We start from the raw sequence: 57671 nt of genomic DNA, 5'->3' as shown, positions 1-57671 counted from the left end.
ATTATTCTCACTGATAGTTTTCATTACTTTAGCAACTATTCGATATAGGGTAAATTTATACTTTTTTATGGGTATCTTATTAATAGGGATAATCATAGCAATTAGTACATCAGCTTGGTTTAATTACAAAATAGGTGGACATACAGGAGATACATATGGTGCAGTTGTTGAGTGGACAGAAGCCTTATTCCTGTGTGCTTTGGCAATATTCTGAAACTTTAGTATGGGTTAACCTAGGTAAATATTTTCACCAACAAAATCAAATAAATAATGGGCCATCTGCAATTTACTGCAGAGGGGTACTTTCTGCTGATTGCCTTTTTTATCGATTAAAATACCTTGGTTATTATCATTTCCAAAACCACTTTCAGTTCTGTCTATAGGATTAGCAACAATCAAATCTAGGTTTTTTCTACGTAATTTCTCTAGTGCTGGAGTGATAATATCCCCTGTCTGGGCAGCAAAACCAATTAATTTTTGATTGGGTTTTTTATGGTATGCCAAGTCTGCAAGTATATCTGGAACTCTTACTAGCGGTAAACTCGTAGGTAGTAATTGTTTAGGTAATTTTTCTGTGCTATGATCCCTTGGTTTAACATCAGCTACAGCTGCAGACATAATAATTACATCTGCATTGGGTAAATGCCGCAACATTTCTTGATGCATTTGTTCTGCACTAACTACAAGAACAGTTTGTATTCCTAAAGGTTGTTCCCAGATAACTTCACCATGGACTAGTATGACCTTAGCTCCCCGGTGTATTGCCGCTCTTGCAATAGCTATACCCATTTTTCCCGTGGAGGGATTACCAATAAATCTTACTGGATCCATAAATTCACGAGTTTTCCCAGCACTGATCAGAATAGTTTTACCTATTAAATCCTGTTTCCCTTTGGTATGTAATAAAGATTGAATATGACTGATAATGTCTACTGGTTCTGCCATTCTCCCTGCTCCTACGTGATCACATGCTAGTAACCCAGATGCAATTTCTGTGCTGTGAAAACGCTCATAGGATAGTAAATTTTGCCAATTATTCTTTACTATTTGTTGTCCCCACATATTTGTATTCATCGCTGGTACTAATAGTACAGGACAGGTGGATGCTAACACTGTATTTGTCAATAAATTGTCAGCTATTCCATGAGTTAATTTACCCAAAGTGTTAGCTGTAAGGGGTGCAATTAAACATAAATCAGCCCATTCTCCCAATTTAATATGTAGAGGAGGAGAATTATTTGGTTGCCAGAAATTTTTATCTGTATAAACAGGATGACGAGATAGGGTGGCAAAAGTCAGGGGCATAATAAACTTCTGCGCAGCATTAGTCATAATTACCCGCAATTCCACCCCCATCTTAAATAGGGTAGATACAACCTCACAAATTTTGTAGGCAGCAATCCCTCCACCAACAGCTACTATCACCCTATGGGGTCGAATGTTAACGCTTTCCGATATTGTGCCAGAATATGGCTGCATTATTAATTCAGAATTCAGTAGATTAGAATTTTAATCAGTAAAAATCAACCCAAAACCCTTAGGCTTCATCGTATGCTTCTAAATCTAGTAAATATACATAAGATTCAACCAGCTCTGGACGTTGAAATGCGATTGCACGGAGCAAATGCCAGTCATTCAAACTTTCAAAAGCATTACTATAATTATCCTGTTCCAGACGTGTAGCTAATTTTTCTACATCCTGCTCAGTCATAGTTGCAATTTCTTTTCGGGAAATACTTAAAGTAGTCATTATTTTTGCCCATCCCAATAGCTGCATTTAAATCCGGCAAGGGGTTGATTGCGTTTTCCGCATCTACCCAGTACATTCTACTCATTTTAGGATGTTACTTTTGCTGTACTTCCACAGCAATTGTACCAGAATGTTTATATATTCTGTGACATTGTTTCTTGAACCGCAGAAATTACGAAGTTCTGGAATAACTTCAGCATTGATGGTCTGATTTCATGCCCCATATCAAATTCATGGTATTCAACTGCAACTCCCAAAGATTGTAGCGTTACTTTTGCTTGAATTGCTGCTGCAAGTGGTACAACTTCATCTTGTTTTCCATGCATAATTAAAGCTTTTAGTAAAGTATTAGAAACTTCCTGTTTCAATAAACCTGGATGTAAGTATCCACTCATAGATACTAAACCAGCTAATGGTAACTTTAATCCTAAATCTAAAGTCATTGCGCCACCTTGGGAAAAACCACTCAAAATGGTTTGTGATAGAGGAACCCCGGTACTACTTGCAAGAGAAAGTAAAAAATCCTGGAGTAATTGACGACTTTCTGTTAGTCCATCATACATATTTTCCGGCTGCAAATTATACCATTGTTTACCCGTTGGAGAAGAAGCATAAGAAAAAGGTGCATTCGGAAAGATAAATTGACAATTCGGCAATTGGAAAAAGCGGAATAGAGAAGCCACATCATCTGCATTTGAACCCCAGCCATGTAAGCAAACGATTAAAATCGATGGTTTTTTATTAGATGTAGAGGGGAGAATATCGATATATTTCAAAGACAATGATTTTACCCTAAAATACTACTTTGTGTTATTTGTATCTGCAACAGCGGCAGCAAAAATAGCTGATAACTAGATTTCAGAGAATGCTTGAAAAGTTATCAAAAGCAATAAATAAATTGTACTAACTATCAATACTCTATAAACTAACTAAAAGTATACTCTATAAATCAGAACTTTTTAAGTAATACAAAATTACCGATTTATTTAGAACTTAAAACTAACTTGAATAATCCAAATATTAAAAATACCATCTTAACTTAGCTAAAGCCTTACTTTAATACTTTGATTACTTATAGATTTCTCCAAATTAAGCTCTTATAATAATGCTTGCATCTAAGTCTAGTTCAAAGCAGAATTATAGATTTTGATTCAAGTGACATATTCATGTCTAACTATAGAGAAATATATATGAGTGATCAAATTACAAAATCTTTAGATACACTTCTCCATATATTTACTTTTAGTAAAACCTAGAAGATAAAAATTTATAACTGAATATATTATCCAATTGATGTTTGTATATACTTTGCTAATAAATGAATACCATGCATATGTTGAGGTTTCTATTATAAGGTTGACTTATTTAACTGCAAGTTATATTAATCACAGTGCTCATACTATCTAAAGTTAGAGGTCTATACGAATAATTTAGCTAATTTTTCACAAATATTATTGAATCACCTTAAGGTTACTATAAGCTCTATTATTCAGGTTTTTTAGATTAGAAAAATAAACAGATACTGCTCACTCATAGAAATTATAGTAATCTACAAATCAAATATATTTATTAATAATGTGCAACATTACTATATTAACTAAGTATCATCAAATAATCCCAATTAGATGGTAAATTTTCAATAATTTTATTGATTCAGCAACTACTAAAGCTTGACAAATAATAAAAAAAGGCACATCCTATATACCCTAACACTTACTCTAGTTTTTTGATATGTTCAATTTAACATTACTTTTGATTAACTCTCCTTCATCTGTAAAATATTAGTAATGTAAAAATAAGAGCATTGTTGCTATCACTAATTGATAGTTTTAGTATCCTTCAACTATTTTGTAGGTATTCAGAAAGTGAAGAGAGAGAGTTAATTAGCATTTAGAAGATATCAAGCTAATAATATATATCACAACAATAATTTTATGCTGGAGGCTCTGTATTTTAGTTACAATTGCTGCTAGATTAGTGAGCAAATATTTTCATGATGCAATAATTGAATCATATTGAGTTCATAGACATAGAAAACATTAATTTCATCTTATTAAGATATATTTGCCATATCTTATAAGATGAAATTAAATAACTATATTAGAAATTAGGCCACAATAATTGTATTCCAAAACTATGGACTTGTTCCCCATAGAGTATGGCCCAAGAATATGTTTAACTTTGAGATAAACGTTTTGCTTCTTCAAATCCTAATATTAGATGTGTTTCCTTTAGAAGGTAAGGAATCATATTACCATGAGGGCTATTTGCAAGACATAAACGCAGGTCAAATTCATCAACCTTATCTGCCTGATTACCAGGAAACCAATGACTACCATTGCCCAGGAGATTGTAGCGCATCCTAGCATATTCAACCATATCATAGGCAACAGCTAAGTTTCTCAACCATAAGATTACTGGTATATTAATATACCCTGGCGTTTGATTATATGCGGGTAACCCAATATGCCAGGTTTTTAACCAATATTCTCCTAAAGTTCTAACTGCTTCTGTTTCCAATCGTTCCAAAATGGCAGGCAAAATCCTCTGGGCATTATCCAATAAATCAAGAGTTTCTAAGTGTTTGTCAAAATCACTTGGTTTTGCTGCCCCCAAACTCAGGGTATGTATCTGGGAATGACTCAAACAGAATAAGTCATTAAAAACCATGGGACTTAAAGGTTCGCATAAATCTACCAACTTTTGTGGTGGTTTATATAATTTCCCCCCCTTATCGGAAGGACTAATGATAAAGACACCCATATCATGGCGATTAGCAGCTTCAATCGCTGCCCAATTACATTGATTAATATAATACCAATGCAGATTGATGTAATCAAATTGATTAGTATTTATTGTTTCTAGAATTATATTTGTAGAGCCGTGAGTAGAAAACCCAATAAACCTAACTTTACCTTGCACCTGTAACTTTTTTGCGACATCAAGGCATCCATCAGGTTGAAGGCAGTATGCTAACATTTCGGTATTATTAATACCATGTATTCCTAGTAAATCTAGGTAATCTATTTGCAGGTAATTTAAGGATTTTGTAAATTCTTTTTCAAAATCCTTGGAATTTGCTGTCGGAGGTACCTTAGTTTGTACAATGATTTGTTCACGGCATAACTTGGGTATAATTTTTCCTAGTTGCATCTCGGAACTACCATAATGTCTGGCTGTCTCAATATGGTTAATTCCTAATTCAATGGAACGGTGAATAGTGGCTTCCAAATTTGCTTGATTTTCTTCAGGAACTTCCCATTGGGCTAAATCCTGCCACTTATATTGATACCTCATTCCTCCGCAAGAGAAAACAGGCATTTGTAACTCTGTACGTCCAAATCTTCTGTATAGCATCATTAAAAAAATTGCCTATTTATAAAATATATAATTGATCCTAATTTAAATTTTTGATGATTATCATATTCCACATAAACTAGGAGAATTAATATATAGTAGAATTATCACTTATGAATAATATAAGTAAGATATAATCTGATCCCTTATCATATATAAAAGTTAATCTTACCAGCCTTATAATTACTTAATCTAAGCCAGGCTATCATAAAGATAATTAGATATTTGCCAAGTACTAAGCTTGTCTATAACTCTTAAAAAATATAGTGCTTAGCTTAGAATCTATAATGCTGTTAGAAATTTGAATTAGATAGATATATAATCCATTATAATCCTTTCTATCCTAGTTAATCATTAATTGGTAAATGTAGATAATTATAGTATTAAGTTAAAATATGATTTATGGTGAGGATAAAAATGTAAAAAAGTTTAGAAAGATTTAAATATCACATTTGATACTTTACTCTTGATATCTGTCGGCAATATAATTCTTAGTAATATCAGATGATTTAGGTAGCTTTCTAAGTAATTAGAATTTTTAAAACAAGTTGATAAGCCTCAGCAACAAACCTAATTAAATACGATATGAATATTTTAATATCTTTTATAGCTAAATATTCATATGACAAGCTATAAATTTATTCCGTTTATTCATTCAAGTAGTTGTCAAACCCAAATATAACAGGTTCTCATATATTACCCAGAATTTTTGGGTAGCGGGGAATACATTCTGACTTTGTGATTTAATACCAGTAATTACTACGGGAGAATAAGTTTTTATAGAAACAAGAAATAGAGTTTTTTATTTGTCTTACCATTAACTATATTACATCATGCTTAAGGGAATAAATAGGGTTTTCCAAATCCGGATTATCTTATAACAATCTCTTATTATTAGAGTTGTTATAAGATGAACGGTTAGCTTATGTTTAAGCTAACAGGAATTAGGATAATTTACCTGATGAAATTATCCTATGCTGATGCCAGATAATTCGCACAGTCTAGTAAACAGTTAAGCGCAACTAAAATACATTGCAATTATTATACATAGTTGCCAATATCAGGATTTTTAGAGCTTTCAACTATGTAACTGACTTCTCAGTACAATCTACCCAAATAAACTTAAGTAGATTGTACTGGAGCAAGTCTTGATAATGCTTGGAAAACTTATGTTCAGGTAGTTATCATTAAGAGATTGATAACTACTATGGGGCAATAATTCCCATTTCTACAATTAAAATGCCCTTTTTGGAAAATTATGGCAGGCTCTAGGAGCTATGATTTCTCTCCTAAGTATGGGTTTGGAAATCTCCTTAACTCTTGGTCACAACCTCTTTATCCATTGCTAGAAACTTCTCCAACTCCGTCAATGCATCTGCATCAATTTTAGTTTGCATAGGACAGAATTTGGGCCCACACATAGAACAGAACTCAGCTGTTTTGTAAATATCTACTGGTAATGTTTCATCATGGTATTCCCTAGCTCTGTCTGGATCAAGTGCCAATTCAAACTGACGATTCCAGTCAAACTTATACCGAGCTTTGGAAATTTCATTATCTCTATCTCTTACACCAGAACGATGGCGGGCAATATCTGCTGCATGGGCTGCAATTTTGTAGGCGATTAAACCGTTACGTACATCTTCTGCATTAGGCAGACCTAAGTGTTCCTTGGGTGTGACGTAACATAACATTGCTGTACCATACCAACCTGCCATGGCAGCCCCTATGGCTGAGGTAATATGGTCATAACCAGGAGCAATATCTGTTACTAGTGGTCCTAGTACATAGAAGGGAGCTTCTGAACACTCTTCCATTTGCTTTTTAACATTAAACTCAATTTGGTCCATGGGAATATGTCCTGGGCCCTCTACCATCACCTGGACATCGTGTTCCCAAGCCCTTCTGGTTAACTTTCCCAGGGTTTTGAGCTCGTGCAATTGTGCTTCATCTGATGCATCATGAATACAGCCGGGACGCAAGGAATCCCCCAGACTAAAGGAAACATCATATTTTTTGAATATCTCTATGATATCTCGAAAATGCGTGTACAAAGGGTTTTGTTTATGGTGGTGTAGCATCCATTTAGCAATAATTCCACCACCACGCGAAACTATACCTGTAATCCTGGTTTTGACTAAGGGCAAATACTCAATCAAAAGACCAGCATGAATTGTCATGTAATCAACACCCTGTTGGGTATGTTTTTCAATAACATGGAGGAAGTCTTCAGGTGTAAGATTTTCTACATTACCATGAACATTTTCTACAGCTTGGTAAATTGGTACAGTACCAATGGGAACAGATGAGGCTTTAATTATAGCGGTACGAATTTCGTCCAAATTACCACCACCAGTGGATAAATCCATGACAGTATCTGCACCATATTTAACTGCCAAGTTTAGTTTAGCTACTTCTTCGTCAATATTGGAAGAGTTGGGAGAAGCACCAATATTTGCATTTACCTTACATTTGGAGGCTATTCCAATAGCCATTGGTTCCAAATTGGGATGATTTATATTAGCAGGGATAATCAGCCGTCCCTTAGCAATTTCATCTTTAATCAACTCAACAGGTAAGTTCTCCTGTTGAGCAACATAATGCATTTCCTCGGTGAAAATGCCTTGGCGGGCATAGTACATTTGAGTAACATTACCTTGGCCACGTCGCTTGGCAATCCATTGTGTCCGCATTTTGATTACCTCGATAAACAGCTTCCCTACGCTGGTATTACCCAGTCTCAGGTGTTAAGGGTTTGTTCTCAGCCTGATTTTACTCAGACACCCCTAGCATAAAAACAATTGTACCACTTTGATTTTGGTTGTCGATTTTGTAATTGATATATTAAGAGATTTTGTAATTGATATATAAAACAAGATCATATTAGGATTTATTTTAAAATAGACCAGAAAAAATAAATAGCAACAATTCTACAACTATAAGCAACATATGAAACAAATCGAACTATTAAAGTAATATGCAGTTTTACTCATTACAAGTTATAACTAGGATTCAAAAACTGCCAATAAATCTTTGAATGTTAATCATAGTCCCAAAAATACTTTTAGCTTCTTCTACCAAGCTTAAATTGACTTTAATCTTTATCAAGGCACTAAATCAAGGCACTAATAATTATCTAGTTTAACCTGACAATTCCATCTTGTGTAAACTCTAAAATATTCTTGAGTTTGGCATGCCACATATTGGGATACAAGTAAAGGTAAATATTTGATACAAGTATCATAAGTTATCAAGAATCCGAGCTTAATAACAGTTATACTCAAGTTAGTCTCAATGGCTAAAGTTAATTCTCATCTCAGAGTAAGGCTGTTTATAATTGCCCTGCTGCTATTATTATAAATAGTCTTAGAATTATTATCGCTATGGGCTATTTCATATCAAAATTATGATATGTACTTCATATAAAATACCTATAAAAGTAGTTGAAAATATAAGTATAACTACGCTCTTAATAATTAAAGAAAGGTTATTTCAACGTGAGTATTTATACAACAAGTAAAACAAAATCTCAGGCTATCATAATACAATTTTTATTGATTAATCTGTAATAATTGTGATCTTAATAGATAAGTTTAATATCCATTAAGATCACTTCAGAGGTAAATTACTTCCAACCTTGTCAGTTCAAGTAATTATTTTCATGACCTCTGTAATAAAAATTACTGACAATTAAAAGTACCCAAGCAAGAGTTACTATTAAAAGTGTAGATTGACAAGGTTGTATTCCTCCATTTTAACTATTTTAAGAATTAATTGCTTAGATTTTCTTTCTTCACTTGTACGCTACTATTCTCCTTATAGTAAAGTTGGAGTTGAATATAGTAACAATCATTGGGAATGATATCACAGATATCTTGAAGCCCTTATAAGTAGAAATATGTCAAGTGCTTATGGCTGCTTATAAATATCTTAATACCTATAGTGAATTTTCTGGTAGGGTCCTCCAAGCAATGGACAATACTATTTGGGTAAACTAATTTGATAATGTTGAAAATCGTTAAGCGTATTACAAAGGTACCTGACCAGAATATGATTATAAACTGGTTATACTGTAGATTCTTGGGTGGTTTTCACTGAAATGGGAGGGTTATCCTTATATATCAAGGAAAAAATCCTACAATAGAGGATAGTTCTATAAATGAAGGACTTGATAATAGTAGAATTAGAGCAAACATGAAAAATTGCACCCATTGATAATGCTATCCACATTGAGGATCAACAAAACTTATTGTATTAATGATTAATACAATAAGTTTTGTTGATAGGAGGGTCTACAGTGGTTAATCTTAGTGTAGCAGTACCTCTTGCAAAATAAGTTGTTTTAGGACCTGCTACCATTAATGTTTTATGTGATAATTGACATAGTTAATAGTCAGTTTTATTTAATGTTAAACGGTTGATATCTAAAGGATAATCCCCTAATTTGGAAAGATATATATTTATATATTTATATATTTAAGAATTTTAAGATAAAGCATAGCCTAATTATACTCTCAGACGTCTATTCTTAGATTAGAAGGAATTAGTTTTAGTTGTTTGGAAAAATATGGTAGTAGTCAAAATAAGGATGACTTGACCATATCATTGATTTGCTACATTTTTTTGTCTAGATAAACTTTGGGTAATACTTTATGATCAAGAGATAAAAGCCATGTAAAGCTTGTCTATGGGTAAATATAAGATTATTAGAAGTTTATTTACATTCGTTGCTAAATCTTAGAATTCACTAATTAATATATAAGTTTAAGAATATCTATACAATATTCACAGAAATTTTAGTTAGGTATAAAAATTAATTACTAACTGAAGTATTATATTTTTGGATAATCATGAGAGATAAAGGGCACTTTAACAGTCTTACCTTGTACATTTCCTATTTCGACTTTTATATTTGCACCACCTACTTTAGTACGAATATAACCAAGCCCAAAATGACCATCTACAGTGGTAGTATAACTAGTTAGTTTACCTACTTTTTCCTGTCCAATAGTAATTAAACTACCTGGTGTAGTTGGAGCTGTGAGATGGATTCCCCAAAGTTTCTGTTTTACTCCCTTATAGGTATTGAGACGGGTAATAGTTTCCTGTCCAATGTAACAACCTTTATTAAAGGAAATAGCATTCCATAAACCAACTTCCAAAGGGTTATATTCCTCAGTTATTTCTTGATCTGGCATAGGTCGCCCTTGGAGAATACGCAACATACTCCAGGTATTTTCGCTCATTTTTACCGCTCCATATTCCAAGAGAATTTCTTGCATACTATTCTTGTGAGCAACTGGAAAAATCATGGTATATCCAGGAATTGCTAAACCACTACCAACACAAAAACACAAATCTTCCAAACCCTGTGAAGAAAATACTTGGTGGGTACCATAGGGTTTACCAATCAATGTCTCTGCTCCCAATTTTGTCACTAATTCATCACTACCAGGACCAATTAAATTAAAGATAGCATTAGATTCAGTAATATCATTTAGTTGAATCTTATCCGCAAAAAAGATGTATTTATCCAGCCACTCCATCAGGAATTTATGCCGTTTGGGAGATACTAGTATAATTATTGCATCATCATGCACGTAAGCAGTTACTAAATCGATTGTACGCCCTGTTGGAGTGACAAAAATAGTATCACAGCCTTGTCCTGGTTGCAGAGACAGAAAATTATTAGTACTTTGATTGTGTAAAAAACGTAAGCAGTCCCTATCTGTAATTTTAATCAATCCCCAATGGCTGCGATCATAGAGTGCAAACTTTGACTCTACAGCTCTCATGGCTGCTATTTGTTGATTTCCAATACTTGATTCCATATTGTGTAATTAGGTTATGGTCGTGGTTATTACCTTGAGAAAAGCCTATCAGATTGGTATTCCCTCTTCAATAAATATTGAAGAGGGAATACCTAAAGATCCAAGAACCAATCATGACTTTGTAAATTTTTTTCTGCCACCTTGGATAATTATTTTCAACAACCTATGAATTCCTTACTATTAGGAATTGAACTGAGTAACAATACAAACTGAAATCATTCTATCTTAACTGCTTAGAATTAACTCAATAATTTTTCTTATTTTTTATTTTTAATAGTTCAAATTACAAGTTAAAAGAAATCAATTTTTATTATTTTTACCTGTCTAAAATTATATTTTGAGCTACCAATATGTATTATATTCTTAATTAAGACACTAATGTAGTCTTCCTTATTATAATCACACGAATTTTACATTTGTAATAATTAGAGCACAAAATAAATTTATAGAATAATTACTAAGAGCAAAACCTTCATACTAAATTACATAGTAATAATATATTGAGGATAAGGGGTAAAATTACATTTATATTAGTTGATTATTATTACAAAACTGCTTGTAACAACAATTTTTTAGCATATATACATTTTTATGATTTTTAGTTTTTTATCATCTCTAGTTTCTCAATAAAAATTCAAAATTTAACTCTAAGTTTCTTAGCTTTTAACTTGATATATTGAAATAACTAAAGGGGAAATTTTGAGAAGTAATTACTCTTATCATTTACATAAATTGCTTGTAATTTATACAGTCGTGAGTTTAATTTGTTTCTAGTATTTATAATATACATAATAATATAGACAATCTCAAAACTACCCTACGACTTCATTTATTGGAAAACGATCTATTAATTGAATTGCTCGGTAGGCATTGCGGCGCAACGATTCTGATAAGTAAGGAACATGAGGGATTTGTGATAACAAATCTAATGTACGGCGTAAAATTCGCACTACATCACCCTCATCCAGGCTGGTATTCTCACATATTTCCGTCCAGTCTATACCTAAAGCCCACTTTTCTAGTAGTGAAATCATGTTAATATATCTATTCTCCAAGCCTACTGTTAAGGCTACTTTATGTTTATATTGTGTCTTCAACACCGCACGACGAATCTTCTGCAACTTTGACCAAATTGCAGAAGATTCCTGAGATAATTCAAACTTTACAAAACTATCGGGGCGTGGACTTTCTGTAACTAAAGCTGCAATGATAGCAGCTAAATTATGAGGATTTAAGTTATCTATTTCTCCACTAGCCAATACTAAACCCAACCATAACTCATTCTCTCCTCTAATGGCAGCAACAATTTGCCCTAATTTGGTTGGAATTAGCTCCTGCAAACACCCAAACTGCTGTAATATAGAGATCAGATTCAAGAATTCCCCCCAGTGCTGCTGAGATCGGACAGCTACTTGCTCTTGTAGGGTTTTAATTTCTGATTGCAATTCTTCTGCTCTTGCTTTGCGACGGAAAAAAGTAGCTACGCTACCTGTTTTAAACAGGTGATGAATTTGTAATTGATCTTGAGTGTCATTAACACGCTGGAGTTGTTCGATAATTTCTGGTGGATTGTAGAAGGAACTATCAACGGCGGGGATTTTTCTAGCAATAATGGCTGTCTGCTGATTTCCCCGACGGCACTGGCCAGGTTTTAATGGCATTTCAGCTGGTGGTAGCAAGTCTTCTGGTATTTCAATTCTGGGTATTTCTGCATGTAAACCTACTACATCGGTAGTCGTTGTTACATACCAACGATTATCTCTTCCTAAACATACCAAATAAGGGGATTGCCCGGACCCGTGGGTTCTTGATATTAAAATGGCTGTTACTGGTACTGAAACAGTTATATGCTTTCCCTTCAAACTCAGTAATGTACCAGAAACCGCAAAACCTAACATCATTGATATTTCATCATTTCTGACGTTATGTGTTTCTTTGTACAAGGTTTTAAGTAATTTCTGTTCAGCCTTTAACTTTTGCCGTAACTTCTCATATCTGGCAACTTCTAACTCATCCACTGCTGCCACCTGTTCTTGTAGATTTTTTAATTGTTCTTGTAGGTTGGTAATATGCTTATATTGGGGTTGCAGATGTAAATTGGCTAAATACTGTCCGAAACTGCGTTCTACTAGTTCCTTAGCCTCTTTTATGGTATGTGTTTGTAGCAGATTCAACACCATACCATAACTGGGAGTGAACTGACTTACCAAGGGATCCGGCTTGGAGGTAGCCAGATATGCAGCTTCTTTTGATCCTTCAAATGGAGTTTGCAGGGTTACAACGTATCCTTTCTCATCCATGCCTCGACGACCTGCTCTACCTGCCATCTGCAAGAAATCAGAGGCATTAAGCAACTGATGTCCAGCATCTGTGCGTTTGGAAAGGGTAGAAATTACTGTTGTACGGGCCGGCATATTAATTCCTGCTGCCAAGGTTTCGGTAGCAAATACGACCTTGATTAATCCCTGTTGGAATAATTCTTCAACTAAGCCCTTCCAAGCAGGTAGAATTCCTGCATGGTGTGCAGCAATTCCCCGGTAAAGGGGCATAATTTGTCCTGAGCGTCCAGCGTCAGGATTGCGTTTGAGAAATTCATCAATTTGGTACCTTAATTGACTAGTTTCTTCCTCATTAACTAATGATAAATTTGAAACTTCTTTAACTGCTTTATCACATCCTCGACGGCTAAAAATAAAGTAAATTGCCGGCAACATATCCCTGTTTTTTAGCTGATTCAGGATATAAGTTGAACTGGGAGCTTCTGGCCTACCACTTCTAATCTTTTTCTCACCATTTTGTTTTTTCTTTCGTTTTTGAATTAAGCGTGGATTTATTTTACTTAAACTATTATTCAATAAAAGGAAAACTCCCTTAGTATTACCGAAGTAAAACTCCAAGGGCACAGGACGAAAACTCGAATGGATCAGGTCTGTATAGCCATGGACTTGAATTAACCAGTTTGTTAATTCCCGACTGTTGGTAACAGTTGCAGACAAAGCTACCAATTGAATTGTCCGGGGGCAATAAATAATGGACTCTTCCCAAACAGTACCCCGGTGACGATCATTCATATAGTGGCACTCATCTAGTACCACAGCCTCTACATCTACCAAAGAAGTGCCCACACGCCCTATGGGTGTACCATAAAGCATATTGCGGAATATTTCCGTAGTCATGACTAAAATGGGAGCATCCCGGTTGATACTAACATCTCCAGTAAGTAATCCTACAGATTTAAGGCCAAATTTTTCTCGAAAATCTCTCAATTTTTGGTTGGAGAGAGCTTTCAAAGGAGTAGTGTAGAAAACTCGCTTGCCTCTAATTAAAGCACGATAGATGGCATATTCACCAACCAAAGTTTTACCTGAACCCGTTGGTGCACATACAACAACTGACCGCCCAGAATTGAGAGAAGCGATCGCCTTTAGTTGAAATTCATCCAATTCAAAGGGAAATATTGAACTGGGGTCAAGTTCTGGAGACAGGGCAGAATAATTCACTCAATCACAATTGCAACCAGACTATTTACTATAATATTTCAACCGGACTATTTACTATAAAATTTCAATTATTTCAATTTTCCTCAAGGACTCATAATATAAAATTATTCAATCCCCCAAACTCCTTAATATTAAATAAGCAAAAGCCCCTCCCCAAATATAATAGATTCTTGAGTATTGAGAAAACCCTGACGTAGTTCAACTTATTTGACATAAAATAATGAACTAGATTTACTAATGGTATTGATATTACCTGTAAATTACAAATCGCTGTAAATTGATTAAAGAACGATTATAATCAAGAATTGCTCTAACCCTATTTCCCTCAGACCTAGTTAAATCGCTTTCTGCGGCAATTACATCAGTTTGGGTACCAACACCTGCTTGGAATCGTAATCGGGCCAAACGCAGAGCTTCTTTAGCTTGATCCAAAGCTGTATTGGCAGTTTTTAAATTTTCAAGATTTGACTTTAGATTGGAATGGGCTTGTTCTACTTCAAAACGGATTTGATTTCGTTGTTGAGCAAATTGCGTTTCTGCAATCGCCATATTGGTTTCTGCTTGTGATGCTTGGGCCTTAGACTTTCCGCCATCAAATAATGTCATAGTAGCTTGCAAGCCAACTGAATAACCATCAGTTATACCAATGCCATCGTCAAATTGATCCAATAAGTCATAATTGGCGATAAGACTAATTTTTGGCCTTAGGACTGACAGTGCTTGTTTCTTTTTTTGCTTGTTAATATTACGCTGAATCAAATTTTGACGTAGTTCAGGGCGATTGGTAAAAGCCTTAATGATGCTCTCTTCCAAGGACATATTCCACAAACCTGCCAATTTAACCTCATCAGCAGCAACAATGATAACTGTTTGTGCTATACCCAAGCGGTTTCCCATGCTATTACGGGCAATTTTTTGTTTAGACATAGCACTAATTAAATTCTGTTTAGTATTGGCCAAATTTACCTGAGAACGCAACACTTCAAAACGAGTACCCACACCAGCTTGCTCTAGGGCTTTAGCATCTTTCAAACTTGCTTGCGCATTTTTAACTGCTGATTGGGCAATCCTCACGTTTTCATCCATTTGCTGTAGGTTGTAATATTCTGAGGCGACATTTAAACGAATTTCTTCTGATATTCTTTCTATGTCCAACTTTATGGATTTAACCTGATAATCAGCAATTTTGATTGCTGATGATCTTCCGCCTGAAGTATAGAAGTTATAGGTTAATTGCGCCTGTCCCTGAAAGTTTGTATTGATAGGATCCCGTGATGGAATAGCTGATTGAGGAGGTAAATTTTTCTCAGCCCTTGATTGCAACTTATCATTTAATTGGTTACCAGAAGACTGCTGGCGGTTTATCTGTGTTTGTATACCTAAACTAGGATACAAGGCAGATTTTGCTTCCAGTAAAGCCCCTTTGAAACGTTTCAAACGTAATAATGCCAATTGCAAATCCCGATTATTACGTCTAGCTAGCTCCAAGGCTTCCTCCAAAGTAATTGGTTGTACACCTCTCACTTTTACTTCCTCTAGCTTTGTAGGAAATTGTAGAAGGTTGGGGTTAGGGTTAAGGTAATTATGAATTTGGGGGCTTGTAATTGCCGCAGGTTGTTCAATTGTATTTACTTCTACAAGTTTTATTTTAGCTAATTTATGATCGCTAGAGTCTAATTTATAAGCTTTTGATTCTTGAGAAGGTAACTTTTGACCAAAAAGAGTACTCCTCTCTGCTTGGGTAAAAACACGATTTTGTATTTTTCTCTGTCCCAGCAATAAGTGTCTCTGTTGTGTATTAATATTTACCGGTGGCATATAAACAAGTAAATGCCCCGGGGCAAATGATTTAGATATCAATTTAGATACCTTATTCTCATATTGACTTGAGGTCTTTCTGACAATCAGCTCATTTTTCTTAGAATCATGAGACTGAAGGTCTTTAATGATAGGTGCTGTACCAGTTCTGACTGTAGCTATTACACTCGCAATAACCGGATTAAGATCAGAGTGCTTATTAATATGGAATGTTTCTTTAGCATTATTTCTAATTGATTTACTAACACTGGTAGAAGTTGAAAAATTGGGTGTGGCATTAAATAATAGCTTATTGATTCGTACACCCTCAGCCCAGGCAGACTGAGTCGTTAACAATGCCACTGTCATACCAGGTAAAAAGCTATGGAATAATTGTTGTCCTTTCACCACATTTCCTCACACAAAAACTAGGCGTTAGAAACCATCTTTACTGCAAAACATATATAGCATGATGCTAACTAATTAGAAGTTTCAGAACTCTACTTGTCTTCAAATCCTTTGACAATACGAGATAATTCTACCTTCTCATTGATGCTAGCGCGGGTTGGGGCACCACTGACTATTCCCTCATAGTTCCTGAAAGAATCTTTAATTTCCGGACCATCAGCAGTAATATTGTACTCGCGAATACCCTTGTCATGCCAAGACCCGCGCATTTTAAATACATTAATTGCTCGAGACATTTCCCCACGAATCTCTACATACTGCAACATGATAATTGTGTCTGTAATTGTAGAAATATGAGAGTCGGTAATGGAATGAGATCCCATAAACTGGTTTGTAGTATTAGTAAAAAATCCTGTTATCTCTTCCTGTTTAGCATAACCAGTAACACCAATAACAAACTGCCTAAATGCATTACTACTTACACCTCTTGCCAAAGCAGAAAGGGAATCAATTGCTATTCGAGCTGGTTTAAAATCAGTAATCTCCGACTTGATAATTTGCAGATGGTCTTCTACTCCTGTAGATTCAGGATAGGTGCAAATTATCTTCAACAGTCCCTTATGTTCCAGATTCTCAAAATCGATCCCCCAGGAGTAAGCATTTCGTGATAATTGAGCTCGCGATTCTTCATAGGCAAATAATATTGCTCTTTCCCCACTTATACAACCATCTTGAATAAATTTACTTACTAATAAGGTTTTACCAGTTCCTGTTGCTCCTGTCGCTAAAATAATAGAGTCCTTGAAAAAACCACCACCACACATTTCATCAAGGGTTTTGACTCCAGAAGATGCCCTGACATTAGAAGAACGTTGGGTTAGTCTCATTGCACCTAGAGGAAAAATATTCATACCATCGTTAGTAATAGTGAAGGGGTATTCTCCTTTCATATGGGTAGTACCCCGTAACTTCAGAATTTCTATGGTTCGGCGACGACGTTCCCTTTCTAGAACATTACGGACAATGACTACATTGTCAGATACAAATTCCTCTACACCAAAAGCTGCAACTCCCCCATATTCCTCAACCCGCTCTGTAGTGATAATGCTAGTGACCCCCAACTGTTTTAACCGCGCTACTAAACGGAATATTTCCCGACGTACCACACCTACAGCTTCATACTGTTGAAAAATAGCAGTTATTGAATCAATAGAAACTCTACTAGCTTTATATTTATGAATTGCATATTGTAGACGTTCTATAAGGGCAGATAGGTCAAAACTGCCTATGATATCTTGGCCCTCTGGATCTGGAGAGGCATCAAGGATGAATAGTTTACCTTGCTCGATAAATTTTTGTAAATTCCAACCAAAAATATGGGCATTTTTGAGAATATCTACAGGGGATTCCTCAAATGTTACAAATACTCCCGGCTCATTAAAATAGGTGATTCCATTATAAAGAAACTGGAGCGAAAATAAAGTTTTCCCTGTACCTGATGTACCACTAACTAGTGTTGATCTACCAACTGGTAATCCCCCATGACTAATATCATCAAACCCCTCAATCATAGAGCGCATTTTACCTACGCCTTGCAGTAATGGGTTACAGCTTTGTTCTGATTGTTCTTGATCGCTCATTTTCGAGTTGTAATCAATGAAAATTATGCCTATTTATGAATATTTTTATGTATTATTTTAGCCTTTTGAATATATTCAGATCAGATAATCCAATTTTACTCACCTTTAAAATCTTCTTCTGATAATTCTTCATATAGCAGATCTAATCCGATTAGTACTCTTTCCCTATCTGACAAATCCCCAATAATTTTGCAGACTGGGGGTGGTAAAATTTTTGACAATGTAGGTGTTGCTAAAATTTTATCTTCTTCTGCTAGTTGTGGACTTTTAAACACATCAATCACTTTTAATGTATACACTCCCTGAAACTCATCATCTAAAATATTTTTCAGTGTTTTCAATGCCCTAATTGAATTTGGGGTATTGCCTGCTACATAAAGTTTCAGGACATAGGTTTTTCTGACTGGTTTCATATGCAGTATAGATAATCTCCAATAAGATAGAAAAAAGCAATGATACTTATTTATTTAGATTCCATTTATTATGATTTTCTAGGAAAAGTAACAGAGTTATGTATAGGTATCTTAATTAATTTTTATCAGTACTTGTAATATACAGTAATGCCAGTCAATGACAATATAATATACGAAAATAGTTATGAGGGAATACAAGTGTTTTCATCTATTCATAGAAGAACGATATATTTCACATAGATGAGCCAAAATATCTACAAGGGTTAATCGATAATCTATTAGAGTTTCATTATCTCTTCCTTCTAGCTTTAGTTGTGTGGAAAATTCGTCCATGATTTCCATATGTATTTCTATAATTTGAGGTACGGGGATGTTAGCATAAAACAAGATACTAATAAATTTTTCAATCTTTAGTAATATCTCTGTATCATTTGTAAAGTAGTTTATAAGTATGTGCCGATAGTCAGCCTTTAGTTGTTGAATTAATTTTTGTTTTTCTATTAGGCTCATTAAATTTAATTCAATAATAGTGAATCGCGTTATCAGTCTATATGCTTATGGTAAATTTACTTTTTATTGCCCTGTCCTTTATCAGTTTCAGTTAAGGCATATCGTAGATTAACTTCACAACAGTTATTTTCAAGTGGATATCTACAACAGTGTTAGGGAAATTCTAAAAAACAGTTTGTTACTTTCCATTCTTAAATTTTTGAGTATTATTTGTATGTATTTCCAAATTATGGCATTGCAGAGTTAATACCCTGATTATGATTTCTTCCTTAACATAGGGTACTTTTAAAGATTCTGACTGTAAAATCTACTATTATTTTTGTAGAATGAATATTTGATGAAAATTATCATACTGTCACAGATGTAGATTTCTTCGGCTAACTTTATGTTATGAGTGTGGAATAGTTAAAGGCATCAGATAGATTGATTTGCTGCAACTGTGGAATTACAGCCAGATCTTATCCTGGATATTAGATCAAATAACCTTATTCTTAGATACACTCATGATTAAGCTTGGGAAATAGATGGATTTTTGTATCCTACTTTTGCTTTTTGAGTAAGATACTTTAATAAAAATTAAGTATTGTAGCATTCTCAATTATTATAATTCTTAAGTTTTTTAAAATGGGCTTTTAGAATCATAATAATTATCTTGGCCATTGCCACTTTTAATAATAATGGTAATCAACGTAGATATATTAAAGCGTGAATATTTTTTGGCAGTTAAATTAGAAAATTAAGAATAGGAATTTACAGGTAAGCCAAACAGTTAGGCTATTTCTCCTAACGTAAATTCCTAATTCCCCAAGACCCCATAACCTGTTATTGGAATTTTTTTGATTTGTCATTCCCACTACTCATATTTGTAGGGATAAAACCCTCAAGGTTTATGTCAATGCTAAATCAATCGCTTTGTGACTTTATTACAAGCGTACCAGGATGCCTAGAAACAAACGTAATAGCAATTGTATTGAATCTATTTCAACAATATAAGTGCAACTGTGTTGTTATTTGTAATGCTCAAAGAGCGCCTGTTGGTGTCATTTATGCTGTCAGGCTGATACCAAGGTTAATCAATATAGCTGACAAAAGCCATTTAGAGTCAGAAGTGAAGATTTGTAAGGGAGAAATATTGGACTTGCAGCAACCAATTTCAACCTTAGGAGAAGACCTAATTGAGCCTATAATCACATTGTCATCTGACTGTAATCTCAAGCAGTTAAGCACTTTAATACAAACTGCCAATAAAGTTGAACATAACTACCTGGATTGGGCATTGATAGATGACGATGGTAGGTTCTTAGGATTATTAGATACTGTTAGATTACTACAGTTTGTTCTAGAACAACAGATCACTTGGGATGAGATAGAAACAAGGCAGACAAAAACACCAATTAATCTGGAAGACAAAGCTTTAATACAACTATTAGAGAGGCTACCATGGCCACTAATGCTACAAACCTGCACTGGAGAGATCATAACGCAAAACCGAGCTTGGGGGCAAAAATTAGGCAATATCAAAAATCCAGAAATTATTAGGCAACAGATAACAGCGATACTTACACAATCAGAGTATTTATCTAATAGAGAAGAACAGCATTTTCCAATAAGTGAAAAAGCAATGCTGGAAAACCTCAGTTATAAAGGAACAACTAATGCTGTTCCCAAATATAAACCTGTTACGAATAATACTCCTATCGGAAAATCCTTACCTGAGGAATTAATCACTGCCAATTCCACCCACCATTGTTTTTGGGATTATCAGTTGGGGACTTGTATCTGTGTTATTTCAATGGCAGATAACCAAGAACGAATTTGGCAATTTGCCAAGATTCCTTTGGATATAATTTATACAGGAGAGCAGTTAAATAATAAATCGCCCAATCCAGATAATTACCTCTGCTTAGTTTTAGCAACTGATATTACTGAACAAAAGCAACTTTGTCAGGAACTAGCAACAAAAAATGTCGATTTGATTCAGCTGAACCGCCTCAAAGATGAGTTCCTGGCTTGTATCAGCCATGAGCTAAAAACACCCTTAACTGCGGTGTTAGGACTATCTCGATTACTGGCAGATCAACAATTAGGGAAACTTAATGATCGTCAAGCACGTTACACTAGTTTAATTCATCAAAGCGGGCAGCATTTGATGGGTATAGTTAATGATATTTTAGATTTGACCCGTATGGAAACCGGACAAATGGAATTGACATTAGTACCGGTGAATATTCCAAAGGTTTGTGATCGTGCTTATAATGAAGCTAATGCATTACACAACCAAAACAACAAAAGCAGAAATTTGTCTGTTTTAAAAGCTAATTATCAAGAACACAAATTTACCCTTACTATTGAAACAGATTTACAAGAAATTATTGCAGATGAGTTAAGGCTGCAGCAAATGTTAGTACATTTGATATCCAACGCCTTAAAATTTACGGAGGCCTGTGGAGAAATTGGTTTAACAGTTAATTATTGGGAGGAATGGATTGCTTTTACTGTATGGGATACTGGTATAGGTATACCCGAACACCAACAGCATTTAATTTTCCAGAAGTTTCAACAGTTAGAAAACCCTCTAATTCGACAATTTGAAGGTACAGGCTTGGGGCTAGTACTCACTAGGACCTTAGCAAGACTTCATGGTGGAGATGTTAGTTTTCTATCCATAGAAGGTAAGGGCAGTAAATTTACATTGCTTCTCCCTTCTTGCCCTTCTAAAAAAGAATTCGGAGAAGCAGATAGCCAAAATAAAACCCAATTAAAGAATAGCTCTTGTCTAAATGAAGGGGATCTAAATAATGGCGTGGCTTCTGCTAATATCAAGAATTCTTTAGACAATTCTTTTTGGGACAATCGTCACCCTCTCAAAAACCATTTAATTGATTCGGCTCCCACTACTCTTAATTATCACCAGTATATGGGAGTACCAGAAGTTACTATGATGTCAATTAGCGGTTTTCCTCATAAAAATAAAAACCACAAATTAGTATTAGTCGTAGAAGCTGTTGCTCAGTACATTGAAGATATAACAGGAAAATTAAATGCTCTAAATTACAGAGTTATTATTGCCCGTTCAGGAACAGAAGCGCTAGAAAAAGCTAGGCGCTTACAACCCCAAGTCATTTTTCTCAACCCACTTTTGCCCTTACTATCTGGTTGGGATGTATTGACATTAATAAAATCTGACCGCAATATTGGACAAATACCTGTAATAATTACAGCTACAGCAGCTGAAAAGGAACAAGCACTTACTAACTTCGCTAATGGCTTTGTAAGTCTACCAGTGCAGAAACAATTGCTTGCCCAGCTATTAGAATAACTATGTGATCCACCAGAAGAGAAAACACCAGAAGTTAAGGAAACTACCCTAACTCAGATACCCCTAATAATTTTAAGATTAGCCCACTCACAAGAAAATATTTTTAATCCCTATCCTAACTTACAAGAGCACCGAGTCATCGAAGTTAATGATTTTGATAAAGCAGAAATTTTAGCTAGAGTTTGGAAATTTGATCTTATTTTAATTGATAGAGAAATTACTAATCCCCAAGCTTATCTGCAAGAACTCAGCCAACATCGACGCTTGAAAAAGATTCCCCTAGTAATTTGTGATCTGGAAACTATCAAAGCAGCAGTTGAATTTCCTGAGTTTTCAATTTTCCCATGCCTGATTCTGAGAAATAAAAGTACATCTGTTAGCATTAAAAATGCTGAAATTCTATTATCTGTTTTGCAAGTTGCAGCTGGCAGATGATATCAGCATCATGGCAGTTGATATTACATCACTAACTGATATATCTACAATAAAATATCAGCACCAAGAAAGTCATAATGTTGCTAATCAATCCTCCCATCCTCTTCCAGAAGGAAATTTAGCATCCATTGATCAATAGTTCATAACGGCCATAGGTGCTAATTTAATACTTATAACAGGTAGGGCTAAAAGCCATATTAGAAAGTTACTTGGTATAGATGATACAACAATTACAGCATCAAAGTGTTAATTTACTATTGATTTATTTAACTGAAGATAAAATTGAAACCGAGATACTGTTGATATTGGAAATATTGATAAAAATAGCCGTTGATTTACCTTCCATCCAAAAAGTATGAACTACAGATTCAGATAATACCTATAGGATAATCTATAAACCATATTTATCAAACCTTAAAAATAAAAAAGTAGTAATATCAGCCAAGGATCATTTGTGGTGTGTAAGAGATGGAGTAATTAAAAAAATACATTTACATGAGAATATTAAACTTTCATAAATAAAGGGTTTAGATACAAGACATCTAATTCTGATTATTACCCAGATGATAATTTATAGAAATTAAAAGATTCAAATTCTGATATAAATTTATCTAAAATATCTATTTAGATTTTAAATAAAGAAATATTCAGACTTAATGATAAATAAGTCGCTCATAGTTGAAGCTGTAACTCGGAGGCTTTTATGAAGCTTGTCTTCGACTTACTTGATTATATCAAGCGGTTATTGCCATAATTTATTGGCATAATAAAATAGTTGGCTCTGCATTTGCAAACTTTTCTTTAAATCTTTAAATCTTTAAATTCTAATTAAAATCCATAAATAAAAAACTACTTAAATTCATTCAAGTTTGACTACCTAAGGTTTAGATATACATATCGGATTTTTAAGATGATAATGCCTTCACAGTGTTTTGATCTTAATTAAATCTTTGAGATTTTTTTTAATATTTAATTACCAGGATATCAAAAGCTTGTGGCCCTAAAGTATCCTGACAGAAAAAACACTTATCGATGAAATTATAATAATTGTGTACTACAACGTATATCTTTAATTACGAGGTAGTCGGCTATTGTTAGTAACTGGAGGACTTTCCACTGCTTGTCGATATTTTTCAACTTGGTCTGTATAACCAATAGGTAGAACACATTCAACATTTTCATGAGGGCGGGGAATGATAACCCATGATTCTAAAGTTCCACCATGGACTTTCTCTATAGCATCAATCCCTGCAGCTACAGCAATTTTAACTTCTGATACATCCCCTCGGATGTTAACTGTAAAGCGGGCACTACCAACCCGAATATAGCCAACCAGGGTAACTCGACCAGCCTTTACCATTGCATCCGCTGCAGCTAATACAGCAGGAAATCCCTTGGTTTCAATTGATCCAACTGCCTGTAGTGGCATTGGCTATCACCTCTATTAATAAACAAGTATGGCACAAATAACAATTAACTGCACGGATATCCGAGCATGTTTGGGGTATTTTTCCCTGAAAGCTATACAGGTTGATATTTATGGAAACACAACCTGCTTTTAGGCAGTCCTATAAAGAAATCACATTAAAAAATGCGGAAATTTTCCGTTTTCTCTGTGAAATGAATTGGTAGTACAAATTCTACATTATCGGGGGGGTTAGGAACTATATAATGAGTAATCACCTCACCACCATATGTTTCTTCTCCAGCTTTAATTCCAGCAGCAATGGAACATTTTACTTCTGAAACTTGCCCACGTATAGCAACCACAAAACGACCACTTTCGGCCTTATCATGGTGAACAATAGCTACTTCAGCAGACTTGACCATGGCATCTGCCGCAGCTAGTACTGCTGGGAAACCCAAAGTCTCAATCACTCCAACTGCTATGGGCATGATTCTAATCTCCAGAGGTTAGGTAAATAATTCTAGTAATGTAAATAAAAACAACTGAAACTATTTTACGTGTCTTTGTGACCTATTGAACGTGATAATTAAGATATCTTTCACCTGGTACAAGATCAAATCTTAAATGTTTCCTCCTTTTCTGCCGCAAACGGCTGCTAACATCAAAGACCCTGCCACTATTTCTCTGTTGCAAGATTTACAACGAACAGTGATTCCCATGCACTCATATTCAAGTCAACAAGATATTGCAACAACTTATATACATCAGGGAAGCGGCAAAATACCAATACTTTTACTTCATGGCTTTGATAGTTCAGTATTAGAGTTCCGTCATCTATTGCCTTTACTTGCAAAAAATCAGGAAGTTTGGGCAGTTGATTTATTGGGTTTTGGTTTTACACAAAGAGTTTTAGGAATGAAATTGTCAGCTGTCGCGATTAAAACTCATTTGTACTATTTTTGGCAGAATTTGATTAATCAGCCAATGATATTAGTTGGTGCTTCAATGGGGGGTGCAACCGCAATCGATTTTGCCTTAACTTATCCAGATGTGGTGAAAAAATTGGTATTGGTTGATAGTGCAGGGTTAACTGGAAGTTTTCCTCTAGGTAAATTTATGTTTTCACCCCTTGATAATTGGGCCGCTCAGTTATTAAGAAACCCCAAAGTCCGTCAAAATATTAGTAGAACTGCATATTATGATAAAAGTTTTGCTTCTGAAGATGCACTATTATGTTCAACGTTGCATTTGGATATGCCCGGCTGGAGTCAAGCTTTAATTAATTTTACAAAAAGTGGCGGTTATAAAGCATTTAAACCCAAACAACTAGGTAAAATAAGCCAACCTACTCTAATATTATGGGGGGATAATGATAAAATTTTGGGTATAAAAGACGCACCTAAATTGCAATCAGCAGTTCCCATAAGTCAGTTACTCTGGATGAAGAACTGTGGACATGTTCCTCATCTAGAACAACCACAAATTACTGCAAGCAGAATATTAAGTTTCTAGTTTATATAGTGTCAGCACTCATAAATAAAAGCAAAATTATTAATCAAGTAACCACATTTGTGATGAAGTCTTTGCACCTTCTTCTTGTTTGGATATAATGGGGCGATGCGTTCTTTTAGGGTATTTAGTTGGCCTATAAAGAATACTTGTTTGTTTTTCACTATTTTTTTGCTTTATTATCTCAATTTCATCAGTAAGCCTTGTATTAGTTTCTGCCAATTGCAAAGCATCTTTTTTAGTAATAGTTATTTCCTGATTAAGTTTTTCTACTAAGTTTGTTTGTTTGCTTAGCTCTTGATTGAGTTTTTTGACTAATACTTGTTGGTCTATAATTTCTTGCTTTAGTTTTTCTGTTAATGCTCTTTGTTTACTTAATTCTTGGTTAAGGTTTTTAACTAGTGATTCCTTTTCTGGTAATTTGGATTGTAATTGAATTGATTGATCTCTTAGTTCCATTTCAGTGGTATTTACCTTCTGTAAATCATGTTTCAGTTCCTTGACAGTAACTTCTAAGTCAGCTTTTGTAGGAGTCATAGTTTGGGATGAAGGGATTTTTTGACTGGGACTTGGTAATTTTGTAGGGTTAACTTTAGCAGTAGTATCCAAAGGTATAGATGAAGAGTTTTCTTCAGAAAGAATAGTATTTATAGTTTTATTTTCCATTTTGATCCTAAATTTATCTGTTTTTTTTGGTATAAACTTTTGAGCTTATGCTTCCTCTTAAAATCAAATTAGAAAGACCTTTTTTGGGAATGACTAACTATTTGATTAAGCAAATTTTTGCAGTTAAATCCATAGCTACATATAGTAGTTTTACTGACCCCATTTTTTCAACTGATACCATCTAGAATATCTGCCACTTAATATTTAACCAACCACTTGTGATTTTATCTTTATCGAAAATACAATGTTATGTGCAATTGGGGCAAGAGGAAGAAATAAAATAAGTAAATAATCGGAGAGCCTAAATTTTATTAGGTTTCTTTCTGGATATAAATTATTCTAGTGTGGGCAAAGGCTTCTAGTCCAGAAGATAGCAAATAATTAGGACTGTGGTTTCAATTTAGCTCATTTCTATTAAGTTTGAAGACTGAAAAATTATGGTTTTGAATTGATTAGCTTCATTGTTATAGTTTCAGGAATAATGCTATTATTCCCCAATAATCATTTATTTTTACTGAGGTAAATGAATGATAAATTAAATTCATCTTGAAAGGGCAAATATTATTACACTGACTTTTATTTGAGTAAACACACAAATATTTCAATAAAACTATTATCATTTATACTTGCTACAATATTTTTAATATAATGGAAATCTTGATCGCTAATTATTACTTAGAATATCTAATTTAAGAAGTATTTTATCAATCCGAAATTTTACTATTAATAAATGCTTATCAGTATATCTTTGATTTTACAAAGTAATTTGACACTATTATAATATCCAATTGATTCTTACCATGCTGTTTTAGTTTGTATTCTGGGAGCCACATCTTTCATTAACTTAAAACACATCTTGAATTACATACCAAGTGATGAAAATAACTAAGGCTATTTTTGATAATAATTACCCTTAGTTATTTTCATCACTTGGTATCTAGCAGCGTCATTCCTGTCTAGACTTACCATAATTTTGTTCTTCCCTACTGCCTACCTAGCAACATATAATCAAGTTGAAATTCAAAATTTATTATGACAAATAAAACCCTCGGATTATCACCACAGCTTTATGAATACTTACTTTCGGTATCATTAAGGGAATCAGCAAGTCTAATCAAACTGCGCGAAGAAACTGCTATGCACCCTATGAGGAGGATGCAAATTTCACCAGAGCAAGGACAATTAATAGCTTTTTTAGTACAGTTAATAGCAGCAAGAAAAACACTTGATATAGGTGTATTTACTGGTTATAGCACTTTGGTGGTAGCATTAGCTTTACCAGAAGATGGCAAAGTGGTTGCCTGTGATATCAGCGAAGAATATACCAACATTGCCCGTAATTATTGGCAGAAAGCCGGTGCAAGTCATAAAATAGATTTACATGTTGCCCCTGCAATTAAAACCCTAGAGAAACTGATAGTTGAAGGAGAAGTTAATAGTTTTGATTTTGCGTTCATTGATGCTGATAAAAGCAATTATGATATTTATTACGAACAAGTACTGCAATTAGTTCGCCCTGGGGGATTAATTGCTATTGACAATGTTTTATGGCACGGCCAAGTGGCCGATCCAGAAATTAAGGACAACAGAACTGAGAGAATACGGACCTTAAATCAAAAATTATATAAAGACAAGAGAATTAATTTGAGCCTAGTACCAATTGCAGATGGTTTAACTCTAGCGATGAAACTCAAATAGCTTTATTGCAGTTGGAAAATCATTAAAATTCATCTTGGTTTTTTCTTGACTTTACTCACTAAAATGAATGCTTTCTTTTAATTTAAATAGGTTTTTCTTAAGGGGCATCACTATCAAGGCGTTGAGGTTAAAAAGCTTTCACTTCACAATTGAGACGTACGCATTTCATTATGATATGGTTTTAACCCATAACTTACAGCCACCCGTTTATCAAAAACAAAACATTCTCCTGACCATAAACTTTCTATAGATGGTATTTCCCCTAGGTATCTGAGTATACCTCCCCTAAGATGATACACCTGTGGGAACCCTTTACTTAACATAAAGGATGTAGCTTTTTCACAACGAATGCCACCAGTACAAAACAAAGCTACCTTTTTATGATCTTTGGGATCTAAATTTTGCCCAACATATTCTGGAAATTCACGAAAAGAATTTATGTGAGGGTTTATAGCTCTTTTAAAGGAGCCAATACCAACTTCATAGTTATTACGTGTGTCAATTACTGTAACTTCTGGGTTTTGAAGAATGTTATTCCAATCCTGGGGATTTACATAGGTTCCTACCTCTTTATTAGGATCTACTTCTGGTAGGCCAATAGTGACTATTTCCCTTTTTAAACGTACTTTTATCCGAATAAATGGTATTATGTCCACATAAGATTCTTTATGTTCTAGGTCTACCAATAGTGGATCGCTACGAAGATAAGACAAAACAGAGGTGATTGCTTCAGGCGTACCGGCAATTGTGCCATTAATTCCTTCTGGTGCTAAAAGAATAGTTCCTTTAATTCCCTGGGTTTGACAATAGGATAGTAAAACTGGTTGCTGGTCAACAATATTATTCAATCTGACAAATTTATAAAATGTAGCAACTTTGTTTTTCATAAGCTTATAGATTTTTTGATATCTCCCCATATAGCTTACTTGAATTGTAAGAGTAATAATTATGGAAGTTCATGCAAATATATTAAATCTCACACATATACATGTATATGTGTGAGATTTAATACTTAGATATAAACTTGGGAAATTTTAGTATTTTCACAAACATAGAAAAAATAGCTAGAAAGACTATATATTTAATTATGAATGCTATTTTTCAATTAATCCTTAAAATAATCATTTTTTTATAAAAAAAGAATCCTACTATTAATCAATAATGAAGGTAGATAAGTAATAAATATTAGTTTCTTAAAAGAAAATGAATTAAAAAGCATCCAAGTGGATTGTGATTTCAAAATAACAAATTTTATATAATAGGCAATTAACTTTTATTATTTAATGATCCAATTAGTCTCAGAACTGGGAAAACCTAATAATTCTATACTTTTGATAAAATAGAATATAATATAGGTTAATTTTTGCTTATTTGGTTTATAGAATATAGGTATATGCAATTGGTTGATGAAGATGATTTATTGTCCAAAATATTCAGAGATTATTTGTATCTTTATATTATATAAATCATAATGAGGCGACTAGAATAGTTTTTGAATTATTATTTGTTAACTGTAAACAACTTTTATTTATCAATAGTAAAATCTTCTTAAGAATTCAAGTGTGATTGAAATTCCGATGAGCTCTTTTATAAACATATATACGTTGAATTTGTTATTAACCCAAAGTTTCGAATAGGTCACTAGTTATTGATATAATAGAAAACTTTAAATCAGTATAAGAATATTTATAAAGTGTGGTAGTGAAATTTTAATTACCAACTGCAAATAACAGTTTAGCAGTAAGAAAAATTAATTATATAAAGTTTACTACCAATCCCACAGAGGATTTAATGTATTCTTTTGACTCCCGAATAAGTTATAAATAGCTAGTAGATATAGAAACTGAAAACCTTAAAAGTTACAATATAATGACTGAAACTCACGACAACTTGGTTAAAAATACTCATTTTAATATACTTCTATGGAAAAAATACCGTATTTACTCGATGGTAAAGCAAATCAGAATATTGATATTCTGATTGCGGATCTAATTTTTGTGTGTGTGTTGGGGGTGTGTTGCACCCTCTTTTTTTATAGGGGTAGAATAGCGCGTGGACATATGTAAAATCTTATACCAAGGGTTTATTTGGTTTAAATACTACAGTTTTTTGTGCTTTGCCCATACTCTACAATCAAATATCAACCGAAATATCCCATTGGTCCAAAATAGTAGTACTTCGTATACAAACTGTAGATAATAAAAATGATTGGGCTTTACTACTGACGGTATTTTGTCATCTATCACACAATTATTTACTTGTTTCTCTTATATTTTCTAGAAAGTTTGTATTCATATATTTATAGCAGCATCAATAAGGAAACAAGTTTTGTTTTCACACCAGCTGTATAGCGCATTTCATATTTGAGAATAGAGTCACTGCACATAAGTAAAAGGTAACAAGTAAATATATGGCAGTCAAAGTTTTAAGTTTTTAATAAGGTTATGGCACACTCTATTAGTGCTTTACTAGTGCTTTCAGATTAAAAGGATTATCCCCAAAGATTTAATACTCGTTGGTTTTAATCAAGATGCTTAACGACTGGGGAATAATTGGGATTCTAACCAGATTTTGATTATTTCCCCTATTCTGTATAAATCAATTTATTCTTTCCATTACTTATAATTACTTGCCAAACTGCAACCATTTCAGTTTTACAATTTGTATTTTCTAGTTTTGTTTCCATGCAAAATTTTTTGCGTTTTATTTGAACTACTTATAGTTTATTTACTGTTAACCTAGTATCTTGGGAAGCTTTTACTAAAACCTTTTCTAAAATCCTTGAAGGTAGTGTACTATTAGAAATAGCATTCAAACTATTGACTTGCTGAATTAACTTACCGTGATGATCAATCAAGAATACTAAGCGCTCTTTATATGTATTAACAATAACTTCCCAACCTGATACTTTCAATGGTTTTTCGATTTTATCCACATCATTAAATTCCCATTGTTTAGGTTGGCATTTAACAATTTTCAATGATTGTTTTGGTAAACCAGATATCTGACTAGCTTGGTGTAATACTCTATTACTTATAAATATAGGCAGTGTCATCCTACTAGCTGAAATATTTAACCTTACCTGTTTTTGATCAGGATGTACATGATATACCAAAAGTTGTTTATTACCCTTAACTCTTACTTGCCATGATTTGAGAGTAATTTGGGTGCAAAACTCCCCTAACTTTGGTAAATCTAAACAACCATCAGTAGTTATTCGCTGAATTTGAGTAATGCGTAATTGGTATTTATCAATACCTAGTCTTTGTTGAGCATCTGTAATTACAGCATTACTTATTGAATTAAATGAGTTTGTAATATTAATTCCACTAGCAGATTTATTTAATTTAATAACTGAACCAGTTTGGTCGATGTGATAAATCAAAGATTGTCCCATCCCCATAACAACTACTTTCCATCCTGAGACTAAAGCAGTAGTACAAACCTGATTAAAGTCTTCTAATCCTAAACAACTATCTTTCCAATTTTCTTGGCTGATCTGCACAATTAGAAGTTCGGAAGTCTTCAAATTTAAATATTGAGCAGCTGACCTGAGTAAAGATTCTCTAATGCTGGTAGGTAAATTTATGATTTCTTTATTACTAAATATATCAGTTGTTGATAAACGCAAAACACTCCCATTTTTATTGGTATGATATCTCCATTTTTTATTATTATAAGTAGCAATTACTTGCCAACCATCAACAAAAGCCTGGGTGCAAAATTCATTGGGTCGATAAATCTCTAGACAACTATTACGCCAATATTGCTGACTATAAGCAATAATCCTTATTTTATCTTGAGGAATAAGCATTCTGCGAGATATATCCCTCAATACAGATTGAGCCACTACTGAGGGTAATATCTGATTAGCTTTTGTGGATAGAGTTTTAGTAGTATTATGAATGGCAGCAGAGGAACTTGTAGTAAATAATAGTTCACTATTTATAGACAACATGACAGTTAGAAGTATAATATTTAGCATTTTCTTTCTTCTGGAAGTTATGTAATTATTCAGTATGTTTCTCATCACTGGATTTTTAATATTAATTAATAGCCACTTCCCAGCATATTAACAGTAGCTTGGGGTGGGAATATGCATAATTACATAAATTTACTCATAAGAAATTTATTTAATTATGCATAATTTCTTCTATTTATCTAGAAGAGAGGGATTAAAGTCTAAACTTTAGAGGTTAAAAAGCAATCCTATATACCAGAGTTAGAAACTATCTTAGTAACTTGTCCAAATGTCTAATTATGTCATCTGCTTTATTGTAATAACCCCATATAGCTATCAACAAGTTATTAGTATCTTAAAAGACTACTTCTTTGAAAAATAACCATTACTAATTTTTCTTTATCACGATCACTAAACTTAAAATTTACAATGCTTATATCTAATATTCGCTCAGCTCTTATCTGGTGTTACTTATAGATGAGCTGAAAATTACAAATATTTTAGGATGAATCTTTTATGCTTTTATTTGTAAAAAGCTAATAAGCTTTCTAGATTTTCCTATAACCTTATCAATATCAATGCATCAACAAGTAAAATATTCTTATTTTAAGTTTAGATTCCAATACTTACTTGGAAAAGTGTAGCCATGAAATTTCTATCAGGATTACACTTAAACAACCAAATATTATGTGTATTATTATCATAGTCAAATATATAATATCACAAGATAAAACTACTATTTTCAAAGGAAAAAATTTTTCTATATTGTTTAATTTCCAGTAAATGAGATACTCACATATGTATTCGTAAATATCATACTGGTTTAGCTTAATCGATTATTAAATACTATTAAGTGTGTTTTTTAATTGAATGATATATCTATTATCTTAAGTTATAGATATAAAAGTTATCCTATAAAGTTTTATTATACCTACTATTCATAACAGGGTTTCTCTTTTTTTATATAATAAACATCTACTATTATTTGTATATACCGAAATATGTACTGAAGTTTTTCTATTACTAAAAAGTTAATATCTCACTCTCGATTTTTAGAGGTAGCAATTACTATATCCTCGTAGGATCTTCCACTCCTATAAATAATATTTCTATTAAATATATTTGATTATTCCTTGTAAACTAGACTAATTATTATCCCATATCCTAGCAATCAAGTATTTTATTTTCACTTAGAAAGTTAACTAAAACTAAAAACCACAATCTACTAATTTTACATGATTAATGTTTTTTATCTTATATTGATTTAGTCTCTAAGTTCCTATTTATTTTTATGTTATAAGTAAACTCACTATTTTTTTATAAAGAATTTGTACGGATTAAGTATTAAAATGGACACTAATTTCCCTATTGTTACCTTTATTTTATCTAAGTTATGAAAGAGAAGCAAATGCTCATGATACCTGGTCCTACATCAGTTCCAGAAGAAGCTTTACTTACCTCAGCCAAACACCCCATAGGGCATCGTAGCAGTGAATTTAGTGAAATAATGATGGAGGTAACACAAAATCTTAAATGGTTACATCAAACTGAGAATGATGTTTTGATGGTAACAGGTAGCGGCACTGCAGCTATGGAAGCTGCAATGATTAATTTTCTCAGTTCTGGTGATCGGATTTTAGTTGGGTGCAATGGTAAATTCGGCAACAGGTGGGCAGAAGTTGGTAAGATATTTGGACTCAATGTAGAAACTATTACTGCACCATGGGGGAAGCCTTTAGATACAGAAATATTCTCCCAAAAATTGCAGGCAGATATAGACAGGCAAATTCAAGCTGTTATTATTACTCACAATGAGACTTCTACTGGTGTAATCAATGATCTGGGAAGTATTAACTATAGTGTTAAAGCTCATGGAAAAGCTCTAATTATTGTTGATGCAGTTACAAGTTTGGGAGTAGTGAATATACCTGTTGACGCCTGGGGATTAGATGTAGTAGTTTCTGCATCCCAAAAAGGTTATATGGTACCTCCTGGATTAGGATTTGTTTCTGTCAGTTCAAAAGCTTGGAAGGCTTATGAAATAGCAAATCTACCAAAATATTATTTAGATTTAAATAAATACCGCCAATTTGCTAATCAAAATACAACTCCTTTTACTCCCCCTATTAATTTAATAATGGCATTACAAGCAAGCTTACGGATGATGAGAAAGGAGGGCTTATCATCTATTTTTGCCCGTCACCAGAGACTTATGGGTGCCATCCGTGCCGGGCTCAAGGCTTTAAATCTAACCCTGTTTGCTGAAGATAAATGGGCTAGCCCATCAGTTACTGCTTTTGCTCCTTCTGCTCCTTCAAAGTTAAGTGTGGAGGAAATAAGAACATTAATGAGTGGGCATTTTAATATTATATTGGCAGGGGGTCAAGACCATCTTAAAAGTCAAATTTTACGTATCGGTCATTTGGGATTTATCTGTGACCGTGATATTATCACTTGCATTGCGGCTTTAGAAGTAGTTTTATCTGAATTGGGTTGGGATAAATTTAGTCCTGGTGACGCCATTTCTAATGTATCTACTAAGCTTAAAGAAAAAGATTATTAATAAGGACTTTATTATTAATAAGGACTTTAGTATTTAATATATATAAAGCATTCAGATGTAATAAATATCACCTACCTCTCTAAAGATAGACGATATTTATTACAGCTGGTTTGTCAGGCAAATGAGGAATTATATTCAGACTTCGGATATATTGTATTTATCTAAATTACATTGCTGAACCAACACCAGCATAAGCCCCATAAAAGAAAATACCTACAACAGTTATAACACCTAAACCTGCAACCGTAGCTACGATCCACAGGGGAATTCTCCCGCCTCCAGACACTTACTTTTCCTCCCAAAATATAAAAAGCAACAGATTAAAAACCTGAAATATTAATGCTAGTCAGTAGAAACTAATTGAAAAAGTAGCTGGAGAATAGAATCCCCAAAACAAAAACAAGTAATAAACCCAGATATAGTGAAGTCCTATTTAACTCTACTGGCTGACTATTAGGATTAGCATTCCTATCCATTATTTTCTCCTATCTCTGAATAAACTGCATAGCAGCGATTGCGCCTAAAAAGAACACGGTGGGAACACCCAAGGTATGCACCGCTATCCATCTCACAGTAAAAATGGGATACTGTACAGGTTGGTTTATATTATTGCTGCTAGTCATAAATTTTAGCTATTTAATAAATTGTTCTACTTGTTGCTTAGATTCCGCACGATCACTCACAATGGGAATCTCTTGCCTTATTTGGGTGAAGTATTCATCAGGACGAGGCGTACCAAATATATCGTATGCCAAACCAGTACTAATGAATAACCAACCAGCTATAAACAAGGCAGGAATTGTAACGCTGTGAATTACCCAGTAACGAACACTTGTAATAATATCGGAAAATGGACGTTCTCCAGTGGTACCTGACATTTAGATTCCTATTATCAATAATTGTTGATTAGTGTTTATTATCCTACAAAGTTAAGAAAGAGTTACAGGTCATAACTTCTTTCCAAAAAAAATTTTGCTTCTATGTTGTAGCCTCGGGATTAATCCTAGCAACAGTAGGATTGTACCTCAGTAAGATGCCATGATCACTAATTACAAATCCCTCTTCTGAAGATAAAAAGACTATTTTGTAGAGGTTTGCCGGAACATTCTCCACATCTCTATCTTTTTCCCAAGTTTTACCACCATCACTACTACGGAGTAAATTACCACTACCGCCACTCACCCAAATTTCCTCTGGTGTACGATAAGCCAAGTCCAATAAGCCCCAACTTGTGGCAAATTCTGGGTATTCTGTATCCAACCACTCGTTGCTATTATCAGGTTTGGTAAATTGTATTTGTCCACCTCTGGCTAGCATCCACATATGACCATTTTTGGTAAAACCCATATTTTCTATCCGTCGGGAACTGTTACGGTTATGGGATTCCCAAGCCTCATTACCTGGTTGCCAAACGGAATAAAAGTTTCCTTTGGCCGAAACTGCCACATACTGCCCATTATCAGAACGTTCTAGGTTTCTTACTACGCCCACCGCTTGTGTTACTTGAGCTTTCCAATTTTTACCACCATCAGTAGTTTTATAAATAGCACCAATATCAGTAGCTATTTCTGCTGTATTAGCATCCAGTGCTACTATAGATATAGGGTTACCAGGTAGTTGTTCACTCAAAGGAATTTGCAACCAGGAAGCCCCTGCATCAGTCGTATGAAGGTTTAATGAAGGCTCTCCTACAATCCATCCTTCTTCTCCATTAAAACTAATGGAATTAAAGCGGTAATTGGGTTTATCTAAGTCCAATTTAATTGGATGCCAGTTCCTACCACCATCTTTAGTTTCCAATAATGTGGTTTGACTACCAACCAAATAACCATGGGACATATCTACAAAAGCAATATCTATTAACTTTGCTTCTGTTGGAAGGTTAATAATCTCCCAGGGATTATAGGAGGTGGAAACTACCCTACTACAACCCATACACATTAGTAAAATAATAAATAAGGAAACTAATCCCTGGCATTTTTTCAAAAGTGAATGCATTTTTAACTTGTTTAGTATTTTGTCAGTTTTACGTATACAATGCTTTGTTTTTTGGTAATAGATTAAGAAAGTTGTATAAACATTATATTCAAGCGAGAAAACAACAAGATTTTTTCCATAATTTCCTACTACATAATTTACACGTGGGTAAGAGGGGAAAGAAATTATTCTGGTTAAGAAAGAACAATTTGACTTATATAAATTGATTATATAAACCCATATGAATTTTTTAAGGAAAGGGAAACCCTGCTATAAGATGCCATAATCATGAATTGGAAGATTTTCTAACTATTAACTATATTTCGCTACTGCAAGCCGTAAAGGCTTATAAAGAATAAGAAACCAAGAGCTAAAGCTCCAAAAATCAATACGTTCTTTTGATTGGGTGTCAACTTATTCACACCAAAGCCGTAGCCAATATTTTCAGTAAATCCCGATACTTGACCTATAGGTCCCACATTAGCAAAAGCCTTTTTATTAGCACCACAAACTGGACAGCGCCAATTTATAGGTAATTTGGAAAATAGCGTTCCGGGTTCAACATTACGCCTATCATCTCCCTTCTCTGGTTCATAAATATAGCCACAGGCACGACATTCATAACGGTCTAATTCCTTGGTATCAACAGCTGGTTCGCTCATGGCTTTGGCTACAGTTGTCACTTTCAGAAAATTAAATATACGTTACAAATTATGACATATCTGTTAGTTTTTTCTATATGGAGTAGTCATAAATCTAATATATTTTGGTATTTGTTTTTCGTAATCTTACAGCCTGCAACTATAATAATCTTATATATAGAGTAAGCAATAGAGTCTTATATATTTATATATAGAGTAGGCAATAGAGTTCTTTACAACTTCAGGCGGTAGATATTTATTGTGTTTGTTCTCAGCGGTTATGAATACCTTCTAGGCTTTTTACTCGTATGCAGCTTGGTACCAGCCTTAGCTCTTTCAGCATCAAAGCTTTTACGTCCAAGTGAACGATATCCTGAAAAGTCCACCACCTACGAATCTGGCATGGAACCAATTGGTGGAGCATGGATCCAGTTCAATATTCGTTATTACATGTTTGCTCTTGTTTTTGTCGTATTTGATGTGGAAACAGTATTTTTGTATCCCTGGGCAGTAGCCTTTCATAGCCTGGGCTTGTTGGCATTTATTGAAGCACTTATTTTTATTGCAATTCTTGTAATTGCTCTTGTCTATGCATGGAGAAAAGGAGCTTTGGAATGGTCTTAGGTGAAAATTTAAATGGTAAAAAATTGGATCAAGAAACAATTATTAATCCAGTTTGTACTCCCACCGTTACCCAGGAATTATCGGAAAATATTATCCTTACTACTGTTGACGACCTGTACAATTGGGCAAGACTTTCTAGTCTTTGGCCCCTGTTGTTCGGTACTGCCTGCTGTTTTATCGAATTTGCTGCTTTAATTGGCTCCCGATTTGATTTTGACCGTTTTGGTTTAGTCCCCCGTTCTAGCCCCCGACAGGCAGACTTGCTTATTACTGCAGGCACAATTACCATGAAAATGGCTCCCCAACTGGTACGCCTTTATGAGCAAATGCCAGAACCAAAGTATGTAATTGCTATGGGTGCTTGTACAATTACAGGGGGCATGTTCAGCATGGACTCGCCCACAGCAGTCCGTGGAGTTGATAAATTGATCCCTGTAGATGTTTATTTACCTGGGTGTCCACCTCGTCCTGAAGCAATTATTGATGCAATTATCAAACTGCGTAAGAAAATTAGTAATGATTCAATTCAAGAACGAGGTATATATAAGCAAACCCACCGTTACTATAGTACTACCCATAATATGAAGGTCGTAGAGCCTATCTTAACTGGTAATTATTTACAGTCAGATACTCGTTATAATCCACCTAAAGAATTAACTGAAGGTACTGGTATGTCTGTACCACCAGCTTTGTTGACCTCCCAATCGCAGAAAGAGGAGATAATTCACCGTGGCTGAAGATCCTAAATCCCTGCAAACACCACAAGAGTCAAGATTGCAAGCTGGTAAGATTTCTAATTGGTTAACAGAAAATGGGTTTTCCCATGAGCCCTTAGAGGTTGATGGGAATGGAGTTGAAGTTATTAAGGTCGATGTGAGTTTTTTACTGCCTGTTGCCACTGCACTTTATGCGTATGGTTTTAACTATCTCCAGTGTCAGGCTGGGGTCGACCTTGGCTCAGGTAAGGATTTGGTTAGTATGTATCATTTAATTAAAGTTGCTGATTATGTAGATAAACCAGACGAAGTCCGTGTAAAAGTATTCTTGCCAAGAGATAAGCCTTTAATACCTTCAGTTTATTGGATCTGGAAAGGTGCTGATTGGCAAGAACGTGAGGCATATGACATGTATGGGATTATTTATGAAAAACATCCAAATCTGAAGCGGATTTTGATGCCCGAAGATTGGATAGGATGGCCCTTACGTAAGGATTATATTTCTCCAGACTTTTATGAGTTACAGGATGCTTATTAAAAGTTTTGCTAATTAGTCAATATCCATTGTTTTCAACAACCAAAAAATCCTCAGTTCTTATAATAGGAACTGGGGATTTTTTTCTTTTTTGAAAATTTTACTGGATATGTTTGATGAGTTATTTACTTAAGACTTATATTTGGTAAATTCAGACATATAATCACTATGAGCCACTAGTACAGAACTTAGTTTATTGGTTTGTAACAGCATTATCTTAAACAAGATTAATTTGCAGAAATAACTTTTAAATATATCAAGTTAACTAAGGACTATTACTCTGAACTGTACTTACCACGACAGGGTTTGAAGTTTTTTCATGGCGAAAAATTGCTGTCAAGGCTTTATCTAAAGAATCTGCCATAACAACACGATTATCATAGGCTACAATAACTCTAACTAGGGTAGGTAAACTGTTATATTCTGCTTCTAAATATATTGGTTCTACATAAAGTAGGGATTGCTCAATAGGAATAACCAACAAATTTCCTTGAATTACTCGAGAACCTTCCCGATTCCATAAACTAATCCTTTGGGAAATTTCTGGGTCCTGGTTAATTAAAGCCTCTATTTGCTGAATTCCATATACCAATTGTTGTTTAGGAAACTCGTAAAGTAACAATTTGCCGTATTCATTACCATCTGAACGTGCTGCTAACCAAGCAATTAGGTTTACCCTATGAACAGGGGTAAACGGAAGCAATAAGACAAACTCTTCTGACTCAGAGGTTGGTAATTTCATAATTAGGTAGTATGGTTCTACCGGTCGGTTTTTATCTCCATAAATTTCTGTTGGTATTTTCCACAGATCTTCTCGGTTATAAAATACTTGAGGATCTGTCATATGATAAGTGAGTAATCTTTCCGACTGAATGCTAAATAAATCTACTGGATAACGGATATGAGTACGCAAACTAATTGGCAGACTATCTAAGGGGCGAAAAAGGTGGGGAAATATTTTTTCCCAAGTTTTGATAATTGGATCTGTATCGTCTGCCACATAAAATTTTACTGCACCACTGTATGCATCAATAACTACCTTAACTGAGTTACGAATGTAGTTAAAAGGATTTTCACCCGGATCCGAGTAGGGGTAGTGATCACTAGTTGTATAAGCGTCTAAAATCCAGTATAAATAGTTTGCTTCTCCCTTAGAATTGATTCCGTCCCCCTCGGCTGTGACAAGGTAAGGGTCTGAATCATATCTTAAGAAGGGAGCAATTGCTTTTACTCTTTCCCAAATATTACGACGAAATAGAAGTTTGGTATGGGGGGTAAAGTTGTGGGTAAGAAGCATTTGCCAATCCTTGAGATATTCAGCAAATAAAACCCGCCGCCAAAAATTACCAATTTCAATGCCACCTCTCCCATCATAAATGTTATAAACATTTTCTGCCCCACTTGGATAATCTAACTCCTGGGTTTTAGTCCCTGTCATTACGTAAGTATTTGTAATTTCACCGTAATATATACGTGGTTGGCCAATTGGAATACTAGCTTGAATTGCAGGATTAGATATCTGCAAAGAGCCTGGTTTCTCATTAATGTCAGAGCCAATATCCTTAACATAATAATCTGGCAATCCTCCAGGAGCTACTGTATTAACTGGACTTAGGGTAAAACCGTAACCATGGGTGTAGATTAAATGCTTGTTAATCCAAGTCTGTGCTTGATCAGGAACATCTCCGTAATCTAATTCCCTGGCAGCAATTATGGTTTGCTGTTTTTCTGCTTGGGAATTATTGAGAGAAGTTTTTAAAGTGTAACGGTCAATGTCAGCACCAGGGAATTTATAGTAAGGACGGATTTGTTGTAGTTGGCGGTTGGTTTCTATAAGGGGATGAGTATCCCAAAGGCGAATATTGCGAATAGTTAAATTATTTTTCTGTAAGTCTGCAGCTGTCAGATTGCCTTGGGGTTGAAAGGTTTTTGCTTCAATGTTATGAAGATTAAACGCTTCTCTTGTTAAAGAGATAGTACGCCGAATGTAGGGACGCTCTCTTAGTAATTCGTTCGGTTGAACTATAACACTGTGGACTAAAGTTGGTAAAAACTCTCCTGATATTGTTGCTACTAGTCCATATAAGAGAAGTACATAAACTAATTGTCGGGGGATGGGAATAGGTTTAAACTCTACTCTCGTAATCATTAACAATGATACTATACGCAGTACAAGATAAACTGCGATTAATAAGGCAAGGATACTTAATCCTGAATAAATAGGTAATTGAACTTTAACAGCTGTATAACTGGCACCATAATTTACCCCCCTAGTAGAATATAAAAGTTCATAACGTAGTAACCAATACAATAAACTAATGGTTAACATTAGTAAACTAGCCAAGACATTCAGGTGAATTCTTTGGGGTACGGAAAAGCCAGGGAATACTCCTTCACTAAAACTATTTGCTGAACGTAAATAAACTAATGCTACGGTGGCAATGGCTAACAGGAATAAACCTAATAACCAAGATTCAAGAATCTCCCACATTGGTAGGGAGAAAACATAGAAGCTAATATCCTTGCCAAATAGTGGTTCAGAATGTTGGAAGTCAACACGGTTGCAATACTCTAAAATCTTATCCCAACGTAATGATATCTGGAATCCAAACAGGAAACTTGTTAGTAAAGCAATTGCTCTTAACCAAAATTGATAATTAACAAGAACAGCACCAGTCAATCCCACCAATAACCCGCATTGAGCCATGGGGATAGTCACCGGCTGTTCTTTCCATAAATTCCCTAAAGATTGAATTAATGTTGGCAATAATTCCCAAGAATTGATAACCAGTCCCAATGCAGGGTACAAAAAACTAATTACTTGCTGGCTTGAATTAACTAATACTGCTGCTGATAATAAACTCAAAGTAATAATAGTTGGTAATAGTAGAGGTAATTTAATATCGGTATTAGTACTAGGAGGATAGGGATGGATAGTACCATGAAAAAACTCACCCGAGTAGTAAGAAACCTCCTGCCTTTGTAGTAACCTTCTCCTCACTTGTAGCTGATGAGGATATTGAAAGCGACTCGCTATGGCTATATTACCAAATAAAAAACCGAAAGAAGTTAGAAAAATGGTTACCCATAGTCCAAGCTGGGTAAATAAAAGCCATGAAAATTCCTTTAAATACCCAACTTCGGAAAACCAAAAAACTTCCCCTGCCAAATGAGATGCAATATCAAATAATAACCAGCAACCCACTAGGACCTTTAATATCTGCAAATTTCGATTCCACAGCCTTTTCATATTTTTAGAGGCATGAGGTAGCGGGTAGGAAGAGATGGAAAAGTTTTTATGAGTTGATGTGTGATTAAGGGAGACAAAAATATCAATTCATTAAAACCCTGTCCGTATCTAAACATACAAATGAAACATGCCACCGCTTAAACGAGTATCATCGGTTTGCAGCATTTGTATTCTCTAACTCTTACATCCTCCACCCTTTAACTTAACAACCATAATATTGTATGATGCAAAAATCAACACTATACGGTTCCTACATCTAAGTTAAACAATACCTGCAAAGCCTGCATACAGGTACGTCTTGTATTTACGTCTTTCTGTGCCCTTAACTCTACCATGGGATCATGTAAAATTTTGTTTACAATTCCTCTGGTTAAAGCTTCAATTACCTCTTGCTGCTTGTCGCCAAATTCACTACCTAGACGAGATAAAGCCTTTTCTAGCTCCTGTTCACGGATGGTTTCAATTTTATGACGTAAACAACTTATGGTGGAAACGGTTTCTAATGACCGCCACCACATATCAAAAGCATTTACCTCCTCTTCCAATAATCTTTCTGCCTCCTGTACCATCTGACGACGACTTTCTTGGTTCTCTGCTACAACTGCTTTCAAATCATCCACATTAAATGCCTTAATGTTATCCAACTCATTTACATTACTGTGGACATTTCGAGGGACAGAAATATCAAACAACATTAAGCCACGACTATTACAAATTATAGGTTCTAGGTTGCTACGTTCAAGAATGGGTTCTGTTGAAGATGTACTTGTAAAAACAACATCACTTTCCGTAATTACTGATAAAATTTCCGCAAGCGTACCTATCCTAATCGAGTGTTCTGAGAATTGTTTGGCTAAATCCTCTGCTCTCTTTAAGGAACGATTTAGAACACATATATTACTGATACCCTTAGAGATAAGGTGTTTTACTAATAGTCGGGACATTTTCCCTGCACCCAGGATGGTGATTTGACAACTAGTAAGATTCGCCATTTTCATATGAGCTAGTTCTACCGCCGCAGAGCTTATGGAAACTGCACCCATACCTATGCTAGTCTCAGTCCTCACACGCTTCCCCGCAGTGATGGCTTGTTTAAATAATCGATTCAAAATAGTTTTGATGCCGTTGTATTGCTGTCCCAGTTTGTGCGTTGTTTTGATTTGAGCTAAAATTTGCCCTTCTCCTAATACCAAACTATCCAAACCGGCAGCTACTCGCATCAAATGCATCACAGCATCATTATGTAAGAGTATGGATAGGTGAGGCCGTAAAATAGGTGAACTTAATTGGCTATGTTCCACCAAAAACTGGATTATTTCCCAAATCCCTTTTTCAGTGGTTTCTGTTACTACATATATTTCTAAGCGATTACAGGTGCTAAGAATAGCTACTTCTCGAATCTGGGAGTAACTAGTGAGTTGAGTGATCGCATCTTTTAATTGAGGCTCTGGAACACTCAGCTTTTCCCGAATTTCAACTGAGGCGGTTTTATGGCTTAATCCCACCACTGCTATATACATATTTAAATAATTTTAGACTTCGGATTTTAGATTCTAGATTGTTGATTATATTGGGGCAAATATTTGTCTGCCCCTATAAAATAAATTGTCTGTCCTGGTAAAGAACTAATACAATAAGGTAACAGTAAAATGCAAAAAATTTGACTCTTACAATCTTTTCACATTTATAAGGTTCTAGTAATTGTTCTAGCCAGCTTCATCAAATGAATAGTGGGTCTAGGAATGTTCAACCTTTACTCTTAATTAATTTAATTGGATATACTCAGGCTGATCAAACATATGTATAGTGTCGACAAACCGAGCTGTATTAGACTGGTTGGAAATCACCAAGCTTTGAGTTCTAGCTCCTCCATGGAAGAAACGTACTCCCTGCATAAGATTGCCAGAAGTAATACCACAAGCAGCAAATAATACAGTCTCTCCTGATGCTAGTTCTTCTGCATTATAAATCTTATCAGGGTTATTAATTCCCATGGATTTAAGGCGATCAATGTTAGCCTGTCTGCTCTCGCCAATTAAACCGGTTTTCACAACTTCTGGATCATAGATTAATTGGCCTTGGAAGTGACCACCCAGAGCTCTCATAGCTGCTGCAGAAATTACTCCTTCAGGGGCTGCTCCAATACCCATAAGACAATGTATGTTAGTACCAGCAAAACCACAAGATATAGCTGCACCTACATCACCATCAGAAATTAGCTGCACTCTTGCACCAGCTTGGCGAATTTCCTTGATTAAACCGTCGTGGCGATCACGTTTCATTACTACCACCACTAATTCTTCAATAGAACGATCTAAACATTCAGATAAAATCTTCAAATTTTCCGTAGTAGAATTTCCAATATCAACCTTTCCTTTTGCTGCTGGAGGGGCTGCCAGTTTTTTCATGTAAAAATCAGGGGCTGCAAACAACCCACCCTTTTCCGAAATTGCTAATACTGCCATAGAACCAGGTTGACCATATGCAACTAAGTTAGTACCTTCACAAGGGTCAACAGCAATATCGATTTCAATTAACTCATCCGAGTTACAAAGGCCTTGTGCACCTGGATTACTACAGATCCCGACTTCTTCCCCTATATAGAGCATGGGAGCATCATCTCTCTCCCCTTCTCCAATAACAATTCGACCGCGCATGTAAATTTTATTCATGCGTTCTCGCATAGCTTCCACAGCAACTTCATCTGCTGTGTTCTTTTCGCCCTTGCCCATCCAACGAGCAGAAGCAATAGCAGCTTGCTCAACAACTTCAATAATCTCTAACCCAATTGTATGTTCCACTTAGTCTGCCTTCTAAATTCCTAAACTTGCGTCTTTGTCTAGATAGTCATTTCAGTTTTCAAGTCTACCAAAGCGCGGATACCTGTGGAAAATAGCATGAGCTTTTAAACATGTTAATTTTTGCTACTAACAATAAATTAGTCATAAAGTCAAATTCATCCATTAGTACGAATAACCCAGGTTCAAATATGGACTTAAAGAATCCAGTACAGAGGCATAACATGTTTTAATTGACTTCACTGGTTTGTATAAAAATATACTTTTTTCAGACTGATTTCAATAGTGTGAGTGTCTTAATTTTTGGCAGAGATATATATTAATAATACTGGGGAGCAATATAATTACTGCTGTGACTATTATTCATAATAGTCACAGACTTCTTCGCAAATACAATACAAAAAAGTCCGTGATTTGACCAACATGATTTACTTACTGGCCTTTATAAATTTTTAGACAGCTCTAGTTGCCAAACCTCACCATATGATGTCTTTAAAGCATTCCAGGCTTCTACTTGTCCAGATTCATACTCTCCCGGTTTAACCCACTGCAAAAATAAACTTAAAGCAGGCTTTTCCATATTATCTAAAAATCGGATTGAATAGGTTGTAAAGTTTCCATGCTTAGCTTCCCCTGTTTCAAACCTTATCTTGGATATTCTATCCATATTTAAATGGAATTCAAAGTCCTTATTATGCAAATTAGCATACTTGCCTTTAGGAAGGTCTGCATAAAATAGCTTCTCTATTTTACCCCTTACTTCTAATACGGCAGCATTACTAGTAACAATTAGACGTAATGTACCCAGCATTTGACAATCTTCCAAAAATTCTTTTAATGTTTTACTCACTTGTTTATTTACCTAAATAATTGTTGTATTCATTGTATATTTTTTACAGTTTTTTCTAGGAATTTTCTCTATAAATAATCCCAGGTTATAGTATAGATACACAACAAGCAGAACATAATTATCATATTCTGCCTAGCTTATAATTTTGTTGAGTAAAATAAATTATCCTTCATACAAATTTTCTGTGAGTATTCAGTTATGAATTAGAAAAATTTAAAAATCGCTCTTATAATGGAAAGTCTATACCTTAAAATTAATATAGAATTAGGCTTTGCAAGGCATTAAATAAATCCATTATATAATTTCCTTGAATATAAAATATATATATAATTAATAAGCATGAACTGTTTTGATATACTAATGATTATTACATGCTTTAATTCTCCATAAAATTACAATTATTAGACTTTATTTATTAATAAAATAAAAAAATACTAGGTCTCTATTAAATTTTATTCATCTATAGAATAAGTGAAGTTTTCAACTATTATTTGAAGATTTCACTTGCTTGTAAAATAAACAGCCAAATATTTTATGTTTTTTAGAAAAAAGTATATTCATGAACACCTTAATTTATTAGATAAATAAATATTCACCCACTCTTTATAATTAGTATTCTAAGGCAAGAAGTTCAGTCATTGTTTGGAAGTTATAACGTAAGCATGAATCAAATATAAATACTATGTGTTTTGAACCTTGATACAATAAGCACTGAAAGGGAAGGTACCTACTAACAATTCATAAATACCCTTTCAACACTTTGAATATTCATAGTTTCATCTCCGTAAATATTCTATTTGTTAGACCCCATTTATTAGAGCTAAAAATACTAATATTATAAAATTAAATATATGTTTCTTAATTTACAAATATCAGTATTTTTAAATCTCACCTAAGATTCCGCACAAATTACAAAAAAATATTGTTTACTCATAGGTAAAATATCGATGATATTAAGTTAACATATCCGGGAATTATCTGAGGATAATCGGAATTGCTATCTTTTTATCGGGTAACGTTTCTTGTAAAGATTTTACTATTTACATGTTGCTAAACGAACGTTAAATACAAATATGAGTTTAACATGATGCTATCCTTATTTGTTTTTTCACTAACTCTGTTGCCCACTATTTTCCGATGTTGATTTTTTATTTGCTTTCACTAGATTTCTTCTATCTCAAATATTTACATGCTTATTACTGTAAGCTTACAGCATAATAAATGAATTTATTTGGCTATCATAATTCTAGGTTCCCCAGATATCTTAGTTTCCCATAGTTTACATTTATGCATCTCTCTCCTTTGATTCTTACTTTTTGAGTATATTTTTCAATGGTATTTTTTATGTTTTACTGCCCAAAATTACTGCTAACATTAAAGTTTATCTATATCCTTTTTAAGTTTATTATATTTTGTTTGTTCGTTAGTTTATGAGTTTTTATATACCAAATTATTATCCCTAATTGCTACCTTATTTTCAAAATACCTGGATTCACAAATATTCATCGGTAGACATAGTACTTCTCCTATATTTTTAATTTTCTATATGTTTTGTAGAGTGTGTTGCTGCTGTTTATACCCAATTATATTAATCCTGATTATTATCTAAAGTAACTGCTACAATCTCATTGTAGTAATTTTTGTACTACTAGTTATATATAGTTTTTATTTTGAACAATAAATGATTATAATAGAGACTTACTCAATTGTAAAATTTCTAATCCATTAGTAAATATTTCATGAATTGGTAACATCTCTCCTGTTGTAGTCATAAACTTATGGTCTTTTGTTGCCTGGATAAAGGAACCATCCTCTAGCTCATACTCAAAAATTTCTTGTTCCCCCCGGAAATGCCATTGAGTAATTGTTTGAATGCATATATTTCCATTCTTATTCACAGTATATACATGACATTCAAGACATTTTTCCACAATTTCCCCAATAGACATTGGGCCATGCTCTACTGTTAATATTTGAGTGTCATAGCTTAAACAATACTCAGCAAACTTCAGCATTTGCCCGAATAAATTCTCTGCTGTTGTTTTATCAACCCCATTTTTTGCCGAACCATCAATAAACTTTTCTCGCTGCTTTTGCATTTCTGCAACTTTCTTTTTACCCATTGCTCTACGGAGCAAATCAGCTTGTCCTAGTGAATACCCAGCCATATCTTGGGCAATTCTCATAATTTGTTCTTGATAGACCATAATCCCATATGTTTCATCTAAAATTGGCTCTAGCACATGATCGTCATAGGAAATTTCTTCTTTACCATGCTTGCGGTTAATAAACTTAGGAATTAATCCTGCATCTAATGGTCCTGGTCTGTACAATGCTAATATTGAAGATATATCTTCAATATTAGAAGGCTTTAAATCCCGGACAATCTGCTTCATCCCTGAGGACTCCAACTGAAATACCCCTTCTAATTCTCCTGATTCCAATAAGTCAAATGTTTTCTTTACATCTTTAGGTAATTGAGAATATTTGCCTTTTGCTAGTGTTTCCTGTGATTTTCTCTCTTGAGATGTAATTTTATATGGATCAATTTTAAAACCATGATTTTCTTCTATTAAATCAATAGCTTTCTGGATCATAGTCAGATTTCGTAATCCTAGAAAGTCCATTTTTAATAATCCTAAGGAATCTAAATCTTCCATATAGTATTGGGTAATTACAGAACCATCATTATTCCTTTGTAAAGGAACTATTTCGTCTAAAGGCTCCGCAGAAATTACCACTCCCGCAGCATGAACACCAAAAGTTTTATTGGTTCCCTCAATTCTAATTGCCATATCAACCCAACGTCTTATATTAGGATTATTTTCATATCTTTGCTTAAATTCTGGCTCTGGGGTCTGTTCAGAAATCATCACCTTTAATTTGGCTGGCTTACCCCTAGATACAGGAATCATTTTCGCCATTTTGTCTGATTCTGCATAGGAAATATTTAATACCCTCGCAACATCTTTTAATACTGCTTTAGATGTCATGCGATTAAAAGTGATAATTTGTGCTACCTTATCTTCTCCATACTGTTTATTTACATAGTCAATGACTATATCCCGTTTTTCAATACAAAAATCCGTATCAATATCTGGCATTGATTTTCGCTCGGGATTAAGAAATCTTTCAAAAAGTAATCCATGGTGTACGGGATCTATATTAGTAATACCCATACAGTAAGCAACTAAAGAACCGGCAGCAGAACCTCTTCCAGGACCCACGGGAATATCATTGTCCCTAGCAAATTTTATATAGTCCCATACAACTAAAAAGTATGTAGAAAAACCCATTCTCTGAATCATTTTCAATTCATATTCTAGTCTTTCCTTGTAGGCTGGATCGACCTCATTCATGGATTCATAATTCATCTTTTCCAAAAGTCCCTGCCAACTGATTTTTTCTAGGTAAGTATCAGCAGTATGTCCAGGAGGTATTGGAAAATTAGGTATTCTTGGCTCTCCTAAAATATTATATGGTTCAATTTTATCTGCTACTTCTAAGGTTGTATGAATAGCCTCTTCAATAACATCATCAGGTAAGTGATCCCGAAATAATAACTTCATCTCATCAGCAGATTTCAGGTATTCTGTTCCGCTATAACGCATTCTTTTATCTTCTACAATTAATTTCCCTGTTTGAATACATAACAAAGCATCATGTGCTTCAACATCAAAACAAGATACATAGTGAGAATCGTTAGTTGCAATCAATTTAATTCCTAATTCCTTAGAGATTTTAACTATTTCGACATTAACAATTCGGTCTTCTTGGGAACCATGATCCTGAATTTCTAAATAAAAATCATTACCAAAAACTTTCTGATACCATTTAGCAACTTTTATAGCTGCATCCACCCTCCCACTGAGAATTGCCTGGGGTATTTCTCCACCCAAACAAGCACTGGTAACAATCAAATGTTCATGATATTCTTTCAATAATTCTTTGTTAATACAAGGACGGGAAAAAATACCTTTACCTTGTACTCCTTTGAGCTGAGAAGTAGTAGTTAATTTGACTAAATTCTTATAACCTTGGTTATTTTTTGCTAGGACAATCTGGTGATAACGAGGACGACGTTCTTGTTTAGTAATATCACCATTAATAATATACATTTCGTTACCAATAATTGCCTTAACATTTTTGCTGCGGCAAATTTTGATTAACTCAACTGCACCATACATAACACCATGATCTGTAAGGGCTATCGCACCCATACCTAATTCAATAGCCCTATCAACTAAATTTGGCAATTGACTGGCACCATCTAATAAACTGTAGTCACTGTGAACATGTAGAGGAACGAAGGACATAGTACATTTACCAGGGAACAATTGTGAGTCTTAGTAGTGTCTACTCCGGGATATTCTTCCGGAAGGCATATAAGAAATATGCCTCTTAGGCTAACTTACTTTTGGTTATATAAATAACATTGATTTTTTGAAAACGAAGTCTCAAAAAAATACCTTTCAAATCCTAATAATATAGTCCTCTAGTACTTTTACTAAACAAGAAATACTGATATTATTTAACTCTTCAATTTATTTCCCTTATAGTTAGTGCAGTCACTATATTTGGCATCAATACCAGTATATTAGTTACTTAAATTGTTAATTAATTACACTTTAGCACCCTAAAAAACAGTATATTTTTCACTACAATAATTTTCCTAGTCGATGAAATTTTCTTCCCAAGTCATTGGTATTGGGTATAGAATGTTCGGAAGTCAATTTATATATAAGCAAGGAATATTGCCTGCATTCTCCAGATACTGACTTCTTAAATAATGGCAGTTTAGAGTTATGCTAATTTTTGTGGAATTTTAATGAATGTTGGAGGAGAACTACTTTGGAGCTGTCACCATCCCTTAAATACTGGGCACAATTTTCTCACCCAATCATAATGTGGGTATTGTTACTACTCTCCATTTATGGTGCTTATTTAGGTTTGCAAATACAGCGAACCAGAAATGCCCAAGGAGATACGAAGAAAGAACTAATCAAGGGCAAATATAACATCAGACATTACCAAATAGGTTCTATTATTTTATTAATAATGGTTTCAGGTTCTATTGGCGGTATGGCTATAACCTATATTAATAATGGTAAATTATTCGTTGGACCACATCTGCTTGCCGGGTTGGGCATGACAGCCTTAATTGCCGCTTCTGCATCTTTATCTCCCCTAATGCAAAAAGGAGCAAACTGGGCAAGAATAACCCACATTGTACTAAATTTTTCAATTTTGGGACTATTTACTTGGCAAACAATTAGCGGAGTACAAATTATCCAGATAATTTTAAGCAAATCATAGTGGATTTTGTAATTGAATACAACCCAGACCTCTAACTATTTTTGGTCTTGGGTTTTATTTCTAAGAATTTAGAATAATTATATTGCAAGCATGTGTATTACTGTTATTAGTGTGAGTAATAACTCTGTGTTTTATATTAAATGTAGGAGAGGATAAGAGATAAGATAAATTTACCAATTAATTTGTTAAGTTATTTTAATCACTGGCCACTAAAACATATCACAAATAATTGTACAGAAACGATTTTCTTAGGATGGCTTTTATTGTGTTGAAAGCTTTTGTAGCAGGTGCAACAGGACAGACAGGAAGACTTATAGTTCAAGAATTAAGGAGGAGGAACATTCCAGTACGTGCCTTGTTGAGAAATATAAAGAAGACTAAAACGACTTGGCCAGATGGCGTTGAATTAGTTGAGGCAGATCTTTTGAACTATAAAAGTTTAAGCACTGCTTTGGGAGATAGCACAATTATTTTATGTGCTAGTGGGGCTCGCCCAAATTTCAACCCCACTGGCCCATATAAAGTTGATTATGAAGGTACCAAGAATTTGGTAGATATGGCCAAAGTTGGGGGGATCAAACATTTTGTCTTAGTTTCATCACTTTGTGTATCTCAGTTATTTCATCCCCTTAACTTATTCTGGTTAGTTTTGTTATGGAAAAAGCAAGCAGAAAAATATATTCAAAAAAGTGGTTTGAATTATACTATTATTCGTCCTGGTGGCTTAAAGGATAAAGATAATACTGGCAATATAGTTATGCAGAGTGCAGACACTTTATTTGAGGGGACTATTTCCCGGCAAAAGGTCGCTGATATATGTGTTGAAGCAATGTTTGATGAATCAGCTAAAAATAAAGTTTTAGAGATAGTTTCTAATTGCAATACTCCCAGAAAAGAGCTGTCTGAGCTCTTTGCTAATGTGATTTAACATGCCCATATAATAAAGTAAACAGAAGAGTCTCCATTCTAGAAATTTTCCTCTGTGAGTAAGCAGTTTATTTTAGGCATATTCATAATGTTGAATGTTGCCAGGAAGTTACTAAGTAATATTTACTATACTGAACTATTAGCTCAAAAACTTTCAGAAAAAAATCTTGGGCCATAGCTCTATTTATAAGAGCAACATATGCAAATAAAAAACTAATAATTAATAGGTAAAAATAAATATTAAGTTTTAGCTTTACATTATTCTATCAAATAACCAAAATAATAATATAATCTCTACAACTTCTTCTATGTAATGATTGCAGCTCTGTTTTCTTTTGAGTCATTTTATTTAAGCAATAACATTTAGTCTTAAATTCCATAAATTCAGTAAATATTTAAGGTTATGGTTTTTCACTCAGACTAATTTTATTTGTGAAACTTAGTTATTTATAATGGGGGGGGGGAGAGAGTTTTCCTCTCCCAGTCTACGTTAAGGTGAATACGGTTTATCTATCAATCAACTCTTGAGTTTTAAAGAATAATTATTCTAACCTAACATAAGAAAGTCTAATATTAAGATTAACGGAGTAATAAATACTATAATATGACTATTATCTGATAAATTAACAAAGTATATATAATCTCATTTGGCTTTTAATATCGGCAATTTTTTGTCTTACTCACAATCTAGATCAAATTTAGTTAGGTAAAAACTTAGATAGTAATAGTTTCATCAAGATAATTACCGGATGGCAAATATGATATATGATATAAGTCATAATTGGGTTTAGCTGAGTATACAAATTTGGGATATCGTAAGACTGCAAGCTTTATAAATAAGAGAATTCACTAATAAGTCAAGATATTAAAAACTCCGATTTAGGATTGTTATCGGTTAAAGCTATAATAATATACTTATTAATAATGATTCTAGTACTGATAATAGTTTTCCAAATAGAAATCAGCAGAAGTTTTAGACGGACCTATATTATGATTTCAAGAATATGGATTAAATTTATTTACCTAAATGCCCAAGAAGTCGATCTAACATTTATTAGCTTGATTAATAATCACCTCAAAAAGCATGGTACTCTACAAAAATATCAAAGCATTTATAATTTTTGGAGGAGAGTGCTAAAGCTTGAACTCGTGGTTTCATCTTTAATTGATAAATAAGCTGATAAAACTAATGAGAAAGATACCAGAAATGCGATCTAATAGTAACTCATATAAATAAATTAGCACTAAGTTTAGAAGCTAGAAAAACAGAAGTTAATAGTTAATGTTCAATGAATAAAATTCAGGGTAGTATGTATTTACTAATTGCTATTTTAATATCTATATAAACTGACAATAGCCAAGAAACTCGTGTAAAATTGTTATATTTGGCTAACTGTAAGGGTTAATTTTTAACCTTGATTAAATCTGCCGTGAATAATTATTGCTTAGTTCTTCAAAGTTAGGCCTAAATTCATTACTTACATGATAATATTAGTTGGTTTTAATATTTTTGATATCCAGTTTCTAGAATGGCTAAATTTTCCCTTTATTCAAAGAGCATTAATCGAAGCTATTTTAATGGGGGTATTAGGGGGATTACTTGGTTGTTTTGTTACCTTACGCCAGCTCTCTTTTTTTAGCCATGCGGTTGGTCATACATCACTGCTAGGGATAGTATTAGGGGTAATGTTAAGTACTAATCCTACTTGGATGTTGCTGCTTTTTACCGTAATCTTTGGAGTAGTAGTTCTCTATCTAATAGACCAAACTGATTTAGCAAATGATAGTATTCTCAGTATAATTCTCTCTGGAGTTTTGGCCATTGGATTGATTTTAAGTCGTTTATTGCAAGGATATCGTGGTAATCTAATTCAGATCTTATTCGGTGATATTCTGGCAATTAATAATGAAGATATAATATTGACAGTTGCATTATTATTAATAAGCTGTATTTTTCTGTTCTCAACTCTACGCCAGCAAATTCTATTAACTCTTAATTCTGCTGTTGCTAAAATTCAAGGTGTACCTGTACAATTGTATCGGTATGGATTCGTAGTTTTATTATCATTATCAGTAGCTATAGCAATCAAAGCTGTAGGCATTCTATTAGTAAATTCTTTTCTGGTTATTCCTGCATCTACTGCTAAGCTAATAAGCCACCATTTTAAATATTTTTTGTTGATTTCTATAATCATCGGTTCTACTACAAGTATCACTGGTATTTTTGTCTCTGCTATTTTTCAACTTGCTTCAGGGCCAAGTATTGTTGTAATTCAGTTTTTAGTATTTTTATTGGTTTTCAGCCTTGCTAAATGTAGGTCGAAATTTGCATAGTTACAAAATGTAAACTATCTAATAGGTTATGAAAAATTACAATTAAGTCTTTCCATTATTAGAATTTAATAAGCTATTAGCCATTGGAGGATTGTAAGTTATATTATGTTATTCTCCTTATTTATAAATTAGAAAAAGGAGAGTTTTTGCATGGTAATATCTCTATTAACCTATTCTACTTCTAGAAAGAATCTCCTATAACCACCAGAAGTGGATTACCTAATATCAGTTGCTCATAGACAGATTTTTAATGAGCAATAGATGGCTCTAATGTAGTTGTCAGAGTTTTTGGAATCCCAGTTACTTTCTGGTGAAATTAATTTGAGGTCTTCCATTCAGAGATTAGCAACATCTGATATTTTTCGCTCCCGAAATTATAAAACTAATAAATTATTGTTTTGTAAAAATGTATATACAAAGAGTTTTAGATTGGAAAAGTATACAGTGAACGAGAGCAATTATCCTGATCAAGCATATTGGCAATTAGATCTGCTCAACAAGAATGAGTACATCAGTTGTTTTAGCTATAATATATTTCTCTATCAACGACGAAACATCTGAACTCCACCAGATTCAAGGTGATATTGCTTGCATGGCTCGTTATGATAAATATTACCTCTACAAATTACCTGATGTCATCATTAGAAATGAGAGTGATCAGTTCATAATCCTTTAACTAGTCTGATTTTATGCAGAATTTTAATGGTAAAAATATAGCTAGTATAATTATGTTACTATTTGTAGTTATTATATTTAATATACGTAATCAGCTATAGCTTCAATTACATATATTATTAATCTATTGTATCCTTGCATATCCCAAAATAGTTCCCATGAGAAGCTAACTAAATAGAGTCATATTTACTTTAAAAAATTCACCTATTAGTTCTCTTGAGCTATTTCTTAAGGTATGGATACTAGCGCTAGCATACAAAGGATATTAGCTTTGATATACTTTGTGCATATATTCTTTTTTGGATATAAACAACATAACTATATAGACTGCAACTATATGCCAATGTACACCCCACCAAAATATTTTCCTGATAAGAGTTGTGTTATTTAGAAACTAATTCCTAGATATGAAATTATTCTTCCCTAAGACTCTAAATATAGGGATATATATGGATGATTTAAATATCAAAATTACACCGCACATCAAATTGGCAAATATACAATTTGCAGTGAGTAGATATAGACGCCCTAATTTACGAGATGATAAGTACAAATTTGTATATTTGGGAAGTTTATTCACATATTGCCCTGAAAGTCTTAAAAGAACAAGTTAAGTTTGATAAAGTTTTGTCAGAATCCTATTTTGCAGTGAAACTACTCCATCTAAGATGTGTTGTAGGGTTGTTAAGTTTAATGACAATATTTTTGGAGGCTCTTACGTGTCCATACCACTATTAACATATACTCCTTCCACTCAGAATCAAAGGGTAAATGGATTTGAAGCTGGAAGTGATGAACAGCCTAAGATTTACTCGACAGAAAATTTGCTGTCTAGTACAGACATGAATGTATTAATCGAAGTAGCATATCGTCAGATATTTTTTCATGCTTTTATCAGTGATCGTGAACCATTTTTGGAGTCTCAGCTCCGTAACGGTCAAATTACTGTACGAGATTTTGTCCGAGGTTTATTACTATCAGATACATATAAAAAAAGCTTCTACAATCTCAATAATAATTATCGTTTTGTAGAACATTGTGTTCAAAGGGTTTTGGGAAGAGATATTTATAGTGAACGAGAAAAGCTAGCTTGGGGAGTTATAGTAGCAAGCAAAGGTCTTCAGGGTTTCATAGATGAACTTTTAGATAGCGAAGAGTATCTGGAAAATTTCGGCTATAATACCTTGCCATATCAGCGTCGTCGAGTACTTCCTGGTCGTTCTAAAGGTGAGTTGCCATTTAACATCAAGTCTCCACGTTACAATGAATACCATCGTGCTCAGCTAGGTTTTCCACAAATTATTTGGCAGAATGTTGTCCGCAGTTACATTCCACAAGAGAAGAAAATTAAACCTGGTGACCCAGCAAATTACTTGGCAATGGTACAGGGCATAAGTAGTGCTAAGGGAAATCCGCCACCAAGGGTATCTGCAATGAATATTGACATTGCAAGCAGTGTACCTTATCGGAAAATAGAAACTGATCAATTAGTAACTACCCGATAGATTAGAAACCATTTATTATAATCCCCGCTCTTAATATTTAGCTATTAGTCATTAGTCAATATAATAAGACTTTTTATACAAGGGTTTATATTTAGTGACTAATGACTTGTGTCTTCCTAAATGTTTTTCCCATTACGCTTTTGCAATATTCCTATGAAACTGGTAAATTCCCTAGGTTCAGGTGCAATTATTTCAATCCATTCCCCCGAAACAGGATGTTGCAGTGTCAATTTCCAGGCATGTAGTACTTGTCCGCACAAATTAAAGCCTATAGAACGACTAGAACCATATACAGGATCACCAACAATGGGACAACCAATGTATGCACTATGGACGCGTATCTGGTGGGTACGTCCAGTCTCTAACTGAAAATGCATTAAGGTATATTTTCCAAGGCGTTCCTTAATGTGCCAGTGGGTAGTGGCGACCCGCCCCCCTTTTTCTATAGGAACAACAGACATTTTCTTGCGTTCTACGGGGTGTCGACCAATAGGTATGTCTACTGTACCCTTTTGTATTTTCGGTACACCATGAACCACACCTAGGTACTCCCTACGTGCAATTTTAGTCTTGAGTTGTGCCTGTAAGTTTTGATGGGCTAGTTCCGTTTTTGCAATTGCGATTGCCCCTGTTGTATTTTTATCTAGTCTATGAACTATTCCTGGGCGTTGTACCCCACCAATCCCTGGCAAGTGTCGACAATGAGCCAATACTGCGTTTACCAACGTACCATCTGGATGACCTGGGGCGGGATGAAC

General features: G+C 34.1%; 41 protein-coding genes and 1 riboswitch (2 of these 42 cut by a window edge). Of the genes, 13 read left to right on the top strand and 28 right to left on the bottom strand.

Annotation, left to right across the window (positions count from 1 at the left end):
- Positions 1-214, top strand: partial view of an adenosylcobinamide-GDP ribazoletransferase gene (gene cobS, locus RINTHH_RS09555; RefSeq protein ID WP_044304993.1) — the end only. It extends 560 nt beyond the left edge of the window; 214 of the gene's 774 nt are visible here — the last part of the coding sequence; its start codon lies off the left edge, out of view; its stop codon occupies positions 212-214.
- A gap of 14 nt (positions 215-228) precedes the next feature.
- Here cobS and coaBC read toward each other — a convergent pair whose 3' ends face one another.
- The 11 genes from coaBC to RINTHH_RS09500 form a co-directional block, all read right to left on the bottom strand.
- Complete coding sequence (coaBC, locus tag RINTHH_RS09550) at positions 229-1479, bottom strand: bifunctional phosphopantothenoylcysteine decarboxylase/phosphopantothenate--cysteine ligase CoaBC (protein ID WP_008235874.1); 1251 nt, start codon at positions 1477-1479, stop codon at positions 229-231.
- A 58-nt stretch (positions 1480-1537) separates the two neighbouring features.
- Entirely contained in the window at positions 1538-1750 is a 213-nt protein-coding gene (gene isiD / locus RINTHH_RS09545; protein ID WP_008229427.1) for a protein IsiD, read from the bottom strand.
- A 134-nt stretch (positions 1751-1884) separates the two neighbouring features.
- Positions 1885-2532 (bottom strand): alpha/beta hydrolase, encoded by a 648-nt coding sequence (locus RINTHH_RS09540; RefSeq protein WP_008235869.1) that lies wholly within the window; start codon positions 2530-2532, stop codon positions 1885-1887.
- A gap of 1393 nt (positions 2533-3925) precedes the next feature.
- On the bottom strand, positions 3926-5107 hold the full coding sequence (locus tag RINTHH_RS09535; protein ID WP_196794910.1) for an aldo/keto reductase: 1182 nt from the start codon (positions 5105-5107) through the stop codon (positions 3926-3928).
- A 1313-nt stretch (positions 5108-6420) separates the two neighbouring features.
- Entirely contained in the window at positions 6421-7800 is a 1380-nt protein-coding gene (thiC, locus tag RINTHH_RS09530) for a phosphomethylpyrimidine synthase (RefSeq protein ID WP_008235852.1), read from the bottom strand.
- Between the two features lie 6 nt (positions 7801-7806).
- Positions 7807-7905, bottom strand: a riboswitch (TPP riboswitch).
- 2034 nt (positions 7906-9939) lie between these two features.
- Positions 9940-10938 (bottom strand): CAF17-like 4Fe-4S cluster assembly/insertion protein YgfZ, encoded by a 999-nt coding sequence (gene ygfZ / locus RINTHH_RS09525; protein WP_008235851.1) that lies wholly within the window; start codon positions 10936-10938, stop codon positions 9940-9942.
- An 812-nt stretch (positions 10939-11750) separates the two neighbouring features.
- Positions 11751-14438, bottom strand: a complete 2688-nt coding sequence (locus RINTHH_RS09520) for a DEAD/DEAH box helicase (RefSeq protein ID WP_008235849.1) — start codon at positions 14436-14438, stop codon at positions 11751-11753.
- 249 nt (positions 14439-14687) lie between these two features.
- On the bottom strand, positions 14688-16643 hold the full coding sequence (locus RINTHH_RS09515) for a TolC family protein (RefSeq protein ID WP_008235848.1): 1956 nt from the start codon (positions 16641-16643) through the stop codon (positions 14688-14690).
- 92 nt (positions 16644-16735) lie between these two features.
- The gene (kaiC, locus tag RINTHH_RS09510; RefSeq protein ID WP_044304992.1) at positions 16736-18283 is read right to left on the bottom strand and encodes a circadian clock protein KaiC; all 1548 of its coding nucleotides are present in this window, start codon (positions 18281-18283) and stop codon (positions 16736-16738) included.
- A gap of 95 nt (positions 18284-18378) precedes the next feature.
- Positions 18379-18696, bottom strand: a complete 318-nt coding sequence (gene kaiB / locus RINTHH_RS09505) for a circadian clock protein KaiB (protein ID WP_008235844.1) — start codon at positions 18694-18696, stop codon at positions 18379-18381.
- 204 nt (positions 18697-18900) lie between these two features.
- Entirely contained in the window at positions 18901-19206 is a 306-nt protein-coding gene (locus RINTHH_RS09500) for a circadian clock protein KaiA (RefSeq protein ID WP_044304991.1), read from the bottom strand.
- Between the two features lie 895 nt (positions 19207-20101).
- On the opposite strand from RINTHH_RS09500, the gene RINTHH_RS09495 reads away from it, so the two are divergent.
- Together RINTHH_RS09495 and RINTHH_RS11120 are read left to right on the top strand one after the other, a co-directional pair.
- The gene (locus tag RINTHH_RS09495) at positions 20102-22525 is read left to right on the top strand and encodes an ATP-binding response regulator (RefSeq protein ID WP_008235840.1); all 2424 of its coding nucleotides are present in this window, start codon (positions 20102-20104) and stop codon (positions 22523-22525) included.
- A gap of 388 nt (positions 22526-22913) precedes the next feature.
- On the top strand, positions 22914-23099 hold the full coding sequence (locus tag RINTHH_RS11120; RefSeq protein WP_196794907.1) for a hypothetical protein: 186 nt from the start codon (positions 22914-22916) through the stop codon (positions 23097-23099).
- Positions 23100-24029: 930 nt separating this feature from the next.
- On the opposite strand, the gene RINTHH_RS09490 is transcribed toward RINTHH_RS11120, so the two are convergent.
- Together RINTHH_RS09490 and RINTHH_RS09485 are read right to left on the bottom strand one after the other, a co-directional pair.
- On the bottom strand, positions 24030-24389 hold the full coding sequence (locus RINTHH_RS09490) for a carbon dioxide-concentrating mechanism protein CcmK (RefSeq protein ID WP_008235831.1): 360 nt from the start codon (positions 24387-24389) through the stop codon (positions 24030-24032).
- 155 nt (positions 24390-24544) lie between these two features.
- A complete protein-coding gene (locus tag RINTHH_RS09485) occupies positions 24545-24856 on the bottom strand; it encodes a carbon dioxide-concentrating mechanism protein CcmK (RefSeq protein ID WP_008226043.1) in 312 nt (103 codons plus the stop codon).
- Positions 24857-24992: 136 nt separating this feature from the next.
- On the opposite strand from RINTHH_RS09485, the gene RINTHH_RS09480 reads away from it, so the two are divergent.
- Entirely contained in the window at positions 24993-25880 is an 888-nt protein-coding gene (locus RINTHH_RS09480) for an alpha/beta fold hydrolase (protein ID WP_008235829.1), read from the top strand.
- Between the two features lie 39 nt (positions 25881-25919).
- On the opposite strand, the gene RINTHH_RS09475 is transcribed toward RINTHH_RS09480, so the two are convergent.
- Positions 25920-26543 (bottom strand): hypothetical protein, encoded by a 624-nt coding sequence (locus RINTHH_RS09475; protein WP_008235826.1) that lies wholly within the window; start codon positions 26541-26543, stop codon positions 25920-25922.
- A 1032-nt stretch (positions 26544-27575) separates the two neighbouring features.
- Between RINTHH_RS09475 and RINTHH_RS09470 the strand changes: the two genes are divergently transcribed.
- The gene (locus RINTHH_RS09470) at positions 27576-28241 is read left to right on the top strand and encodes a class I SAM-dependent methyltransferase (RefSeq protein ID WP_008235822.1); all 666 of its coding nucleotides are present in this window, start codon (positions 27576-27578) and stop codon (positions 28239-28241) included.
- A gap of 143 nt (positions 28242-28384) precedes the next feature.
- Here RINTHH_RS09470 and trhO read toward each other — a convergent pair whose 3' ends face one another.
- On the bottom strand, positions 28385-29128 hold the full coding sequence (gene trhO, locus RINTHH_RS09465; RefSeq protein WP_155943967.1) for an oxygen-dependent tRNA uridine(34) hydroxylase TrhO: 744 nt from the start codon (positions 29126-29128) through the stop codon (positions 28385-28387).
- A 1829-nt stretch (positions 29129-30957) separates the two neighbouring features.
- Positions 30958-32226 (bottom strand): hypothetical protein, encoded by a 1269-nt coding sequence (locus RINTHH_RS09460; RefSeq protein ID WP_008235819.1) that lies wholly within the window; start codon positions 32224-32226, stop codon positions 30958-30960.
- Positions 32227-33595: 1369 nt separating this feature from the next.
- On the opposite strand from RINTHH_RS09460, the gene RINTHH_RS09455 reads away from it, so the two are divergent.
- Positions 33596-34765 (top strand): pyridoxal-phosphate-dependent aminotransferase family protein, encoded by a 1170-nt coding sequence (locus tag RINTHH_RS09455; RefSeq protein ID WP_044304989.1) that lies wholly within the window; start codon positions 33596-33598, stop codon positions 34763-34765.
- Positions 34766-34931: 166 nt separating this feature from the next.
- On the opposite strand, the gene RINTHH_RS09450 is transcribed toward RINTHH_RS09455, so the two are convergent.
- The 6 genes from RINTHH_RS09450 to RINTHH_RS09435 form a co-directional block, all read right to left on the bottom strand.
- The gene (locus RINTHH_RS09450; RefSeq protein ID WP_008235816.1) at positions 34932-35051 is read right to left on the bottom strand and encodes a photosystem II reaction center protein J; all 120 of its coding nucleotides are present in this window, start codon (positions 35049-35051) and stop codon (positions 34932-34934) included.
- Between the two features lie 70 nt (positions 35052-35121).
- Complete coding sequence (locus RINTHH_RS10560) at positions 35122-35241, bottom strand: photosystem II reaction center protein L (RefSeq protein WP_008235815.1); 120 nt, start codon at positions 35239-35241, stop codon at positions 35122-35124.
- Between the two features lie 9 nt (positions 35242-35250).
- Positions 35251-35388 (bottom strand): cytochrome b559 subunit beta, encoded by a 138-nt coding sequence (psbF, locus tag RINTHH_RS10555; protein WP_008235814.1) that lies wholly within the window; start codon positions 35386-35388, stop codon positions 35251-35253.
- A 9-nt stretch (positions 35389-35397) separates the two neighbouring features.
- Complete coding sequence (gene psbE, locus RINTHH_RS09445) at positions 35398-35643, bottom strand: cytochrome b559 subunit alpha (protein WP_044304988.1); 246 nt, start codon at positions 35641-35643, stop codon at positions 35398-35400.
- 100 nt (positions 35644-35743) lie between these two features.
- Positions 35744-36763 (bottom strand): photosynthesis system II assembly factor Ycf48, encoded by a 1020-nt coding sequence (locus RINTHH_RS09440; RefSeq protein ID WP_044304987.1) that lies wholly within the window; start codon positions 36761-36763, stop codon positions 35744-35746.
- Between the two features lie 305 nt (positions 36764-37068).
- Complete coding sequence (locus RINTHH_RS09435) at positions 37069-37404, bottom strand: rubredoxin (RefSeq protein ID WP_008235811.1); 336 nt, start codon at positions 37402-37404, stop codon at positions 37069-37071.
- Positions 37405-37644: 240 nt separating this feature from the next.
- Between RINTHH_RS09435 and ndhC the strand changes: the two genes are divergently transcribed.
- From ndhC to RINTHH_RS09420, 3 genes are read left to right on the top strand one after another with little or no spacing between them, the layout of a single operon-like run.
- Positions 37645-38007 (top strand): photosynthetic/respiratory NAD(P)H-quinone oxidoreductase subunit C, encoded by a 363-nt coding sequence (ndhC, locus tag RINTHH_RS09430; protein WP_044304986.1) that lies wholly within the window; start codon positions 37645-37647, stop codon positions 38005-38007.
- Positions 37998-38744, top strand: coding sequence for a photosynthetic/respiratory NAD(P)H-quinone oxidoreductase subunit K (gene ndhK / locus RINTHH_RS09425; RefSeq protein ID WP_008235808.1), 747 nt, complete (start codon positions 37998-38000; stop codon positions 38742-38744). Before ndhC ends, ndhK begins: the two co-directional genes overlap by 10 nt.
- On the top strand, positions 38737-39261 hold the full coding sequence (locus RINTHH_RS09420) for an NAD(P)H-quinone oxidoreductase subunit J (protein ID WP_008235807.1): 525 nt from the start codon (positions 38737-38739) through the stop codon (positions 39259-39261). Before ndhK ends, RINTHH_RS09420 begins: the two co-directional genes overlap by 8 nt.
- 262 nt (positions 39262-39523) lie before the next feature.
- On the opposite strand, the gene RINTHH_RS09415 is transcribed toward RINTHH_RS09420, so the two are convergent.
- The 5 genes from RINTHH_RS09415 to RINTHH_RS09395 form a co-directional block, all read right to left on the bottom strand.
- Complete coding sequence (locus RINTHH_RS09415; RefSeq protein WP_044304985.1) at positions 39524-42508, bottom strand: UPF0182 family protein; 2985 nt, start codon at positions 42506-42508, stop codon at positions 39524-39526.
- Positions 42509-42747: 239 nt separating this feature from the next.
- Positions 42748-44028, bottom strand: a complete 1281-nt coding sequence (locus tag RINTHH_RS09410; RefSeq protein ID WP_008235805.1) for a glutamyl-tRNA reductase — start codon at positions 44026-44028, stop codon at positions 42748-42750.
- 243 nt (positions 44029-44271) lie between these two features.
- On the bottom strand, positions 44272-45309 hold the full coding sequence (glpX, locus tag RINTHH_RS09405) for a class II fructose-bisphosphatase (protein ID WP_008235804.1): 1038 nt from the start codon (positions 45307-45309) through the stop codon (positions 44272-44274).
- Positions 45310-45748: 439 nt separating this feature from the next.
- Positions 45749-46156 (bottom strand): ChuX/HutX family heme-like substrate-binding protein, encoded by a 408-nt coding sequence (locus RINTHH_RS09400; RefSeq protein ID WP_044304984.1) that lies wholly within the window; start codon positions 46154-46156, stop codon positions 45749-45751.
- Positions 46157-47841: 1685 nt separating this feature from the next.
- A complete protein-coding gene (locus RINTHH_RS09395) occupies positions 47842-50472 on the bottom strand; it encodes a trans-splicing intein-formed DNA polymerase III subunit alpha N-terminal partner DnaE-N (RefSeq protein ID WP_008235802.1) in 2631 nt (876 codons plus the stop codon).
- Positions 50473-51007: 535 nt separating this feature from the next.
- Here RINTHH_RS09395 and RINTHH_RS09390 point away from each other — a divergent pair.
- The 4 genes from RINTHH_RS09390 to RINTHH_RS09370 all read left to right on the top strand — a co-directional run bounded on the left by RINTHH_RS09390 (position 51008) and on the right by RINTHH_RS09370 (position 56913).
- Entirely contained in the window at positions 51008-51472 is a 465-nt protein-coding gene (locus tag RINTHH_RS09390; RefSeq protein WP_008235801.1) for a DUF4079 domain-containing protein, read from the top strand.
- Positions 51473-51740: 268 nt separating this feature from the next.
- Entirely contained in the window at positions 51741-52400 is a 660-nt protein-coding gene (locus tag RINTHH_RS09385; RefSeq protein ID WP_044304998.1) for an NAD(P)H-binding protein, read from the top strand.
- A gap of 1481 nt (positions 52401-53881) precedes the next feature.
- Complete coding sequence (locus RINTHH_RS09375) at positions 53882-54733, top strand: metal ABC transporter permease (RefSeq protein WP_008235798.1); 852 nt, start codon at positions 53882-53884, stop codon at positions 54731-54733.
- 1394 nt (positions 54734-56127) lie between these two features.
- Positions 56128-56913, top strand: coding sequence for a phycobilisome rod-core linker polypeptide (locus RINTHH_RS09370; RefSeq protein WP_008235797.1), 786 nt, complete (start codon positions 56128-56130; stop codon positions 56911-56913).
- Between the two features lie 116 nt (positions 56914-57029).
- On the opposite strand, the gene RINTHH_RS09365 is transcribed toward RINTHH_RS09370, so the two are convergent.
- Positions 57030-57671: the 3' portion of an RluA family pseudouridine synthase gene (locus RINTHH_RS09365; protein ID WP_008235796.1), read on the bottom strand. Its footprint extends 294 nt past the window's final position; the window shows 642 of its 936 coding nt (coding positions 295-936); its start codon lies beyond the right edge, outside the window; the stop codon is at positions 57030-57032.

This window comes from Richelia intracellularis HH01 (genome assembly GCF_000350105.1).
Lineage (GTDB): Bacteria > Cyanobacteriota > Cyanobacteriia > Cyanobacteriales > Nostocaceae > Richelia > Richelia intracellularis.
This window is presented reverse-complemented; position numbering and strand designations above follow the sequence as displayed.

Coding starts and splice junctions, on each gene's coding strand:
- coaBC (WP_008235874.1), bottom strand. CDS start 1,479: ATGCAGCCATATTCTGGCACAATATCGGAAAGCGTTAACATTCGACCC.
- isiD (WP_008229427.1), bottom strand. CDS start 1,750: ATGACTACTTTAAGTATTTCCCGAAAAGAAATTGCAACTATGACTGAG.
- RINTHH_RS09535 (WP_196794910.1), bottom strand. CDS start 5,107: ATGCTATACAGAAGATTTGGACGTACAGAGTTACAAATGCCTGTTTTC.
- thiC (WP_008235852.1), bottom strand. CDS start 7,800: ATGCGGACACAATGGATTGCCAAGCGACGTGGCCAAGGTAATGTTACT.
- ygfZ (WP_008235851.1), bottom strand. CDS start 10,938: ATGGAATCAAGTATTGGAAATCAACAAATAGCAGCCATGAGAGCTGTA.
- kaiC (WP_044304992.1), bottom strand. CDS start 18,283: ATGAGCGATCAAGAACAATCAGAACAAAGCTGTAACCCATTACTGCAA.
- kaiB (WP_008235844.1), bottom strand. CDS start 18,696: ATGAAACCAGTCAGAAAAACCTATGTCCTGAAACTTTATGTAGCAGGC.
- RINTHH_RS09500 (WP_044304991.1), bottom strand. CDS start 19,206: ATGAGCCTAATAGAAAAACAAAAATTAATTCAACAACTAAAGGCTGAC.
- RINTHH_RS09495 (WP_008235840.1), top strand. CDS start 20,102: ATGCTAAATCAATCGCTTTGTGACTTTATTACAAGCGTACCAGGATGC.
- RINTHH_RS11120 (WP_196794907.1), top strand. CDS start 22,914: ATGCTGAAATTCTATTATCTGTTTTGCAAGTTGCAGCTGGCAGATGAT.
- RINTHH_RS09490 (WP_008235831.1), bottom strand. CDS start 24,389: ATGCCACTACAGGCAGTTGGATCAATTGAAACCAAGGGATTTCCTGCT.
- RINTHH_RS09485 (WP_008226043.1), bottom strand. CDS start 24,856: ATGCCCATAGCAGTTGGAGTGATTGAGACTTTGGGTTTCCCAGCAGTA.
- RINTHH_RS09480 (WP_008235829.1), top strand. CDS start 24,993: ATGTTTCCTCCTTTTCTGCCGCAAACGGCTGCTAACATCAAAGACCCT.
- RINTHH_RS09475 (WP_008235826.1), bottom strand. CDS start 26,543: ATGGAAAATAAAACTATAAATACTATTCTTTCTGAAGAAAACTCTTCA.
- RINTHH_RS09470 (WP_008235822.1), top strand. CDS start 27,576: ATGACAAATAAAACCCTCGGATTATCACCACAGCTTTATGAATACTTA.
- trhO (WP_155943967.1), bottom strand. CDS start 29,128: ATGAAAAACAAAGTTGCTACATTTTATAAATTTGTCAGATTGAATAAT.
- RINTHH_RS09460 (WP_008235819.1), bottom strand. CDS start 32,226: ATGCTAAATATTATACTTCTAACTGTCATGTTGTCTATAAATAGTGAA.
- RINTHH_RS09455 (WP_044304989.1), top strand. CDS start 33,596: ATGAAAGAGAAGCAAATGCTCATGATACCTGGTCCTACATCAGTTCCA.
- RINTHH_RS10560 (WP_008235815.1), bottom strand. CDS start 35,241: ATGGATAGGAATGCTAATCCTAATAGTCAGCCAGTAGAGTTAAATAGG.
- psbF (WP_008235814.1), bottom strand. CDS start 35,388: ATGACTAGCAGCAATAATATAAACCAACCTGTACAGTATCCCATTTTT.
- psbE (WP_044304988.1), bottom strand. CDS start 35,643: ATGTCAGGTACCACTGGAGAACGTCCATTTTCCGATATTATTACAAGT.
- RINTHH_RS09440 (WP_044304987.1), bottom strand. CDS start 36,763: ATGCATTCACTTTTGAAAAAATGCCAGGGATTAGTTTCCTTATTTATT.
- RINTHH_RS09435 (WP_008235811.1), bottom strand. CDS start 37,404: ATGAGCGAACCAGCTGTTGATACCAAGGAATTAGACCGTTATGAATGT.
- ndhK (WP_008235808.1), top strand. CDS start 37,998: ATGGTCTTAGGTGAAAATTTAAATGGTAAAAAATTGGATCAAGAAACA.
- RINTHH_RS09415 (WP_044304985.1), bottom strand. CDS start 42,508: ATGAAAAGGCTGTGGAATCGAAATTTGCAGATATTAAAGGTCCTAGTG.
- RINTHH_RS09410 (WP_008235805.1), bottom strand. CDS start 44,028: ATGTATATAGCAGTGGTGGGATTAAGCCATAAAACCGCCTCAGTTGAA.
- RINTHH_RS09395 (WP_008235802.1), bottom strand. CDS start 50,472: ATGTCCTTCGTTCCTCTACATGTTCACAGTGACTACAGTTTATTAGAT.
- RINTHH_RS09375 (WP_008235798.1), top strand. CDS start 53,882: ATGATAATATTAGTTGGTTTTAATATTTTTGATATCCAGTTTCTAGAA.